General features: G+C 60.7%; 55 protein-coding genes (2 of these 55 running past the window's edge). 26 read left to right on the plus strand and 29 right to left on the minus strand.

Annotated features, from left to right (window positions below; all coding sequences use genetic code 11):
• On the plus strand, positions 1-573 hold the 3' portion of the coding sequence (locus ACJ8PE_RS15055) for a ribosomal protein uL16 3-hydroxylase (RefSeq protein WP_004941161.1). 549 nt of this gene lie to the left of the window's left edge; only the last 573 of its 1,122 coding nucleotides appear in the window; the start codon falls outside the window, past its left edge; the stop codon is at positions 571-573.
• A gap of 41 nt (positions 574-614) precedes the next feature.
• On the opposite strand, the gene ACJ8PE_RS15060 is transcribed toward ACJ8PE_RS15055, so the two are convergent.
• Both ACJ8PE_RS15060 and pepT read right to left on the minus strand, forming a co-directional pair.
• Positions 615-1,703, minus strand: coding sequence for a malate/lactate/ureidoglycolate dehydrogenase (locus tag ACJ8PE_RS15060; RefSeq protein ID WP_197760057.1), 1,089 nt, complete (start codon positions 1,701-1,703; stop codon positions 615-617).
• Between the two features lie 91 nt (positions 1,704-1,794).
• Positions 1,795-3,024 (minus strand): peptidase T, encoded by a 1,230-nt coding sequence (gene pepT, locus ACJ8PE_RS15065; RefSeq protein WP_197665008.1) that lies wholly within the window; start codon positions 3,022-3,024, stop codon positions 1,795-1,797.
• A 57-nt stretch (positions 3,025-3,081) separates the two neighbouring features.
• Between pepT and ACJ8PE_RS15070 the strand changes: the two genes are divergently transcribed.
• From ACJ8PE_RS15070 to potD, 5 genes are all read left to right on the plus strand, one after another.
• A complete protein-coding gene (locus ACJ8PE_RS15070; RefSeq protein WP_127897190.1) occupies positions 3,082-3,372 on the plus strand; it encodes a hypothetical protein in 291 nt (96 codons plus the stop codon).
• Between the two features lie 8 nt (positions 3,373-3,380).
• Complete coding sequence (gene potA, locus ACJ8PE_RS15075; protein WP_197759971.1) at positions 3,381-4,496, plus strand: spermidine/putrescine ABC transporter ATP-binding protein PotA; 1,116 nt, start codon at positions 3,381-3,383, stop codon at positions 4,494-4,496.
• Complete coding sequence (gene potB / locus ACJ8PE_RS15080; RefSeq protein WP_033642771.1) at positions 4,480-5,340, plus strand: spermidine/putrescine ABC transporter permease PotB; 861 nt, start codon at positions 4,480-4,482, stop codon at positions 5,338-5,340. The genes potA and potB overlap by 17 nt, the downstream gene beginning before the upstream one ends.
• A complete protein-coding gene (gene potC / locus ACJ8PE_RS15085) occupies positions 5,337-6,119 on the plus strand; it encodes a spermidine/putrescine ABC transporter permease PotC (RefSeq protein ID WP_197792840.1) in 783 nt (260 codons plus the stop codon). Before potB ends, potC begins: the two co-directional genes overlap by 4 nt.
• Positions 6,120-6,345: 226 nt before the next feature.
• On the plus strand, positions 6,346-7,389 hold the full coding sequence (gene potD, locus ACJ8PE_RS15090) for a spermidine/putrescine ABC transporter substrate-binding protein PotD (RefSeq protein WP_033642768.1): 1,044 nt from the start codon (positions 6,346-6,348) through the stop codon (positions 7,387-7,389).
• Between the two features lie 45 nt (positions 7,390-7,434).
• Here the strand turns inward: potD and cobB are convergent, their stop codons facing one another.
• From cobB to lolC, 5 genes are read right to left on the minus strand one after another with little or no spacing between them, the layout of a single operon-like run.
• A complete protein-coding gene (cobB, locus tag ACJ8PE_RS15095; RefSeq protein WP_033642767.1) occupies positions 7,435-8,271 on the minus strand; it encodes a Sir2 family NAD+-dependent deacetylase in 837 nt (278 codons plus the stop codon).
• Positions 8,272-8,282: 11 nt separating this feature from the next.
• Positions 8,283-9,203 carry an N-acetylglucosamine kinase gene (gene nagK, locus ACJ8PE_RS15100; protein ID WP_197759969.1) on the minus strand — a complete coding sequence of 307 codons (921 nt, stop codon included), beginning with the start codon at positions 9,201-9,203 and terminating at the stop codon, positions 8,283-8,285.
• Positions 9,204-9,257: 54 nt separating this feature from the next.
• Entirely contained in the window at positions 9,258-10,505 is a 1,248-nt protein-coding gene (gene lolE, locus ACJ8PE_RS15105) for a lipoprotein-releasing ABC transporter permease subunit LolE (RefSeq protein WP_033642765.1), read from the minus strand.
• Positions 10,505-11,209, minus strand: a complete 705-nt coding sequence (lolD, locus tag ACJ8PE_RS15110; RefSeq protein ID WP_004941120.1) for a lipoprotein-releasing ABC transporter ATP-binding protein LolD — start codon at positions 11,207-11,209, stop codon at positions 10,505-10,507. Before lolD ends, lolE begins: the two co-directional genes overlap by 1 nt.
• Positions 11,202-12,404, minus strand: coding sequence for a lipoprotein-releasing ABC transporter permease subunit LolC (gene lolC, locus ACJ8PE_RS15115; protein WP_049300656.1), 1,203 nt, complete (start codon positions 12,402-12,404; stop codon positions 11,202-11,204). Before lolC ends, lolD begins: the two co-directional genes overlap by 8 nt.
• A 38-nt stretch (positions 12,405-12,442) precedes the next feature.
• Here lolC and ACJ8PE_RS15120 point away from each other — a divergent pair, with 38 nt between their 5' ends.
• Both ACJ8PE_RS15120 and mfd read left to right on the plus strand, forming a co-directional pair.
• Positions 12,443-12,703, plus strand: coding sequence for a hypothetical protein (locus ACJ8PE_RS15120; protein ID WP_197792838.1), 261 nt, complete (start codon positions 12,443-12,445; stop codon positions 12,701-12,703).
• Between the two features lie 10 nt (positions 12,704-12,713).
• The gene (gene mfd / locus ACJ8PE_RS15125; RefSeq protein WP_094143686.1) at positions 12,714-16,187 is read left to right on the plus strand and encodes a transcription-repair coupling factor; all 3,474 of its coding nucleotides are present in this window, start codon (positions 12,714-12,716) and stop codon (positions 16,185-16,187) included.
• Positions 16,188-16,219: 32 nt separating this feature from the next.
• Here the strand turns inward: mfd and ACJ8PE_RS15130 are convergent, their stop codons facing one another.
• On the minus strand, positions 16,220-17,320 hold the full coding sequence (locus ACJ8PE_RS15130) for a GGDEF domain-containing protein (protein ID WP_197792837.1): 1,101 nt from the start codon (positions 17,318-17,320) through the stop codon (positions 16,220-16,222).
• A 199-nt stretch (positions 17,321-17,519) separates the two neighbouring features.
• Between ACJ8PE_RS15130 and ACJ8PE_RS15135 the strand changes: the two genes are divergently transcribed.
• Both ACJ8PE_RS15135 and dauA read left to right on the plus strand, forming a co-directional pair.
• Positions 17,520-18,005 (plus strand): heme-degrading domain-containing protein, encoded by a 486-nt coding sequence (locus tag ACJ8PE_RS15135; RefSeq protein ID WP_197759965.1) that lies wholly within the window; start codon positions 17,520-17,522, stop codon positions 18,003-18,005.
• Between the two features lie 232 nt (positions 18,006-18,237).
• Positions 18,238-19,926, plus strand: coding sequence for a C4-dicarboxylic acid transporter DauA (gene dauA, locus ACJ8PE_RS15140; protein ID WP_404768949.1), 1,689 nt, complete (start codon positions 18,238-18,240; stop codon positions 19,924-19,926).
• 46 nt (positions 19,927-19,972) lie between these two features.
• Here the strand turns inward: dauA and kdsA are convergent, their stop codons facing one another.
• The 6 genes from kdsA to hemA are packed head-to-tail and all read right to left on the minus strand — an operon-like array spanning position 19,973 to position 25,347.
• Complete coding sequence (gene kdsA, locus ACJ8PE_RS15145; RefSeq protein WP_004941087.1) at positions 19,973-20,827, minus strand: 3-deoxy-8-phosphooctulonate synthase; 855 nt, start codon at positions 20,825-20,827, stop codon at positions 19,973-19,975.
• 58 nt (positions 20,828-20,885) lie between these two features.
• The gene (gene sirB1, locus ACJ8PE_RS15150; protein WP_033642759.1) at positions 20,886-21,695 is read right to left on the minus strand and encodes an invasion regulator SirB1; all 810 of its coding nucleotides are present in this window, start codon (positions 21,693-21,695) and stop codon (positions 20,886-20,888) included.
• Entirely contained in the window at positions 21,692-22,090 is a 399-nt protein-coding gene (locus tag ACJ8PE_RS15155) for a SirB2 family protein (protein ID WP_033642758.1), read from the minus strand. Before ACJ8PE_RS15155 ends, sirB1 begins: the two co-directional genes overlap by 4 nt.
• 44 nt (positions 22,091-22,134) lie before the next feature.
• Entirely contained in the window at positions 22,135-22,968 is an 834-nt protein-coding gene (prmC, locus tag ACJ8PE_RS15160; RefSeq protein WP_197792834.1) for a peptide chain release factor N(5)-glutamine methyltransferase, read from the minus strand.
• Complete coding sequence (gene prfA, locus ACJ8PE_RS15165) at positions 22,968-24,053, minus strand: peptide chain release factor 1 (RefSeq protein ID WP_033652048.1); 1,086 nt, start codon at positions 24,051-24,053, stop codon at positions 22,968-22,970. Before prfA ends, prmC begins: the two co-directional genes overlap by 1 nt.
• A 31-nt stretch (positions 24,054-24,084) precedes the next feature.
• A complete protein-coding gene (gene hemA / locus ACJ8PE_RS15170) occupies positions 24,085-25,347 on the minus strand; it encodes a glutamyl-tRNA reductase (RefSeq protein WP_019454778.1) in 1,263 nt (420 codons plus the stop codon).
• A gap of 468 nt (positions 25,348-25,815) precedes the next feature.
• Between hemA and lolB the strand changes: the two genes are divergently transcribed.
• The 3 genes from lolB to prs all read left to right on the plus strand — a co-directional run bounded on the left by lolB (position 25,816) and on the right by prs (position 28,424).
• Positions 25,816-26,439 carry a lipoprotein insertase outer membrane protein LolB gene (gene lolB, locus ACJ8PE_RS15175; RefSeq protein ID WP_197759963.1) on the plus strand — a complete coding sequence of 208 codons (624 nt, stop codon included), beginning with the start codon at positions 25,816-25,818 and terminating at the stop codon, positions 26,437-26,439.
• Positions 26,436-27,302 carry a 4-(cytidine 5'-diphospho)-2-C-methyl-D-erythritol kinase gene (gene ispE / locus ACJ8PE_RS15180; protein WP_099782339.1) on the plus strand — a complete coding sequence of 289 codons (867 nt, stop codon included), beginning with the start codon at positions 26,436-26,438 and terminating at the stop codon, positions 27,300-27,302. Before lolB ends, ispE begins: the two co-directional genes overlap by 4 nt.
• Before the next feature lie 174 nt (positions 27,303-27,476).
• The gene (gene prs / locus ACJ8PE_RS15185) at positions 27,477-28,424 is read left to right on the plus strand and encodes a ribose-phosphate diphosphokinase (protein ID WP_004941061.1); all 948 of its coding nucleotides are present in this window, start codon (positions 27,477-27,479) and stop codon (positions 28,422-28,424) included.
• Between the two features lie 185 nt (positions 28,425-28,609).
• Here the strand turns inward: prs and ychH are convergent, their stop codons facing one another.
• Complete coding sequence (ychH, locus tag ACJ8PE_RS15190) at positions 28,610-28,888, minus strand: stress-induced protein YchH (protein WP_033642754.1); 279 nt, start codon at positions 28,886-28,888, stop codon at positions 28,610-28,612.
• Between the two features lie 301 nt (positions 28,889-29,189).
• Between ychH and pth the strand changes: the two genes are divergently transcribed.
• Entirely contained in the window at positions 29,190-29,780 is a 591-nt protein-coding gene (gene pth, locus ACJ8PE_RS15195; protein WP_033652046.1) for an aminoacyl-tRNA hydrolase, read from the plus strand.
• A 37-nt stretch (positions 29,781-29,817) separates the two neighbouring features.
• Here pth and ACJ8PE_RS15200 read toward each other — a convergent pair whose 3' ends face one another.
• A complete protein-coding gene (locus ACJ8PE_RS15200; protein WP_116286409.1) occupies positions 29,818-31,347 on the minus strand; it encodes a SulP family inorganic anion transporter in 1,530 nt (509 codons plus the stop codon).
• Positions 31,348-31,682: 335 nt separating this feature from the next.
• Between ACJ8PE_RS15200 and ychF the strand changes: the two genes are divergently transcribed.
• Together ychF and ACJ8PE_RS15210 are read left to right on the plus strand one after the other, a co-directional pair.
• Positions 31,683-32,774 carry a redox-regulated ATPase YchF gene (gene ychF, locus ACJ8PE_RS15205; protein ID WP_033633304.1) on the plus strand — a complete coding sequence of 364 codons (1,092 nt, stop codon included), beginning with the start codon at positions 31,683-31,685 and terminating at the stop codon, positions 32,772-32,774.
• A gap of 287 nt (positions 32,775-33,061) precedes the next feature.
• Positions 33,062-33,520 (plus strand): hypothetical protein, encoded by a 459-nt coding sequence (locus tag ACJ8PE_RS15210; RefSeq protein ID WP_197762123.1) that lies wholly within the window; start codon positions 33,062-33,064, stop codon positions 33,518-33,520.
• An 86-nt stretch (positions 33,521-33,606) separates the two neighbouring features.
• Here ACJ8PE_RS15210 and ACJ8PE_RS15215 read toward each other — a convergent pair whose 3' ends face one another.
• Positions 33,607-34,029, minus strand: a complete 423-nt coding sequence (locus tag ACJ8PE_RS15215; protein ID WP_197762124.1) for a tautomerase family protein — start codon at positions 34,027-34,029, stop codon at positions 33,607-33,609.
• A 49-nt stretch (positions 34,030-34,078) separates the two neighbouring features.
• A complete protein-coding gene (locus ACJ8PE_RS15220; RefSeq protein ID WP_197762125.1) occupies positions 34,079-34,852 on the minus strand; it encodes an SDR family NAD(P)-dependent oxidoreductase in 774 nt (257 codons plus the stop codon).
• A 149-nt stretch (positions 34,853-35,001) separates the two neighbouring features.
• On the opposite strand from ACJ8PE_RS15220, the gene ACJ8PE_RS15225 reads away from it, so the two are divergent.
• Positions 35,002-35,478 carry a winged helix-turn-helix transcriptional regulator gene (locus ACJ8PE_RS15225; protein WP_232095076.1) on the plus strand — a complete coding sequence of 159 codons (477 nt, stop codon included), beginning with the start codon at positions 35,002-35,004 and terminating at the stop codon, positions 35,476-35,478.
• A gap of 1 nt (position 35,479) precedes the next feature.
• Here ACJ8PE_RS15225 and ACJ8PE_RS15230 read toward each other — a convergent pair whose 3' ends face one another.
• Complete coding sequence (locus tag ACJ8PE_RS15230) at positions 35,480-36,163, minus strand: helix-turn-helix transcriptional regulator (protein WP_232098552.1); 684 nt, start codon at positions 36,161-36,163, stop codon at positions 35,480-35,482.
• Between the two features lie 375 nt (positions 36,164-36,538).
• Here ACJ8PE_RS15230 and ACJ8PE_RS15235 point away from each other — a divergent pair, with 375 nt between their 5' ends.
• The 6 genes from ACJ8PE_RS15235 to ACJ8PE_RS15260 all read left to right on the plus strand — a co-directional run bounded on the left by ACJ8PE_RS15235 (position 36,539) and on the right by ACJ8PE_RS15260 (position 43,464).
• Positions 36,539-37,072: a fimbrial protein gene (locus ACJ8PE_RS15235; protein WP_197762127.1), complete on the plus strand. Its 534-nt coding sequence runs from the start codon at positions 36,539-36,541 to the stop codon at positions 37,070-37,072.
• Positions 37,073-37,161: 89 nt separating this feature from the next.
• Positions 37,162-37,884, plus strand: a complete 723-nt coding sequence (locus ACJ8PE_RS15240) for a fimbrial biogenesis chaperone (RefSeq protein ID WP_197792832.1) — start codon at positions 37,162-37,164, stop codon at positions 37,882-37,884.
• A 20-nt stretch (positions 37,885-37,904) separates the two neighbouring features.
• The gene (locus tag ACJ8PE_RS15245; protein ID WP_197792831.1) at positions 37,905-40,436 is read left to right on the plus strand and encodes a fimbria/pilus outer membrane usher protein; all 2,532 of its coding nucleotides are present in this window, start codon (positions 37,905-37,907) and stop codon (positions 40,434-40,436) included.
• A 27-nt stretch (positions 40,437-40,463) separates the two neighbouring features.
• Entirely contained in the window at positions 40,464-41,804 is a 1,341-nt protein-coding gene (locus ACJ8PE_RS15250) for a fimbrial protein (protein ID WP_047026270.1), read from the plus strand.
• A complete protein-coding gene (locus ACJ8PE_RS15255; protein ID WP_232095077.1) occupies positions 41,801-42,553 on the plus strand; it encodes a fimbrial biogenesis chaperone in 753 nt (250 codons plus the stop codon). The genes ACJ8PE_RS15250 and ACJ8PE_RS15255 overlap by 4 nt, the downstream gene beginning before the upstream one ends.
• Before the next feature lie 44 nt (positions 42,554-42,597).
• A complete protein-coding gene (locus ACJ8PE_RS15260; RefSeq protein WP_089191561.1) occupies positions 42,598-43,464 on the plus strand; it encodes a hypothetical protein in 867 nt (288 codons plus the stop codon).
• Between the two features lie 5 nt (positions 43,465-43,469).
• Here ACJ8PE_RS15260 and ACJ8PE_RS15265 read toward each other — a convergent pair whose 3' ends face one another.
• From ACJ8PE_RS15265 to ACJ8PE_RS15285, 5 genes are all read right to left on the minus strand, one after another.
• Positions 43,470-44,063: an ATP-dependent Clp protease proteolytic subunit gene (locus tag ACJ8PE_RS15265; RefSeq protein ID WP_033642740.1), complete on the minus strand. Its 594-nt coding sequence runs from the start codon at positions 44,061-44,063 to the stop codon at positions 43,470-43,472.
• 45 nt (positions 44,064-44,108) lie between these two features.
• A complete protein-coding gene (locus tag ACJ8PE_RS15270) occupies positions 44,109-44,438 on the minus strand; it encodes an SRPBCC family protein (RefSeq protein ID WP_033652026.1) in 330 nt (109 codons plus the stop codon).
• On the minus strand, positions 44,435-44,749 hold the full coding sequence (locus ACJ8PE_RS15275; protein ID WP_033642736.1) for an ArsR/SmtB family transcription factor: 315 nt from the start codon (positions 44,747-44,749) through the stop codon (positions 44,435-44,437). The genes ACJ8PE_RS15270 and ACJ8PE_RS15275 overlap by 4 nt, the downstream gene beginning before the upstream one ends.
• 110 nt (positions 44,750-44,859) lie before the next feature.
• Entirely contained in the window at positions 44,860-45,285 is a 426-nt protein-coding gene (locus tag ACJ8PE_RS15280) for a universal stress protein (RefSeq protein ID WP_033642735.1), read from the minus strand.
• Positions 45,286-45,432: 147 nt separating this feature from the next.
• Positions 45,433-45,951, minus strand: coding sequence for a hypothetical protein (locus ACJ8PE_RS15285; protein ID WP_033652024.1), 519 nt, complete (start codon positions 45,949-45,951; stop codon positions 45,433-45,435).
• 236 nt (positions 45,952-46,187) lie between these two features.
• Here ACJ8PE_RS15285 and metQ point away from each other — a divergent pair, with 236 nt between their 5' ends.
• Positions 46,188-47,003: a methionine ABC transporter substrate-binding lipoprotein MetQ gene (metQ, locus tag ACJ8PE_RS15290; RefSeq protein WP_015377546.1), complete on the plus strand. Its 816-nt coding sequence runs from the start codon at positions 46,188-46,190 to the stop codon at positions 47,001-47,003.
• 46 nt (positions 47,004-47,049) lie between these two features.
• Here metQ and ACJ8PE_RS15295 read toward each other — a convergent pair whose 3' ends face one another.
• From ACJ8PE_RS15295 to ACJ8PE_RS15315, 5 genes are all read right to left on the minus strand, one after another.
• Positions 47,050-47,814, minus strand: a complete 765-nt coding sequence (locus ACJ8PE_RS15295) for an SDR family oxidoreductase (RefSeq protein WP_089196937.1) — start codon at positions 47,812-47,814, stop codon at positions 47,050-47,052.
• Positions 47,815-47,951: 137 nt separating this feature from the next.
• The gene (locus tag ACJ8PE_RS15300; RefSeq protein ID WP_033642732.1) at positions 47,952-48,872 is read right to left on the minus strand and encodes a sugar ABC transporter substrate-binding protein; all 921 of its coding nucleotides are present in this window, start codon (positions 48,870-48,872) and stop codon (positions 47,952-47,954) included.
• Positions 48,873-48,937: 65 nt separating this feature from the next.
• Positions 48,938-49,978: an ABC transporter permease gene (locus ACJ8PE_RS15305; protein ID WP_033652114.1), complete on the minus strand. Its 1,041-nt coding sequence runs from the start codon at positions 49,976-49,978 to the stop codon at positions 48,938-48,940.
• A 15-nt stretch (positions 49,979-49,993) separates the two neighbouring features.
• Positions 49,994-51,478, minus strand: coding sequence for a sugar ABC transporter ATP-binding protein (locus ACJ8PE_RS15310; RefSeq protein ID WP_033642731.1), 1,485 nt, complete (start codon positions 51,476-51,478; stop codon positions 49,994-49,996).
• Between the two features lie 75 nt (positions 51,479-51,553).
• A complete protein-coding gene (locus tag ACJ8PE_RS15315) occupies positions 51,554-52,483 on the minus strand; it encodes a sugar ABC transporter substrate-binding protein (protein WP_033652022.1) in 930 nt (309 codons plus the stop codon).
• Positions 52,484-52,979: 496 nt separating this feature from the next.
• Between ACJ8PE_RS15315 and ACJ8PE_RS15320 the strand changes: the two genes are divergently transcribed.
• Entirely contained in the window at positions 52,980-53,822 is an 843-nt protein-coding gene (locus ACJ8PE_RS15320; RefSeq protein ID WP_033642729.1) for a class I fructose-bisphosphate aldolase, read from the plus strand.
• A gap of 125 nt (positions 53,823-53,947) precedes the next feature.
• A protein-coding gene (locus ACJ8PE_RS15325; protein WP_033652021.1) for a sensor histidine kinase crosses the window boundary here: on the plus strand, positions 53,948-55,471 show its 5' portion. Its footprint extends 90 nt past the window's final position; 1,524 of the gene's 1,614 nt are visible here — the first part of the coding sequence; the start codon lies at positions 53,948-53,950; the stop codon falls past the right edge of the window.

Consider the following 55,471-nt stretch of genomic DNA (forward strand, 5'->3'; position numbering starts at 1 on the left):
GGCTTCCCGCACGAAGGCTACGCGCTGGAAAACGCGCTCAATTATTCGGTGGGCTTCCGCGCGCCGAACGGCCGCGAGCTGGTGAGCGGCTTCGCCGATTACGTGCTGGCGCGCGAGCTGGGCAGCAAACGCTACGGCGATCCGGACGTTAAACTGCGCGAACACCCGGCGGAGATCCTGCCGCAGGAAGTGGACGCCTTACGGCAGATGATGCTGGATCTGGTGCAACAGCCGGAACACTTCCAGCACTGGTTCGGCGAGTTTATCTCCCAATCGCGCCACGAGCTGGATCTGGCGCCGCCAGAGCCGCCGTATCAAGCCGGGGAAATCTACGAACTGCTGCAACAGGGTGAAGCGCTGCAGCGCCTGGGCGGGTTGCGCGTGCTGCGCGTCGGCGATCGCTGCTTCGTCAACGGCGAACTGATCGACACCGACCAGCTGCAGGCCGCAGACGCCCTGTGCCAGCACTTCAGCGTCGACGCCGCCCTGCTCGGCGACGCGGTGGACGACCCGTCATTCCTGGCGCTGCTGACCGCGCTGGTCAACAGCGGCTATTGGTACTTTAACGACTGATTGCGAGTACGCGAACAAGCCATCCTATCGGGTGGCTTTTTTTATGCCTGCCGCGCCTGCGCGCGAAAACCGGCCAGCGCTTCATTCGCCATGCCCACCTGCTCCGCCGCCGTGCAAATCTGCCGCCAGGTATTGGCGTCTATCGGTATGCCCTGCTCCAGCCGCGCCGCGCGGTTGGCCTCTTCCCATTCTCCCGGCACCGCGATCGGCTGTTCGCCGCTCGGCGGCGACGCCTTCACCCAGCCGATAAACGCTTCGGCCTCGGCCTGCATTTGCGGGGCGTCGAAGGCCTGAGGATCGAGGATCAGGGTCGTCATGCAGTTGAAGATGGCGTCGCTGTCGGCTTTCAGCGTGGCGTCGTGGGTGGTGCGGCCGCCGGAGAGCGCGCCGCCGAGGATCTCACACATCGCCGCCAGCGCATAGCCTTTGTGCAAGCCGAACGGCAGCAGCGAACCGAACGGCGCTTCGTGCATCACTTTCGGTTCGGTGGTCGGCTGCCCGTGTTCGTCGATCAGATAGCCCGGCGCCACCGACAGCCCTTTGTTATAGGCCACCCGGGTCTTGCCGAAGGCGATACCGCTGGTGGCAAAATCCAACAGCAACGGCGTGCGGCCCGGCCGCGGGAAAATGGCGCAGAACGGGTTGGTGCCGAAGCGACGATCGCTGCCGCCGAACGGCGCCACCATCGGATCGCCCACCACGTTGACGAAGTGAATCGAGATAAAACCGGCGCGGGCGCACTGCTCCGCCCAATGGCCTATGCGGCCGATATGGTGCGCGTTGTGCAGCGCCACCGCCGCCAGGCCCAGCTTGCCGGCGCGTTCAATGCCCAGCGCCATCGCTTCGCTGGCCACCACCTGACCGAAGCCGCGCGCACCGTCGAGCGTCAGCACCGCGCCGGCGTCGCGCACCACCTCGGCATGTTGATTGAGCTGCAATTGCCCCTGCGCCAACGACGCCATGTAGCTGGGGATCATGCCGACGCCGTGCGAGTCGTGCCCGGCCAGATTAGCCTGCACCAGATGATCGGCCACCAGCTCGGCTTCGCGCGCCGTGCTGCCGGCCTGGCGCCAAATCGCCTGAACGAACTGCGCCAAATGCGGGCTGGCGATACGGTATTCGGTGCTCATCATGCGGTCCTTATGCGTGGGGAATAGGCTTCCACACTATGAGCAACGCCTTGTTACGGCAAGCGATTATGATAATCGCAAGCGTCCTGTTTTACCGCGCCCGCTCGGCGGCCAGCGCCGCGATGCGCATGATCACCGCCACCGCTTGCTCCATGCCTTCCAGCGTCACGAATTCGTGCTTGCCGTGGTAGTTGTAGCCGCCGGTGAACAGGTTTGGGCACGGCAGGCCGCGGAACGACAGCTGCGCGCCGTCGGTGCCGCCGCGGATCGGTTTCATCACCGGTTCAATGTCGCAGTCGCGCATCGCCTGCTGCGCCAGCGCGATCGCGTGCGGATGCTCCGCCACCTGTTCGCGCATGTTGTAATAACTGTCTTCGATGCTGACTTCAATATAACAATCGCGCGGCAGGCCTTTGCCGACCTCGCGGGCGATGTCCACCATCTTGCGTTTGCGCGCCTCGAATCCCTCGCGCTCGAAGTCGCGCAGGATGTAGTGCATTTCGGCGCGTTCCACGCTGCCCTTGATGCTGCTGAGGTGGTAAAAGCCCTGGTAACCCTCGGTGGTCTCCGGCGTTTCGTCCGCCGGCAGCGCCTGATGAATGCGGGTAGCCAGCGACAGCGCGTTGACCATCACGCCCTTGGCGCTGCCGGGGTGCACGCTGTTGCCGAGGATTTTGATCGTCACCGAGGCGGCATTGAAGTTTTCGCACTCCAGCTCACCGACGCCGCCGCCGTCCACCGTGTAAGCCCATTCGGCATTGAAGGCCGCCACGTCGAACAGTTGCGCCCCCTTGCCCACCTCTTCATCCGGGGTGAAGGCCACGCGGATGTCGCCGTGCGGGATTTTGCGCGCGCGCAGGCGCACCATGGCGGTGAGGATCTCGGCGATGCCGGCCTTGTCGTCGGCGCCCAGCAGCGTTTTGCCGTCGGTGGTGATCAGGGTCTGCCCCAACATCTGGTGCAGGATCGGGAACATCACCGGCGACAGCACTTCATCGCCAATGCCGAGCGCAATATCGCCGCCGCGATAGTTCTCGACGATCTGCGGATTGACGTGTTTGCCGCTGAAATCCGGCGAAGTATCCAGATGGGCGATAAAACCGACCGCCGGCACCGGCCAGGCGACGTTACCCGGCCAGGTGCCCATCACGCAGCCGTGCTCACTGAGCGACACCCGCTCGAAGCCGAGCGCGATCATTTCCTGCTGCAACGCACGCGCCAGCTTCAACTGCCCGTCGGTGCTCGGCACATGCTTTACGTTCGCTTTGGACTGGGTGTCAAAAGAGACGTAGTTGAAAAAGCGGTCAAGTAATTTATCCATGCTAGCGGCCCCTCAGAATATCGCGTTTCATTATGCTGAACCGATCAGGATCAAATATTGCGTCAGGTCATTTTTAACCAGAATTCGCCAATATCATTAATCTTTGTGATGATTTCAGAGGGAAATAACGCTGTCATCACAGGGTCATTTGTCGCTATCATGATGAAAAACGCGGCATCTGGGCCGGATCGGCTTTCAATTCCGGCATTCAGCGTCTATCATGCGCGCTCGAAAAATTTCCATTGGCGCAACTGGTTTGAGCTTCTTTTGAATCGCGGGCATGCCCGCAAGCTCCGGCAGTCTTTTCCAGTTGCGGTTCTATCTGCATTAGCCCACGGGATAGAGTAAGACGATAAATGACTGAGACATCCTCTCGAGCCCCCCTTGTTGAACTGCATGCCCTGAGCAAAGCGTTCGATGGCAAAACCATCATTGCCGATCTGGATCTGACGATTAATCACGGCGAATTCCTCACCATTCTTGGCCCCTCCGGCTGTGGCAAAACCACGGTGCTGCGCCTGATCGCCGGTCTGGAAGACGCCGATCGGGGCCGCATCGCGCTCGACGGCCAGGACATCACCGCCATTGCGGCCGAGCATCGCCACGTCAACACCGTGTTTCAGAGCTATGCCCTGTTTCCGCACATGTCGGTGTTCGACAACGTCGCCTTCGGCCTGCGTATGCAAAAGGTGCCGGCGGCCGAACTGACGCCGCGCGTCGAAGAGGCGCTGCGCATGGTGCAGCTGGATGCCTTCGCCCAACGGCGGCCGGGCCAGCTCTCCGGCGGCCAACAGCAGCGCGTGGCCATCGCCCGCGCAGTGGTCAACAAGCCGAAGGTGTTGCTGCTGGACGAATCGCTGTCGGCGCTGGACTACAAGCTGCGCAAGCAGATGCAGAACGAACTGAAAGCGCTGCAGCGCAAGCTGGGCATCACCTTCGTGTTCGTCACCCACGATCAGGAAGAAGCGTTGACCATGTCGGATCGCATCGTGGTGATGCGCGAAGGCCGCATCGAACAAGACGGCACGCCGCGTGAGATCTATGAAGAGCCGAAAAACCTGTTCGTCGCCAGCTTCATCGGCGAGATCAACATTTTCGACGCGGTGGTCCTGCAACGCCTCGATCCGCAGCGGGTGCGCGCCAACGTGGAAGGCCGCGAGTGCGACATCTATGCCGATCTGCCGGTAGAACCGGGCCAAAAGCTGAAGGTGCTGCTGCGCCCGGAGGATCTGCGGGTGGAAGAAGTGAACGACAGCGCGCAGCACGACGGGCTGATCGGTTACGTGCGTGAGCGCAACTACAAAGGCATGACGCTGGAATCGGTGGTCGAGCTGGAGAACGGCAAAACGGTGATGGTCAGCGAGTTCTTCAACGAAGACGATCCGGACGTCGATCACTCGCTCAATCAGAAGATGGCGGTGACCTGGGTCGAAAGCTGGGAGGTGGTGCTGGCCGATGAAGAAATCGCGTAAAGTCTTCCAGAATGTGGTGATCGTCGGCGTCGTCGCCTGGCTGTTGCTGTTCGTGTTCATGCCGAACCTGATGATCATCGGCGCCAGCTTCCTGACCCGTGATGACGCCAACCTGGTGCAGATGGTGTTCACGCTGGATAACTACCGGCGCTTGTTCGATCCGCTGTATGCCCAGGTGCTGCTGCACTCGCTGAACATGGCGCTGATCGCCACCCTGTGCTGCCTGGTGATCGGCTATCCGTTCGCCTTTATTCTGGCGCGCTTGCCGCAGAAGGTGCGGCCGCTGCTGCTGTTTCTGCTGATCGTGCCCTTCTGGACCAACTCGCTGATCCGCATCTACGGCCTGAAGCTGTTTCTCAGCACCCGCGGCTATCTCAACGACGCGCTGCTGTGGATCGGCGTCATCGACAAGCCGCTGCGCATCATGTACACCTCGGAAGCGGTGATCCTCGGCCTGGTGTATATCCTGCTGCCGTTTATGGTGATGCCGCTCTACTCCAGCATCGAAAAGCTCGATAAATCCTGCCTGGAGGCGGCGCGCGATCTCGGCGCCAGCAAGCTCCAAACCTTTATCCGCATCATTGTGCCGCTGACCATGCCGGGCATTATCGCCGGCTGCCTGCTGGTGGTGCTGCCGGCGATGGGGCTGTTTTTCGTCGCCGATCTGATGGGCGGCGCCAAAAACCTGCTGATCGGCAACGTGATTAAAAGCCAGTTCCTCAATATCCGCGACTGGCCGTTCGGCGCGGCCACCAGCATCTGCCTGACGCTGGTGATGGGGCTGTTGCTGCTGGTCTATTACCGGGCCGCCCGCCTGCTGAACAAGAAGGAGGATCTGGCATGATCGGACGTCTGATGCGCGGCGGCTTTATGACGCTGGTATACGCCTATCTGTATATCCCGATCGTCATCCTGATCGTCAACTCCTTCAACGCCTCGCGCTTCGGCATCAACTGGCAAGGGTTCACCACCAAGTGGTACAGCACGCTGCTCAACAACGACAGCCTGTTGCAGGCGGCGGGCCACTCGCTGACCATGGCGATGCTCTCCGCCACCTTCGCCACGCTGATCGGCTCGCTGACCGCAGTGGCGCTGTACCGCTACCGCTTCCGCGGCAAACCGTTCGTCGGCGGCATGCTGTTTGTGGTGATGATGTCGCCGGACATCGTGATGGCCATCTCGCTGCTAGTGCTGTTCATGTTGCTGGGCATTTCGCTCGGCTTCTGGTCGCTGCTGTTCTCGCACATCACCTTCTGCCTGCCGTTCGTGGTCGTGACCGTCTACGCGCGCCTGAAAGGCTTCGACGTGAAGATGCTGGAAGCCGCGCGCGATCTCGGCGCAAGCGAGTTCACCATCCTGCGCAAAATCATTCTGCCGCTGGCGATGCCGGCGGTGGCGGCCGGTTGGCTGCTGAGCTTCACCCTGTCGATGGACGACGTGGTCGTCTCTTCCTTCGTCACCGGGCCGAGCTACGAGATTTTGCCGCTGAAGATCTATTCGATGGTGAAAGTCGGCGTCTCGCCGGAGGTTAACGCACTGGCCACCATTTTGCTGCTGCTGTCGCTGACGCTGGTGATCGCCAGCCAGTGGGTGATGCGCGATCGCTCGCCCAAGGCCGAGTAATCCTTCCCGCCGGGCGCTGCTGCGCCCGTCTCTTTCATTGACCACAATGATATGAAAGCGGCCTTTGGTGATTGCCGTGACTCGGTTAACCCGCTGATTTGCCGCTGGGATAACCGCCTTTACCCACCCCGCCCCGGCCCCTATAATGGCCCCTTTCTGGGGTATGGCGCGGCCGAAAACGGCGGCTCATACGGGTTCGGTTCACTACTGCTGAAGGATACGCTGCATGAAAAAGTGGTCACATCTGCTCGCAGCCGGGATGATGGCGCTGAGTTTCTGCTCTGCAAACGCCTCTGACGGCAAAACGCTGTATTTCTATAACTGGACTGAATACGTCCCGCCGGGGCTGCTGGAGCAGTTCACCAAAGAAACCGGCATCAAGGTGATTTATTCCACCTATGAATCCAACGAAAGCATGTACGCCAAGCTGAAGACCTACAAGGACGGCGCGTACGATCTGGTGGTGCCTTCCACTTACTTCATCGCCAAGATGAGCAAGGAAGGCATGCTGCAAAAAATCGACAAGAGCAAGCTCAGCCACTTCAAGGATCTCGATCCTACCCTGCTGAACAAGCCGTTCGATCCCAACAACGACTACTCCATCCCTTACATCTGGGGCGCCACCGCCATCGGCGTTAACAGCGACGCGCAGGATCCGTCCACCGTCACCTCCTGGGCCGATCTGTGGCAACCGCAGTACAAAGGCCGCCTGCTGCTGACCGACGATGCGCGCGAAGTGTTCCAGATGGCGCTGCTCAAGCTGGGCTATTCTGGCAACACCACCGATCCGAAAGAGATTGAAGCCGCGTACCGCGAACTGCAAAAATTGATGCCGAACGTGCTGGCCTTCAACTCCGACAACCCGGGCAACCCGTTTATGGAAGGGGAAGTCAACGTCGGCATGGTGTGGAACGGTTCGGCCTTCGTGGCGCGCCAGGCCGGCACGCCGCTGGAGATCGTCTGGCCGAAGGAAGGCGGGATCTTCTGGATGGACAGCCTGGCCATTCCGGCCAACGCGCGCAACGTCGAGGGGGCGCTGAAGCTGATCGACTTCCTGCTGCGGCCGGAAATCGCGGTGCAGGTGGCGGAAACCATCGGTTACCCGACGCCGAACCTGGCGGCGAAGAAGCTGCTGTCGCCGGAGATCGCCAACGATCCGTCTCTCTACCCGGATAAGACGGTGATTGAGCACGGCGAGTGGCAAAACGACGTCGGCGACGCCAGCACGCTGTACGAAAGCTACTTCCAAAAACTGAAAGCCGGGCGCTAACGCGCCCCGCCATCCCATCAGGGCGCGCATTGCGCCCTGATGTCTTTAGGGCTTATCGGCCCGCGCCACCTTGCCCACCAGGAATTTGTGCACAAAACGCGGCACCACTTCGCTGGCCAGACCGTAGTGTTTCTCGTCGAACTGGCTTTCCACCTGACTCGGCTCCAGGTTCAGCTCCATCGCGTAGGCGCCGCCCAGCCGCGCCTCATGCACGAACCCGGCCGCCGGATAGACGTGGCCGGAGGTGCCGATGGCGACGAAGAAATCGGCTTTGCTCAGCGCCTGGTAGATGTCGTCCATGCCCAGCGGCATCTCGCCGAACCATACCACATGCGGCCGCAGCGGCGCCGGGAACTGGCAGCAGTGGCAGCGCTCGTCGACGCTGAGATCGCCGGGCCACTCGAACACCTGCCCCGACTGGGTGCAGCGCACCTTCAGCAATTCGCCGTGCATGTGCAGCACCCGCTTGCTGCCGGCGCGCTCATGCAGATTATCGATGTTTTGCGTGACCAGCAGGAAGTTGTCCCCCAGCCACTCTTCCAGATCCGCCAGCGCGCGGTGCGCGGCGTTCGGGGCAATGTCCTCCGCCTGCAGCTGGCGGCGGCGTTCGTTGTAAAATGCCTGCACCAGCGCCGGATCGCGCTGAAAACCTTCCGGCGTGGCGACGTCCTCCACCCGGTGCTCTTCCCACAGCCCATCCGCGGCGCGGAAGGTGCGAATACCCGACTCGGCCGAAATGCCGGCCCCGGTCAACACCACCACAAACGGCTTTTTCAGCTCGGCCGCCGCCATGGTGTCACGGTGAAAAATGCGTGAACGAAAGCGCTGATGCAGCACATGCTTACTCTTGCGAAACTGACACAGCCGATGGCGAGTGTGCATTAACTCTCTCCTTACTTTTCCCTGTTTACCAAATTGAGGAACGCTGCGCCGCGCACGCCGCCGGCGTCGCCATAGCGCGCCTTCTCGATGCGCGGCAGCCGGGCCACCCGCAGCAGGTGCGCCGGCAGCCGCTGCGGCAACGCCTGGTAAATGGCGTCGAAGTTCGACAGCCCGCCGCCGATCACCACCAGGTGCGGATCCAGCACCGTCAGCAGATTACCCAGGCAGATCGCCAGCACGTCCATAAAGCGATCGACATGCGCCACGGCCTGCGGCTCACCCGCCTGATAATGCGCAATGATCTCGGTGGCAGGCAAGCGCCGGCCATAAAAATGGGCGTACATCCATTCGAAACCGCGGCCCGATATGTAATTTTCAATGCAACCCTGATGGCCGCACCCGCAGGCGACGCGAGGCACATCACGCCCCAGCACCTCGAGCGCGTCCACCGGCAGGCGCAAATGGCCGAACTCGCCGGCGATGTAGTTGCGCCCGGGCACCGTCTTGCCCTCGACGATCAGGCCGCCGCCTACGCCGGTGCCGAGGATGATGCCCAGCACCGTCGGGTAGCGGCGGAACTCGTCGTCCCAGGCCTCCGACAGCGCAAAGCAGTTGGCGTCGTTATCGACCCGCACCTCGCGCCCGATCAGTGCCGCCAGATCGCGCGGCAGCGGCCGCCCCATCGCCGCCGGCACATTGGCGGTAAACAGCGTGCCATCATCGTCGTTGGGCAGGCCCGGAATGCCGATACCGACGCTGCCGCGCCGGCCACAAAACGCATCCGCCTCAAGGGTCAGCTCGCACAGCGTAGCCAGCAGTTGCCGATAATCGTCGCGCGGCGTCGGCACCCGCTTTTGCCAAATGCGCTGCAGGCTGTCGTCGAACACCCCCAGCTCAATCTTGGTGCCGCCCATATCGAAACCGTAGTACATAACCCATCCCCAGGCTAAAAAAAACGGGGCGGCATCGCTGCCTCCCCGTGGGTTTTATTGTCCGCTCAGCACCCGCGCCGGATCGATGCGGCTGGCGCGCCTCGCCGGATACCAACTGGCCAACAGACTCAGCACGATAGCGGTCGCCAGCACGATCAGCACGTCCAGCCAGTGCAGCTCGGAAGGCAGGAAGTCGATGAAGTAGATATCGCCCGACAGGAAGGAGTGGCCGACCAGTTTCTCGATGCCCCGGATGATGTTGGTCAGCTGCAGCGAGGCGATCACCCCGATCACCACGCCGCTCAGGCTGCCCAGCAGCCCGGCCAGCAGCCCATACCAGATGAAAATGGCGCGGATAAAGCCGTCTTTGGCGCCCAGGGTGCGCAGCACCGCGATGTCGGCGCTTTTGTCTTTCACCGCCATCACCAGCGTGGAGACGATGTTGAAGCAGGCCACGCCGATCACCAGCACCATCGCCAGGTACATGATGGCGCGGATCATCTGGATGTCGCGGTACATGTAGCCGTACTTGCCGATCCAGCTCTTGATGTAGATGTAAGCGTTGGTCACTTCGCCGGCGTCGCGCACCAGCTTGTTGGCGGCGAACACGTCGTTCATCTTGAGAGCGATGCCCGTGACGCTGTCACCCATGTCGAGATACTGCTGCGCATCGGCCAGCGGCACCAGCGCCAGGCTGTGATCGAGCTGGCCGCTGAGCTGCAAAATGCCGGTCACGTGCAGGCGAATACGCTTCGGCTGCAGCAGCTTCATCTCAGGGTCGCTGTTGGGGATCATCACCGTGACATAGGCGCCCTGCTTGACGCCCAGCGCGTCGGCCACGCCCTTGCCGAGGATCACCTGCTGCTCGCCGGGCTTGAAGTTGGCCCAGGCGTCGCCCTGCACATACTGCGGCAACGCGCTCAGTCGGCTCTCCTGCTGCGGATCCACGCCTTTGACTTCCACCGCGCGCAGCTGCGCGCCGTTTTCCATCAGGCCGGTAAAGTTGATGTACGGCGCGGCGGCCACAATGCCCGGCACCTTTTCCACCCGCTGCAGAATCGACGGCCAGCCGCTGAACGGCTGATTGACCGGCTCGAGCTCGCCGTGCGGCACCACCGCCAGAATGCGGTTCTTCAGCTCGCGCTCAAAGCCGTTCATCGCGCTCAGACCGACGATCAGCACCGCTACCCCCAGCGCGATGCCAATGGTGGAGATGACCGAGATCAGCGACACCATGCCGCCGCGTTTACGGCCGCGGCTGAAACGCAGGGCCGTCAGGAAGGACAGTGAGGCTCCCGCCATTACTCGGCCCCCATCAGGGTCAGCTGCGCCTGCAAGTGGCCGTCGGCCATTTCCAACTGGCGGCTCAGGCGCTTGGCCAGCTGCAGATCGTGCGTTACCACCAGGAAAGCGGTGCCCTGACGCACGTTCAGCTCGCCGAGCAGATCGAAGATGCTGTCCGCTGTGCGCTTGTCGAGGTTGCCGGTCGGTTCGTCCGCCAGCACCAGCGCCGGGTTATTGACCAGCGCGCGCGCGATCGCCACGCGCTGACGCTCGCCGCCGGAAAGCTCGGACGGGCGGTGTTTGCTGCGCTTTTCCAGCCCGACCGCCGCCAGCATCTCCCGCGCTTTCTCCTGCGCCTGCGCCGGTTTGGCGCCGCCGATCAAGAGCGGCATGGCGGCGTTTTCCAGCGCGGTGAAGTCCGGCAACAGATGGTGGAACTGATAGATGAAGCCCAGCTGGCGGTTGCGCAGCTCGGCCTTGGCCGCCGAAGACATGGCGTTCAGCGATTCGCCCTTGAAGATCACTTCGCCGGAGGTCGGCGAGTCCAGCCCGCCCAGCAGGTGCAACAGGGTGCTCTTGCCGGAACCCGAGCTGCCGACGATCGCCATCATCTCGCCCTGCTGCATGGCAAAGCTGACGTTGCGCAGCACGTCGGTGTGCAGGTTGCCTTCCTGATAGGTCTTGCACAGGTTGTCACACTGCAGCAAAAGATGGTTACTCATAACGTAAAGCCTCAGCGGGTTGTACGGCGGCAGCGCGCCATGAAGGATAGAGCGTGGACAACAGGGAAACCGCCATCGCCACCACGGCGATAATCGTCACCTGTAGCGGATCGACCGCCACCGGCAGCGAAGCGCCGTCGATCAATGCGCCGAGGATCGGCATCAGGTTGTTCAGGTTGGTAGCCAGCAGCACGCCGAGCAGCGTGCCGAGCAGCGAACCGATGATGCCGGCGCTGGCGCCCTGCACCATAAATACCGACATGATCTGGCGGCGGGTCAGCCCTTGAGTCTGCAGAATGGCGACCTCGCCCTGCTTCTCCATCACCAGCAGGCCGAGCGAGGTAATGATGTTAAACGCCGCCACCGCCACGATCAGGCTGAGCAACAGCCCCATCATGTTCTTCTCCATGCGCACCGCCTGGAACAGCTCGCCCTTGCGATCGCGCCAGTCTTTCCAGACGGTGCCCGCCGGAAGCGCCTGCTGGCTGAGGGTATCGACCGTCAGCGGCTGTTGCAGGAACAGACGCCAGCCGGTGATGTTGCCGGCCGGATAGCGCATCAGGCGCGAAGCATCCTGTTGGTTGACCAGCAGCTGATAGCCGTCCACCTCGCTGTTGGCGTGGAAGGTGCCAATGAGGGTGAACAAACGTTGGCTGGGAATGCGGCCCATCGGCGTGAACTGGCTGGCGCTCGGCACCATCACGCGCAGCGAATCGCCGCGCTTGACGCCGAGTTGCCCCGCCAGCTGTTCGCCGATGATGATGTTGTATTGGCCCGGCTGCAGCTGTTGCTGCTTGACGTTGACCAGATACGGGGTCAGCGGGTCGGCCTCGTCGGGATTCACGCCGAGCATCACCCCGACCGCCACGCTGCGAGCGCTTTGCAGCACCACGTCACCGGTGGTCAGCGGCGCAACGCGCGTGACGCCCTGCAGCTTCTGCACCTCGGAGGCCGGCAGCTGCTGCGGGTTGATCGATCCTTGCGGGCTGGTGACCAACGCCTGCGGCATCAGGCCGAGAATGTTGTTCTCCAGATCCTTTTCGAATCCGTTCATCACCGACAGCACGGTGACCAACGCCATCACCCCCAGCGTAATGCCGATGGTGGAAAGCCAGGACACAAACCGCCCGAAGCGGTCTGAGGCTCGCCCGCGCATATAGCGCAGGCCAATGAATAACGCGACAGGTTGATACATGAAATCCGTTTGATAGCCGTGGCTTAAGCAAAGTGATCATGGATAATAAAGGCTCTCCCTCGTTTAGGGAACACCCGACGGCCTTTTATTGCGTGGCGGCGAAGAGGGAGACGGCGGCAGCTTCGCGCGTTATTTATCTTCAGCCGCAAAAAACAGACGGCATTAACCGGTTAAATAACCGGCAGAAAATTGATGGGCAGCGCTTTTTGCTGTGTCAGTTTGCCGGCCGCTGGGCTACTATAAACAACATAAAGGCGCTGGGTTATCCGTGCCGGGACGCCATCCAACACATTGATTAAAGATACCTGAATGAGCACTTCCGATAGCCGTAACCGTTCCTCATCCCCCCGTTATTCTCTGCCCGATCGCGCGGGCGATCTGCGCCAGCTGGGGCAACTGACCGGCGCGGCCTGCGCCGTGGAGTGCGCCGAGATCGTCGAACGTCACCCTGGCCCGGTGATGCTGATCGCGCCGGACATGCAAAACGCCCTGCGGCTGCGCGACGAGATTCAACAGTTCACCGATCAGATGGTGACCACCCTGTCCGACTGGGAAACCCTGCCGTACGACAGCTTCTCGCCGCACCAGGAAATCATCTCCGACCGTTTGTCGAGCCTGTATCACCTGCCGACCATGGCGCGCGGCGTGATCATTCTGCCGGTCAATACCCTGATGCAACGCGTCTGCCCGCACGAGTTCCTGCACGGCCATGCGCTGGTGATGAAAAAAGGCCAGCGCCTGTCGCGCGACAAGCTGCGCGCGCAGCTGGAACAGGCCGGCTACCGCAGCGTCGATCAGGTAATGGAGCACGGCGAATTCGCCACCCGCGGCGCACTGCTCGACCTGTATCCAATGGGCAGCGATGAGCCTTACCGCATCGACTTCTTCGATGACGAGATAGACAGCCTGCGCATCTTCGACGTCGACACCCAGCGCACACTGAGCGAAGTCGAGGCCATCAATCTGTTGCCGGCCCACGAGTTCCCTACCGACAAAAACGCCATCGAGCTGTTCCGCAGCCAGTGGCGCGAGCAGTTTGAGGTGCGTCGCGACGCCGAGCACATCTATCAGCAGGTCAGCAAAAGCGCATGGCCCGCCGGCATCGAATACTGGCAGCCGCTGTTCTTCAGCCAGCCGCTGCCGTCGCTGTTCAGCTACCTGCCGGCCAATACGCTGATCGTCAACACCGGCGATCTGGAGGGCGCCGCCGAGCGCTTCTGGCAGGACGTCAACCAGCGTTTCGAAAGCCGCCGCGTCGATCCGATGCGCCCGCTGTTGGCGCCGGATACGCTGTGGCTGCGCGTTGACGCGCTGTTCGGCGAGCTGAAAGCCTGGCCGCGCATCGCGCTGAAAACCGATGAGCTGCCGGCCAAAGCGGGCAATACCAATCTGGATTACCATGCCCTGCCCGATCTGGCGGTGCAGGCGCAGCATAAATCCCCGCTGGATAATCTGCGCCGCTTTATTGAAAGTTTTGACGGCAGCGTGATCTTCTCCGTCGAGAGCGAGGGGCGGCGTGAAACGCTGCAGGATCTGCTCGGCCGCATCAAGCTGGCGCCTGCCTTGATCCAACGACTCGATCAGGCGGAAACCGCGGGCCGTTACATGATGGTCGGCGCCGCCGAACACGGCTTCCTCGACGGCCTGCGCCGGCGGGCGCTGATCTGCGAAAGCGATCTGCTCGGCGAGCGCGTCAGCCGCCGCCGGCAGGATAACCGACGCACCATCAATACCGATACCCTGATCCGCAACCTGGCGGAGCTGCATCCCGGCCAGCCGGTGGTGCATCTGGAGCACGGCGTCGGCCGCTACGTCGGTCTGACCACGCTGGAAGCTGGCGGCATCAAGGCCGAATACCTGATCCTCTCCTACGCCGGTGAGGACAAGCTGTACGTGCCGGTTTCTTCGCTGCATCTGATCAGCCGTTATGCCGGCGGCGCGGACGAAAACGCACCGCTGCACAAACTGGGCGGCGACGCCTGGACCCGCGCGCGGCAGAAAGCCGCCGAGCGGGTGCGCGACGTGGCGGCCGAGCTGCTGGATATTTACGCCCAGCGCGCCGCCAAGGCCGGTTTCGCCTTCAAACACAACCGCGAGCAGTACCAGCTGTTCTGCCAGAGCTTCCCGTTCGAAACCACGCCGGATCAGGAACAGGCGATCAACGCGGTGCTGAGCGACATGTGCCAGCCGCTGGCGATGGATCGCCTGGTGTGCGGCGACGTCGGCTTCGGCAAAACCGAAGTGGCGATGCGCGCCGCCTTCCTGGCGGTGGAAAACGGCAAGCAGGTGGCGGTGCTGGTGCCAACGACGCTGCTGGCGCAGCAGCACTTCGACAACTTCCGCGATCGCTTCGCCACCTGGCCGATCCGCATCGAGATGATGTCGCGCTTCCGCAGCGCCAAAGAGCAGCAACAGGTGCTGGACGACGCGGCCGAAGGCAAAGTGGACATCATCATCGGCACCCACAAACTGCTGCAGAGCGATCTGCGCTGGAAGGATTTGGGGCTGCTGATCGTCGATGAAGAGCACCGCTTTGGCGTGCGCCACAAGGAGCGCATCAAGGCGATGCGCGCCGACGTCGATATCCTGACGCTGACCGCCACGCCGATCCCGCGGACGCTGAACATGGCGATGAGCGGCATGCGCGATCTGTCGATCATTGCCACCCCACCGGCGCGCCGCTTGGCGGTGAAGACCTTCGTGCGCGAATACGACAGCCTGGTGGTGCGCGAGGCGATCCTGCGCGAAGTGCTGCGCGGCGGACAGGTTTACTACCTTTACAACGACGTGGAAAACATTGAGAAAGCGGCGCAGCGTCTGGCAGAGCTGGTGCCGGAAGCGCGCATCGCCATCGGCCACGGCCAGATGCGCGAACGCGATCTGGAACGGGTGATGAACGATTTCCACCACCAGCGCTTCAACGTACTGGTGTGCACCACCATCATTGAAACCGGCATCGATATTCCCAGCGCCAACACCATCATCATCGAGCGGGCCGATCGCTTCGGCCTGGCGCAGCTGCATCAATTGCGCGGCCGCGTCGGACGTTCGCACCACCAGGCTTACGCCTATCTGCTGACGCCAAACCCGAAAGCCATGGGCACCGACGCCCATAAACGGCTCGAGGCCATCGCCTCGCTGGAAGACCTCGGCGCCGGTTTTGCGCTGGCGACCCACGATCTGGAGATCCGCGGCGCCGGTGAGCTGCTGGGCGAAGACCAGAGCGGCCAGATGACCACCGTCGGCTTCTCGCTCTACATGGAGCTGCTGGAAAGCGCCGTCGACGCGTTGAAAAACGGCCGCGAACCGTCGCTGGAAGATCTTACCAACAGCCAGACCGAGGTGGAGCTGCGCATGCCGGCGCTGCTGCCGGAAGATTTCATTCCCGACGTCAATACCCGCCTGTCGCTGTATAAGCGCATCGCCAGCGCGAAGAACGACGGTGAGTTGGATGAGCTGAAGGTCGAGCTGATCGACCGCTTCGGTCAACTGCCGGACGCGGCGCGTAACCTGTTGCAGTGCGCAGCGCTGCGGCTTCATGCGCAGAAGCTGGGGATCAAACGCATCGAGAGCAACGAGCGCGGCGGCTTTATCGAGTTCGGCGACAATAACCGCGTCGACCCGGGTTATCTGATCGGCCTGTTGCAGGGCAATCCGCAGGTTTACCGCCTGGATGGCCCGAGCAAGCTGAAGTTCACGCTCGATCTGGCCGATCGCCAGAAACGCCTGACGTTCACCGAAGAGCTGCTGAACGCCTTCCGCGAACACACGCTGGCGGCCTGAGCCAACGCCCCCGCCGTGGCGGCGGGGGCGGCTTACTCGCGCGGGAATCCGGCGCCGAGCGGCGCCAGCTGCATCACGCGGCTGGTCACCACCCGGTTTTTGCCGCTGCGCTTCGCCTCATACAAGGCCTCGTCGGTCATGGCGATCGCCTTGTCCAGCATCATGCCAGGCAGATACAGCGACACGCCGATGGACATTGTGATGTGCGCTTCGTCGTGCGCATTCAGCAAGAACGTCGAGCTTTCCACCGCGCTGCGAATGCGCTCGGCCACCCCGCCGATCACCTGCGGATCGTAGCTGGCGGTGATCACCATAAACTCTTCGCCGCCGTAGCGCCCGACGAAGTCCTCATTGCGCACGCTGTTTTGCAACAGCCGCCCCACGCTCGCCAGCAGCACGTCGCCGGCCGGGTGACCGTAAGTGTCGTTGATGTTTTTGAAGTTATCCAAATCGAGGATCATCAGCCCGCACGGGCGACGTTCGGCGCGCTGCAGCATCAGGTGATAATCGACGCTGGCGCGGTTGTTGATGTGGGTCACGCTGTCGGTCGTGGCGCGCGCGCGCATCGCGAAATAGGCGTAGATGTGGCGCTCTTTGAAATTCAGCGCATGATAGCAAATCGCCAGACAGAGCGCCGAAGCCGCCTGGTACAGCAACACATCCGGCCACAGCCCCCTTAGGTCCACCAACAGCCACACCACAACGATGCGATACAGCGCGATGACGCCGATCGTCAGGTAAAACACCCGATGGGATTTCTTCAGCCACACGCGCGACAGCAGCAACGGCACCAGGATTGAGGCGATAAACAGGTTATCGACGGTGAAGCCGCCGGTCAGCGCCATGGCGAACAGAAAGCTTACCAGCCCGCTGACGCCGCCGCCGAAGAACGTCACCAAAATCATCGGGATCATCGCAAAGCTGTAGTGAACCTTATCGGTCAACTCCAGCCGGTCCTGGCTTAAATACAGTACCGCTACCCCGGCCAGCAGGCCGAATACAACGCGCTTCCACCGTGCGGACTGGTAAGAAAAAGGGGCATTCTTGCTGAGCAGGAAATAGCTTATCGACAGCGTCGCGTAGGTGATGCAGGCGTCGCTGTAAAGGGTGGAAATGGACGCAATGTAAGTCATAAATAGTCAGCGCGCTCCTCGGGGTCGCCAGGGGGTAATATGCAGACGTTGAATAACGCATCCCTGTCGTCTCCGCTCGGCGGCGGCTATTTTACACGGTCTATTAATAGAGTAGCAGTTCTATCTTATCGCCAAGCCGTCTATCTCACGATGCACGCTTCAGGCTACTCTGTGCCCTGTGCTATCGGGGGAGAACCGCATGAATATCGACGATGAACTGCAGGCGCTCAGCGAACAGGAAGCGACGCTGGCCTTTACCCATTTTGACGCCGCCACCGCCTGGGAGCTGGGCGCGGCGCTGAAAACCGCCGCCGAACGGCGCGGCCTGAGCATCGCCATCGAGATCCAACTGGCCGGGCAAACGCTGTTTTATTACGCCATGCCGGGCGCCACGCCGGATATCGCTGACTGGGTGCGGCGCAAGCGCAATCTGGTGAACCATTTTCACAAAAGTTCTTACGCCATCGGCCTGCGCCTGCAGCAGCGGCAAACGTCGCTGGAGGAGCGTTACGGGCTGAGCGTGCGCGACTATTCGGTGCACGGCGGCGCCTTCCCGCTCACCCTGACCGGCCTCGGCTGCGTCGGCAGCATCAGCATTTCCGGCGCGCCGCAGAAAGAAGATCATCAGCTGCTGGTGAGCACTTTAGCCCACTTTCTCGGCTTATCCTTGCCCGAACTCCACTAGCTATTAAAACTTTGATTATTCCTTTCCTTTTCAGCCGCAGAATCTGCGGCTGACTTACTCATCAGCGGCATTTAGCGCCGGATAAAACGGCGACTCTCTGATTTCCTGCGCCAAATTGATACAGGTCTGGTAATCCGCTGAGCAAAAGGCGTATGGTATCTGTCACGTGACAAGACGGACCTCATCGGGCCCGCCATTCCTTTCACTTTTGAAGATTTGGTACGCACCGTAGATGAAAACCCATGAAATAAACAAAATCCGCCCCTTCAGCGCGCTGATAGACGCCTGCTGGCGGGAACCTTATAGCCTGGCGCGGTTGCTGAAAGACGCCATCGCCGGGGTGACGGTCGGCATTATCGCCATTCCGCTGGCGATGGCGCTGGCGATCGCTAGCGGCGTGCCGCCGCAGTATGGCCTGTATACCGCCGCCATCGCCGGCATCGTCATCGCCGTCAGCGGCGGTTCGCGCTACAGCGTCTCCGGCCCCACCGCCGCCTTCGTGGTGATCCTCTATCCGGTCTCGCAGCAGTTCGGCCTGGCCGGCCTGCTGGTCGCCACGCTGATCTCTGGGGTATTTCTGCTGCTGATGGGGCTGGCGCGCTTTGGCCGGCTGATCGAGTACATTCCGCTGCCGGTGACGCTCGGCTTTACCTCCGGTATCGCCATCACCATCGCCACCATGCAGATTAAGGACTTTTTCGGTCTGCAGCTGGCGCACACGCCGGAAAATTACGTCGGCAAACTGTACGCCCTGCTGCAGGCGCTGCCAACGCTGGATTTCGGCGATACCCTGATCGGCGTGGTGACGCTCTTGATCCTGATCTTCTGGCCCAAGCTCGGCCTGCGCGTGCCCGGCCACCTGCCGGCGCTGCTGGCGGGCACCGCGCTGATGGGGCTGCTGACGCTGTTTGACCACCCGGTGGCGACCATCGGCTCCCGTTTCAGCTACCTGCTGGCCGACGGCAGCAGCGGCCAGGGCATCCCGCCTATCTTGCCGCAGCTGCTGCTGCCCTGGGATCTGCCGGGCGGCGGCGGGCAACCGTTCAGCCTCAGCTGGCAAACCGTCTCCGCCCTGCTGCCGGCGGCGTTTTCGATGGCGATGCTCGGGGCGATTGAATCGCTTCTGTGCGCGGTGGTGCTCGACGGCATGACCGGCAAGAAGCATAACTCGAACAGCGAACTGATCGGCCAGGGCGCGGGCAACATCATCGCGCCGTTCTTCGGCGGCATCACCGCGACCGCCGCGATTGCCCGTTCGGCCGCCAACGTGCGCGCCGGCGCCACCTCGCCGGTATCCGCCATCATCCACGCGCTGCTGGTGCTGCTGGCGCTGCTGGTCCTGGCGCCGTGGCTCTCTTATCTGCCGCTGGCGGCGATGGCGGCGCTGCTGTTGATGGTCGCCTGGAACATGAGTGAGGCCCACAAGGTGGTTTACCTGCTGCGCCGGGCGCCGAAGGACGATATTTTGGTGCTGCTGCTGTGCATGTCGCTGACGGTGCTGTTCGACATGGTGATCGCCATTACCGTAGGCATCGTGCTGGCGTCGCTGCTGTTTATGCGCCGTATCGCCCGCATGACGCGGCTGAGCGAACTGAGCGCCGACAATGACCGCCTGGTGCTGCGAGTGAACGGCCCGCTGTTCTTCGCCGCCGCCGAGCGCATCTTTACCGAACTGCTGGCGCGCAGCGAGGGCTATCGGACGATCGTGCTACAATGGGATGCGGTGCCGGTGCTAGACGCCGGCGGCCTGAGCGCCCTGCGTCGCTTTATCGACGCGCTGCCGGCGGATAAAAAGCTGGTGATCACCGACGTGCCGTTCCAGCCGCTGAAAACCCTGGCGCGCGCGCGGGTGCAGCCGATCGAGGGCCGGCTGCAGTTCTACCCGACGCTGCCGGAAGCGCTGGCAGACACCGGCGCCTAAACGTAAAAAAGCCCGACGAGTCGGGCTTTTTTTTGGCGATGAACGCTTAGTTGCTGGTATCCAGCTCCGGGAAGCTCTTCACCAGGTCGTCGATAGCTTTCATCTGCGCCAGGAACGGCTCCAGCTTGTCCAACGGCAGCGCGGACGGGCCGTCGCACTTGGCGTTGTTCGGATCCGGGTGCGCTTCGAGGAACAGCCCTGCCAGGCCAACCGCCATGCCGGCGCGCGCCAGCTCGGCCACCTGAGCGCGACGGCCGCCGGACGCGGCGCCGAACGGATCGCGGGTCTGCAGCGCGTGGGTCACGTCGAAGATCACCGGATGGCCGCCGGTCACGTTCTTCATCACGTTGATGCCCAGCATGTCGACCACCAGGTTGTCATAACCAAAGTTGCTGCCGCGATCGCACAGGATCACCTGGTCGTTGCCGCCTTCTTTGAATTTGTCGACGATGTTGCCCATCTGCCCCGGGCTGACGAACTGTGGCTTCTTGACGTTGATTACCGCGCCGGTTTTCGCCATCGCTTCCACCAGATCGGTCTGACGCGCCAGGAAGGCCGGCAGTTGGATCACGTCAACCACTTCGGAAACCGGCTGCGCCTGCGCCGCTTCGTGAACGTCGGTGATGATTTTCACGCCGAAGGTTTTCTTCAACTCTTCGAAGATCTTCATCCCTTCTTCCAGGCCCGGACCGCGGTACGAGTGGATGGAAGAACGGTTGGCTTTGTCGAAAGAAGCTTTGAAAACGTAAGGAATGCCCAGTTTTTGCGTCACGGTGACGTAGTGCTCGCAGATGCTCATCGCCAGATCGCGCGATTCCAGCACGTTCATACCGCCAAACAGCACAAACGGCAGGTCGTTTGCTACGTCGATGTCGCCAATGCTAACCACTTTCTGTTTCATGCTTTCGCCTTTGTTAAGGTTGTAACCGTCGCCTTGCAAACTGCACGGAGTCATTGAATTAATGCAGCGTCACCTGTTTCGGCTCAATCGAATGGATCTGCACTTTGATCACTTCGCTGACCGGGTCTTCAGGACACTGCTCGACAAAATAGTTGAGATCGGAAATCGCGATATGGTTGCACTCCAACTGGGCGTAAATCAGCCCGCGATCGCGGATCTCGTACGGATCTTCCGGATCGAAGCACAGCACCGTTTCGCTGGTGCGCAGCGCCATTTCCAGCTGCTTTTCTTCCATCAGGGCGGCCTTCAGCGTATCCAGCATCTTGCGCACCACCATGATGTTCTCGGATTCGTCGAGATCGTCGTCTTCCAGCTCGGCACCCAGCCCCAGGTTGCCCTTGATCCACACTTCCAGCTGGTGCTCGCTCAGGGTTTCGCCGTTCAGCGGGTTGATCAGCCACAGCTCTTCATCCAGCCAATCGGCGCGCAGGATCAGCTGAGTGGGGAAAATCACCGGCAACAGCGGCAAATCCAACGCGTTGGCGATATGCAGGAAGATGGTGCCGAGCGAAACCGGCGTGCCCTGCCGCCCCTCCAGCACCTTATCCAGCCAGATGGCGTCCGACAGGCGATAGACGCCGCTGGCGCCGCCGAATCCCCAGGTTTTGTAGAACAGTTCGATGAGCGCATCCAGTTGCTGCTCCTGTGTGATGTCGGCCGGCACCGCCGCGCGCGCTTCGTCCACCAGCTGTTGCAGCTTGCGCTCCACGTCGGCGGCGGGGAAATCACGCCTTACCGACTGCGACACCAGGATCACCCCTTCGCTCAGCGGCGAGGTGTTAAATTCAAAATCAGCAATGCTACTCATAGGTATCCCATCAGAAACGGTATTTTCGTCGTGGCAAGTTTAATTATCAGATACAGACAGCCCAACGCCAGCACGAACGCCACGGTTCGCAGCCGCTGACTTTTGGTCTTCTTGCCCAATGCGACGTAGCCAAGCAGGATATAGATAATAACGCCAAACAGCTTCTCGGTCAGCCATGAGTCCATACCCAGCAGCGGATAAAACCCGAACGTCACCACCAGCGCAATGCCGCTGACGAACAGCAGCGTGTCGTTCAGGTGCGGCGCTATCTTGACCCAGCGGCGCCCCACGATCGGCGAGCGGCGCCACTGCCAGTAAAAACGCAGCACAAACAAGGTAATACTGATGGCGACCGTCAGCAAATGGAAATGTTTCAACGCGGTGTATGCAGTCATGATGCTCCCTTAGATGGCCCGGACGTCGTTATTATGAGGGGCGCTTATCCCGGCCATTGGCCGAGCGTCACACGATCGTTGTCGCCGTAATCACGGTGGGTGGCGACAGCGGAAAATCCGGCGGCCTGCAGCAGCGCGCGCACGCTCTCACCCTGCTGCCAGCCATGTTCCAACAGCAGCCAGCCCTGTGGCTGCAGATAGTGCGGCGCCTGGCGCACGATGGCGGCCAGATCGGCCAGCCCGTGCTCGGCGGCCACCAGCGCGCTGCCCGGCTCGAAGCGCACGTCGCCCTGCGACAAATGCGGATCGGCGGCGTCGATATAGGGCGGATTGCTGGCGATCAGCGCAAAGCGTTGCCCGGCCACGGGCGCAAACCAGCTGCCCTGTAAAAATCGAACGTTGTCGATCTTCAGCTTGCTCGCATTGTGCTGCGCCAGCGCGACCGCGTCCGGCTGCACATCGACGCCGATTGCCGAACAATCCGGGCGCTCGCTGGCCAGCGCCAGCGCGATGGCGCCGGTGCCGGTGCCGAGATCGAGGAAGTGGCAGGGTTGCGGCGGCAGGCGCGCCAGCGCCAGTTCCACCAGGCATTCGGTATCCGGGCGTGGGATCAGCGTCGCGGGCGAGACCGACAGCGGCAGCGACCAAAACTCGCGCTCGCCCACCAGATAGGCCACCGGCTCACCGCGTTCGCGGCGCGCCAGCAGCGTCTCCAGCTGCTGTTGCTGCGGCGGCGTCAGCAGGGTTTCCCCGAACGCCATCAGGAAGGTTCTGGCCTTGCCGGTCACGAAACCCAACAGGATTTCCGCGTCGCGCCGGGCGCTGTCGCTGTGGGTCAAACGCGCGGCGGCGGCTTTCAGCCAGTGTTGATAATCCATCACTCTTGCTCGGCGGACAGCGCAGCCAGCTGATCGGCCTGATACTCCTGCACGATCGGCTGGATCAGCATGTCCAGTTTGCCTTCCATCACTTCATCCAGGCGGTAAAGCGTCAGGTTGATGCGGTGGTCGGTCACCCGCCCCTGCGGGAAGTTGTAGGTGCGGTTGCGATCGGAACGATCGCCGCTGCCCAGCAGGTTGCGGCGAGTGGACGCCTCGGCCTGCTGGCGCTTGGCCATCTCGGCGGCGCGAATGCGCGCGCCCAGCACCGACATCGCCTTGGCTTTGTTTTTGTGCTGTGAACGTTCGTCTTGGCACTCCACCACGATGCCGGTCGGCAGGTGGGTAATGCGGATCGCCGAGTCGGTGGTGTTAACGTGCTGGCCGCCGGCGCCGGAGGAGCGGAAGGTGTCGATTTTCAGATCGCCCGGGTTGATGTCCGGCAACTCGGCTTCCGGCACTTCCGGCATCACCGCCACGGTGCAGGCGGAGGTGTGGATTCGCCCCTGGGATTCGGTTTCCGGCACGCGCTGCACGCGGTGGCCGCCGGATTCAAACTTCAGCTGGCCGTACACGCCGTCGCCGGAAACTTTAGCGATCACTTCTTTGAAGCCGCCGTGCTCGCCTTCGTTGGCGCTCATCACCTCGACGCGCCAGCGGCGGCCTTCGGCGTAACGGCTGTACATGCGGAACAGATCGCCGGCGAAGATCGCCGCCTCATCGCCGCCGGTGCCGGCGCGCACTTCGAGGAAGCAGCTGCGCTCATCATCCGGATCTTTCGGCAGCAGCAAGACCTGCAGCTGCTGTTCCAGCTCTTCGCTGCTCGCCCGCGCCTGTTTCAGCTCTTCCTGCGCCATCTCGCGCATCTCCGGATCGTCCAGCATCATTTCCGCCGTCTCCAGATCCTCCTGCACCTGACGCCATTCCAGGAAGCAGCGGCTGACGTCGGTCAGCTGCGCGTATTCTCGCGACAGCGCGCGGAACCGGTCTTGGTCGGCGATGACGCCGGCATCGCCGAGCAGCGCCTGCACTTCTTCATGGCGCTCTTGTAACGCTTCCAGTTTGGCAACAATAGAAGGCTTCATGCGTGGTAATAAACCCTGTTAATAGAGAAAACTAATGCTGATCCAGCCCGAGGCTGTCGCGTAATAACTGCAACCGCTCCACGTCGCCGTCGCCGGCGGCCTGCTGGAGGGATTTGGTGGGGGCATGAATAAGACGGTTGGTCAGTTTATGGGCCAGCTCGTGAATAACCTGCTCCACGTTGGCGCCCTGCGCGATGGCGGCCAGCGCTTTGGCCTCCATTTCTGCGCGGATCTGGTCGGCCTGCGAACGGTAGTCGCGGATGGTTTCCACCGCGCCCTGCGAGCGCAGCCAGGCCATGAAGTTGGTGCTTTCCTGCTGCACGATCGACTCCGCCTGCACCGCCGCCGCTTTGCGCTGCGCCAGGTTGCTTTGAATGATGGCGTGCAGATCGTCCACGCTGTACAGATAGGCGTTGGCCAGTTTGCCGACCTCCGGCTCGATATCGCGCGGTACGGCGATATCCACCAGCAGCATCGGCTGGTTGCGGCGCGCCTTCAGCGCGCGCTCCACCATCCCCTTGCCGATGATCGGCAGCGGGCTGGCGGTGGAACTGATGATGATGTCGGCGTCCGCCAGGCGTTCGTCGATCTCCGGCAGGGTGATCACCTCAGCGCCGACCTCGTCCGCCAGCAGCTGCGCGCGCTCGCGGGTGCGGTTGGCGATGATCATGTGCCGCACTTTGTGTTCGCGCAGGTGGCGCGCCACCAGCTCGATGGTTTCACCGGCGCCCACCAGCAATACGTTGAGATCGGCCAGCGATTCGAAGATCTGCCGCGCCAGCGTACAGGCGGCGAAAGCCACGGAGACCGCGCTGGCGCCGATTTCGGTTTCGGTGCGCACGCGCTTGGCGACGGAGAAGGATTTCTGGAACAGCCGCTCCAGCTCGCCGGACAGCGACTGGCCGCGTTGCGACTCGGCGAAGGCCTTTTTCACCTGGCCGAGGATCTGCGGTTCGCCCAGCACCAGAGAGTCCAACCCGCTGGCCACCCGCATCAGATGGCTGACCGCGTCGTTGCCCTGATGCCAGTACAGGCTTTTCTTCACCTCTTCCGGGCGCAGGTTGTGGTACGCGCACAGCCAGGCGACCAGCTGCTCGTGCATGTGTTCCTGCTGCTCTACGCTGAGGTACAGCTCGGTGCGGTTGCAGGTGGACAACACGACGCCGCCCTGCACCAACGGTTGTTGGAGCAAGCTGGTTAGCGCCTCATCGATGGACTCTGGCGAGAAGGTCACCCTTTCACGCAGAGAAACCGGAGCGGTTTTGTGATTTATACCTAACGCCAGCAGGGTCATTGCTTCGAGTAATACTTATCTTGGTACGGGTTCTCGTTGAACGGCATTCTACTTGATGCGCGGGATCAATAAAAGTAACAACCGCATCTTCCGTTCAATCGCTGTCATAGATGACATCAATTAATGAATAAGCAATAAATACAGCAGGATAAATAGTCATAGGGTAGGTTGATTGCTTAAATTTTAGCGCAGTTTGCGATAACGCGCACGCTATTCGGCGTACGCAGCGGCGGCGTTTGCGCAACTCCGGCACCCCTTATCGGGCGCGCCTCCCCCGCCTTCAGCCGATTGTGTTAATCTTAATGGCGACCCCGACGCGCGCGCCGGGTTGGCATTGCGCCGGTAAAAGCGGCAAGATTCAACGCGATGCAGCAAAAAATTGACGCGTCGCCGCCGCCCCGTTAGCGTGAGCGCTGAATCCGGGTTTCGTCGCGCATGCCCGCAAGGACAAAAGGACAAGAGAAAGTTATGCCAATACGCAAAGTTAGTTTGCTCCGTCTGATCCCGCTGGCCAGCCTGGTGCTGGCCGCCTGTACCACCACCAAGCCGACCGGCCCGGCCACCAGCCCAACCTCACCGCAGTGGCGCGCCCATGAGCAGGCGGTGCAACAGCTCAGCACCTATCAGACCCGCGGCTCCTTCGCCTACTTGTCTGATCAGAAAAAAGTCTACGCCCGCTTCTTCTGGCAGCAGTTCTCGCCGGAGCGCTACCGCCTGCTGCTGACCAACCCGCTGGGCAGCACGGAAATGGATCTCAACGTGCAGAAAAACGTGGTGCAGCTGACCGACAACCAGGGCAAACGCTATGTCAGCGACAACCCGGAAGAGATGATCCGCAAGCTGACCGGCATGGCGATCCCGCTGAACAACCTGCGCCAGTGGATGCTCGGCCTGCCGGGCGAAGCCAGCGATTTTGCGCTGGATGACCAATATCGTCTGAGCAAACTGACCTACCAGCAAGGCGGCCAGACCTGGAAAGTGGATTACCAGGGCTACAGCAACGAGGTGCAGCCGACGCTGCCGAACCGCCTGGAGCTGCTGCAGGGCGACCAGCGCATCAAGCTGAAGATGGATAACTGGACGCTCAAATGATCCGCCAGTGGCCCTCCCCCGCGAAACTCAACCTGTTTCTGTACATCACCGGCCGTCGTGAAGACGGCTATCACCTGCTGCAGACGCTGTTCCAGTTTTTGGACTACGGCGACACCCTGACCATCGACCCACGCCAGGACGACCGCATTCACCTGCTGACGCCGGTTGAGGGCGTGCCGGACGAGCAGAACCTGATCGTGCGCGCCGCCCGCCTGCTGCAACGCTATTGCGATGAACGCAGCCTGCAAACCGCGCCGCGCGGCGCCGATATCAGCATCGACAAACGCCTGCCGATGGGCGGCGGTTTGGGCGGCGGCTCCTCCAACGCCGCCACCGTGCTGGTGGCGCTGAACGAATTGTGGCGCTGCGGTCTTGGCGACGACCAACTGGCAGAGCTGGGGCTCAGCCTCGGCGCCGACGTGCCGGTGTTCGTGCGCGGCCACGCCGCCTTCGCCGAAGGCATCGGCGAGCGCCTGCAGCCGGCCGAGCCGCAGGAAAAATGGTATCTGGTGGCGCATCCCGGCGTCGGCATCCCGACGCCGGTTATCTTCGGCGACGCCGAATTGAAAAGAGATACCCCGGTTCGCTCCTTAAGTGAGCTGTTGCAGGCGCCGTACGCAAATGATTGCGAACCGATCGCAAGAAAACGTTTTCGCGAGGTTGAACAGCTTCTTTCATGGCTGTTAGAATACGCCCCGTCACGCCTGACTGGCACAGGTGCTTGTGTGTTTGCTGAATTCGACACAGAAATCGCCGCCCGTCAGGTGTTAAATCAAGCCCCGGAGTGGTTGTGTGGTTTTGTAGCGCGCGGCGTTAACGTCTCCCCACTACATCGCATCCGTTCCGGGCGGTTTGAGTCGTAGCTCAACGTTTCGCTGCGCAGGGTCATGCACACCTGGCCCTGTTATCCCTGCGCTGCCTGCGGTCTCAATTTTAGTTTTACATACCCGTATGTATATTGCGCCGGCGTCGCCGACTGCCCCTTGGCGATGTCGCATGACAATATCTTCTCTGGACGCAAGCCTGAGGTTCTTCTCGTGCCTGATATGAAGCTTTTTGCTGGTAACGCCACCCCGGAACTAGCACAACGTATTGCCAACCGTTTGTACACCAGCCTTGGTGACGCCGCTGTAGGTCGTTTTAGCGACGGCGAAGTGAGCGTGCAAATCAACGAAAATGTACGCGGCGGTGATATTTTCATCATCCAGTCCACCTGTGCTCCGACCAACGACAACCTGATGGAACTGGTTGTGATGGTCGACGCCCTGCGTCGCGCCTCCGCAGGTCGTATTACCGCCGTTATCCCTTACTTCGGCTATGCCCGCCAGGATCGCCGCGTGCGTTCCGCGCGTGTGCCAATCACCGCCAAGGTTGTCGCCGATTTCCTCTCCAGCGTAGGGGTTGACCGCGTTCTGACGGTGGATCTGCATGCTGAGCAGATTCAAGGCTTCTTCGACGTACCGGTAGACAACGTGTTCGGCAGCCCGATCCTGCTGGAAGACATGCTGCAGCAAAATCTGGAAAACCCGATCGTGGTTTCTCCGGATATCGGCGGCGTGGTGCGTGCCCGCGCTATCGCCAAACTGCTGAACGACACCGATATGGCCATCATCGACAAACGTCGCCCGCGCGCGAACGTTTCTCAGGTGATGCACATCATCGGTGACGTGGCAGGCCGCGATTGCGTGCTGGTCGACGACATGATCGACACCGGCGGCACCTTGTGTAAAGCGGCTGAAGCGTTGAAAGAACGCGGTGCCAAGCGCGTATTCGCTTACGCGACGCACCCGATCTTCTCCGGCAACGCCGTGGACAACATCAAGAACTCGGTGATTGATGAAGTGATCGTCTGCGACACCATTCCGCTGTCGCCGGAAATCAAGGCACTGAAAAACGTTCGCACTCTGACCCTGTCCGGCATGCTGGCTGAAGCCATCCGCCGCATCAGCAACGAAGAGTCGATCTCTGCGATGTTCGAGCATTGATTCGTCGTCTTTCCGGTGCGGCGCCCACTGCGCCGGAAAGATAGCGAGCCCGACAGCAGAAAAAGAAAAACCCGTTGGTGCGCAAGCAACAACGGGTTTTCTACTTGTAGTCCGACATGACCTCAAACCTTAATGCACGGCAGATATTCCCTTGCCCTGCTCTTGCTTCCCTTCTGCTTTTTTAATCAATGCGACGAACGATGTTGATCGTTGCGGCACCGTTTATCAAAGTGTTTTACCCACCAATAGCGATCCGCTACCTGCTCGCGGCCGCCGATACGCGCGCCCACCAGCCACAACAGCGCGCCGACGAAGATGCTCATGATGGCGCCGTGGGCGAAAAATTGCGGTAAATTGAACTGTGATACTTCAGCAAGAATGGAGTATCCGACGCCGCCGATCATCACGACCAGGCCCAGTCCCATAAAAAAGTTGCCCATTCTGTCCGCGTTTCTACGTTTCATATGCCACCTCCATGATTGCCATGTGCCAACCGGGATAACGCTGCAACTTGTTAACCCACTTTGATAAGTTAAGTATAGCCCTTGCTGCGGCAAGGGGATTGCGGAGGCGATCACAAATGGTAAAGAATTATTGACACTTCTTAACACACGGCTGAAAATTAGCGGACAAATTGAATTATTCAGCTAATGAATAATTCGTCTTTGTTACCTGCGACGACGGCGGAGATCGGATTTTGTCATTCGCCGCCCCGACAGGTAGACTAACTCCCTTTCCATTACCCTGATCATAGCGAATCACTCAGTGAGCAGTATTAAATTGATAGTCGGCCTGGCTAACCCGGGCGCGGAATACGCCCAGACGCGCCACAACGCCGGTGCCTGGTACGTCGATCTGCTGGCCCAGCGCCACAATCAGCAGCTGAAAGAAGAGAGCAAGTTCTTCGGTTATACCGCCCGTTTGAACCTGGCGGGCAACGACGTGCGCCTGCTGGTGCCGACCACCTTCATGAACCTGAGCGGCAAAGCGGTGCTGGCGATGGCCAACTTCTACCGCATCGAACCAAGCGAGATCCTGGTGGCGCACGACGAGCTGGATCTGCCGCCCGGCGTAGCCAAAATCAAGCTCGGCGGTGGCAACGGCGGCCACAACGGCCTGAAAGACATCCAAAACAAGTTCGGCAACAACCCGAACTTCTATCGCCTGCGCATCGGCATCGGCCATCCGGGCGACAAGAACAAGGTGGTAGGCTTCGTGCTCGGCAAGCCGCCGGCCGGCGAGCAGAAGATGATCGACGAAGCGATCGACGAATCGCTGCGCTGCACCGAGATGCTGATGAAGGACGGGCTGGAAAAAACCGTTCAGCGCCTGCACAGCTTCAAGGCGCAAGCCTGAACCTTGCCGCAGCGGGCGCCCTGCCCGCTGCCGGCTTTTAGCCACGCGGGTGGAAGGTCTCCTCGCCCACGCGGCGGTCATCGGCGGCGAATCCCTCTTCCGCCACGTAATACTGCGGATCGTCCAGCTCATGGCTGCAAAACGGCCCGGCGCGCTTGAGCAGGCGCACGCAGTCACCGCTCAGGTGGCGCAGCCGAATGCTTTTTCCCGCCGCCAGGTAACGCGCCGTCAGCTTATCGATAGCCTCTACGCCGCTGGAATCCATCACTCGCGTGCCGGCAAAATCCAGCACCACGTTCTGCGGATCGCTTTGCGGCTCGAACAGCTCGGCGAAAGCCGCGGCAGAGCCGAAGAACAGCGGGCCATCGAGCCGATACACCGCCACGTCGCCCGTCACCTGCCGCTGGCGCACGCGGATGCGCGCCTGCTGCCAGGCGAACACCAGCGCCGAGATAATCACCCCGCTGATTACCGCCACCGCCAGATCGGTAAAGATGGTGATCAACGTGACGGCGACCATCACCAGCGCGTCTGCCTTCGGCATACGGCGCAAACGGCGCAGCGAGCTCCATTCGAAGGTGTTGTAACACACCACCAGCATCACCCCGGCCAACGCCGCCACTGGTAGCAGGCCGATATAGCGCGACAGGCTGACCACGAACAAAATCAGCAGGATGGCACCCACTGTGCCGGAGAGGCGCCCGCGCCCGCCCGAGGTGAAGTTGATGATCGACTGGCCGATCATCGCGCAGCCGGCGAAGCAGCCGAACAGGCCGCATACCGCGTTACCGGTGCCCTGCGCGATGCTTTCACGGTTACCGTTCCCCTTCTTGCCGCCCATTTCATCCAGCACCGTCATGGTCAGCAGCGATTCGATCAAACCGACCAAGGCAATCACCACCGCATAGGGCAGCACCACCCGCACCATCTCCAGGGTAAACGGCGCCGTCGGCAGGCTGAAGTGCGGCAGCGCGCCGGAAATGTCCGCCAGATCGCCCACCCGCAGCGTATGCAGATTGAGGCCGATCGCCAACGCCGAAACCACCAGCAGCGCCGCCAGCGAAGACGGAATGGCTTTGGTCAGGCGCGGGAACAGCACCACCACCGCAATCGCCAGCGCCACCAGGCCGTACATCAGCGGGCCCTGCCCGGCGATCATCTTCAACTGCGCCAGCATGATGACGATCGCCAGGCCGTTGACGAAGCCGTGGATCGCCGGCAGCGGCACCAGACGAATGAACTTGCCCAGCCGGAAGGCGCCGATCAGGATTTGGATCCCCCCGGCAAACAGCGTGGCCCACAGCACGTAACCCATACCGTACTGCGCCGCCAGGCTCATCAGCACCACCACAATGGAGCCGGCGGCGCCGGAAACCATGCCCGGCTTGCCGCCGAACAGCGCCGTGACCAGGCCGATAATAAACGCGGTATGCAAACCGACGATCGGCGAAAGACCGGCGACCAGCGAAAAGCCGACCGCCTCGGGGATCATCGAAACCGCTACCACAAAGCCCGCCAGGACTTCATTTTTAACGTCCGCGATCCTGACGTTACTCAGGTTAAACATGCATTATTCACTTATGACAGATGACATCATCTTCCCCGCGTAGCGGGTATGGGGTACCGCAAGGCGCGGCAGACTGCAGGCGGGCACAGCTCAGGGTGGCGTAGGCAAGAAATACATCCGGCGCGTTTCCTGTCGGTTAATCGGAATGGCCAGTATGGGTAAATGTGATCCAAATCTCAATCAAAAACCGGCCGCGGGCGCTGGGATCGCCCCGGCCAATCAAGTCTGATCGAGATAAACGCCCATTACGTGTATAATGGCGGCATTATTTTGCCCTTTATGCAGTCGATTAAATCTAACCGGCTGATAGTTAAGATATTTAAGGTGATTACAACATGGGATTCAAATGCGGTATCGTCGGCCTGCCTAACGTAGGCAAATCCACCCTGTTCAACGCGTTGACCAAAGCGGGCATTGAAGCAGCCAACTTCCCGTTCTGCACCATTGAACCGAACACCGGTGTGGTGCCGATGCCCGATCCGCGTCTGGATAAGCTGGCCGAGATCGTCAAGCCGCAGCGCATTCTGCCGACCACCATGGAATTCGTCGACATCGCCGGCCTGGTGAAAGGCGCGTCCAAAGGTGAAGGCCTGGGCAACCAGTTCCTGACCAACATTCGCGAAACCGAAGCCATCGGCCACGTAGTGCGCTGCTTCGAAAACGACAACATCATCCACGTCAACAACAAGGTCGATCCGGCCGAAGACATCGACGTGATCAACACCGAGCTGGCGCTGTCCGACCTGGACACCTGCGAGCGCGCCATCCACCGCGTGCAGAAGAAAGCCAAAGGCGGCGACAAAGACGCCAAGGCCGAGCTGGCGGCGCTGGAGAAATGCCTGCCGCACCTGGAAAACGCCGGCATGCTGCGCGCGCTGGATCTGACCGCGGAAGACAAGGCGGCGATCAAATACCTGAGCTTCCTGACGCTGAAGCCGACCATGTACATCGCCAACGTCAACGAAGACGGCTTCGAGAACAACCCGTACCTGGACACCGTGCGTAAAATCGCCGACGCCGAAGGCTCCGTGGTGGTTGCCGTGTGCGCCGCCGTGGAATCCGACATCGCCGAGCTGGAAGACGAAGAGCGCGACGAGTTCATGGCCGAACTGGGCCTGGAAGAGCCGGGCCTGAACCGCGTGATCCGCGCCGGTTATGAACTGCTGAACCTGCAAACCTACTTCACCGCCGGCGTGAAAGAAGTGCGCGCCTGGACCATCCCGGTGGGCGCCACTGCCCCGCAGGCGGCCGGCAAGATCCACACCGACTTCGAGAAAGGCTTTATCCGCGCCCAAACCATCTCCTATGACGACTTCATCACCTACAAGGGTGAGCAAGGCGCCAAAGAAGCCGGCAAAATGCGCTCCGAAGGTAAAGACTACATCGTCAAAGACGGCGACGTGATGAACTTCTTGTTCAACGTCTAAGCCTCTTTCCGCAGCGCTTTTCTCCGCTGCCGGAAACGGAAAAATCCACGCTTCGGCGTGGATTTTTTTGCTGGCACAAAAAGAAAATCATGTGAAAAATAAAATGATTACAACAAACCTCTCTCCCAATAAAATCCTATAAAACCCTTGCCACTCTATAGCACCACCACCACCACCACCACCACCACCAGGTTAACGAGAAAATCATAGGTGCATGGGCTTTTGTCGTTCTGATTTTTAAAGAAAATCTAGAAACTGCCGTTATCGCTTTAAGCCTAAGGAGAGTTATGAACGATAAATTTGATTTGCCCATTATTGCCTTAACTACCACTCTGCTGATAACAGCAACTTGCCTCATCTGGGTTAGATTTCGCACCAAACGCTATGGTTATTTTGTTGTAAAGAGGCAAAAGTCCAAGAGATGTACTATCCACATAAGACCAACAAAATGTCCAACAGGTGACATGGCTGCCGCGAGCATCTTCTTAGGATTGCGTTCGTTGCTAAGGCAACTTAAGAAAGAAGGCTATCAATATGTTAGCTTTGAAACTCATATGGTTCGGAAGAGCAATGTAGAAAAATTACGGTTATTCTTACAATCAGAACAATTTACATGTGAACAAATGACTTACAGGCCAACTTTGTTCATGCATTCATTTAGCCTTAAAGTAGCACTTCGTCTTTTCCATCATAAAAGGGTAAATGTATATCGTGAATCGGCAAGAATACTCATACGATTACAATGAAACCCTCGTAAAGATTCATAAATCCGAACCCTGACTCGATCCCTTCACAGAAATCCACATACTGCGTGGATTTCTGTTACTCCCCTCTACTCCCACGCCGAAGGCCGGTTCTCGCTGCGCCATTTCTCCCCCGCCGCCGTTCCCGGCAAAGGTGGCTTCAACCCTTCGATAGTCCACAGCGAGAACGGCGTTTCGTCCACGTGCAGTTCCCAACGCAGCCCGTGCGCCGCAATATAGGGTTGCAGCACGCGGGTACAACCCACCAGAAACTGTTGCTGCACTGCGTCGTCTTTCATGGCGCGCGCGATATGGTCGATGGTCACCCGCACAAAATCTTCTGTCGGTTCGCCGCCAAGGTAAACCGAGCCTGGCGGCATACTGTGAAAAAATACGTTGACGTAAAAACGTGGTAAGAAGCTTTCGTACATCGTCGTGATCTTTCTCGCGATCGCCTGTTTCTCTTCGGCGCTAAGAGCGTGTGCCGGATGATAAATTTGCCACATTGGCATAGCGTTTTCCTCGGTTTGTGTGTCAGAAGCGGTGAACGCCGCCGTGATATCAGGCGTAACGATCGGCAGGCCGCCCGGTTTGTATCAGCGCCTGCGCCAACTCGCCGCGTGCGGCATCAAAACGTTGCCATACCTCGTTATCCTGCAGCGTCGGGTAGCAAATCCACTCCTCCTGTTCCAACGCCTTAAGCGCGCTGTCCACCAGCGTCTCCGGCGTCATAAACAGGTTTTCAGGGAACGGTGCCGGCTTTTCGCCAAAGAATTCCGATCGCACCGGCCCCGGCATCACCACCTGAACGCTCACGCCAAAGGCGGCCAGTTCGTTCCTCAGCGCCCGACTGAAATTAAGCACGTAGGCTTTTGACCCGCTGTACGCCCCTGCGCCATTCACCGGCATCATCGCCATCACCGAGCCGATGTTGACAATCGTTCCCTGCCGTTCCTGCGCAAATCGCTGCGCCGCTGCTCGGGAAAGTTGGGTCAGCGCCAACACATTGACCCGTAACATACGGTCCATCTCTTGCGCACCCACCGCCGTTATCGGACCCAATGCGCCGCTTCCGGCGCAGTTGACCAGAAAACGGATCGCTTTTTGCTCGCTGAACAACGCCGCCACAGCGGCGAGATCCCGCTCATCCGCCAGGTCGGCGGGAAAAACCTCAACCCCGCGTGAATGCTGTCTGGTGATGCGCTCCGCCAGCGCTTGCAGCCGGTCCCGACGGCGGGCCACCAAAATCAGGTCATACCCCATGTTCGCCAGCCGGTCGGCATAAACGGCGCCGATCCCAGATGAAGCGCCGGTGATCACTGCTATTTTTTGCATACTTTCCTCTCTTTCATCGTGCCATATAAACTCCAATAATAAGAGTAATAACTCCAATCATTGAAGTGATCAAGCCGAGGCGATAAAATTATCCGCATTGGGTCGGCAAACGGAGGCAAGGCAAAGTGAAAGCAAAAGGGTTTGAGGGCATGACGTGTTCGGTGGCCCACGTGCTGTCGGCATTGGGCGATCGCTGGGGCGCGATTCTCATGCGCGATCTGTTGCTGGGGCTCTCGCGCTATGACGATCTGCGCCAATCGACCGGCATCACCAACAACACGTTGGCCGATCGGCTCAAGGCGCTGGAAGGCAGCGGCCTTATCGAAAAGCGGCAATACCAGACGCGCCCCGATCGCTACGAGTATCTTCCGACGGAGAAGGGAAAAGATCTCGGGCTGCTGGTGATGGCGATGATCCAGATTGGCGACAAGTGGAACCTGTCCGAGCTGGCCGGGCCGCCGCTGCGCGTGGTCGACCGTGCGACTGGCCACCCCGCCACCCTGCGCGTGGTCGATGCCGTGACCGGCGAATCGCTGCCGGCGCAAAACCTGGCGCTGGCGGCCGGGCCGGGCGCCGACGAAATGACGCAATGGCGGCTGGCCGTCGGCCAAGCCCGTTCGTTGTGATCTACAGCAGCGCAATCATCTTCAGCAATTCCACCCGATTGCGGATGCCGAACTTCTTGCCGGCATTGTTGAGGTGCGAATAAACGGTTTTCGGGTGCAAATTCAGCCGCCGCGCGGTCAGGCGGATATCTTCCGTACGGGCCGTTTCACACAGCACCGCCGCCTCACCGGGCGTGATCGCCGCCGCCCGATGCCTGTTCAGCGCGCGCCGTTCGCCCGCCTTTTCCCGGCGGCTCAGCGCCGCGCAGGTCTCCCGCACCACCTGCAGCGCTTCCCGTTTGTGCAAAATCGCATCCGGCTGCGCCGCCGCGATAAACGCCAGGATCAGCGGCGAAGTCTTATCGACGAAGAACAGTATCCGGACGCCTTCATATTCAGCACGTGAGGCGTGAATAAATCGCAAATACGCTTCGAACCGATAAATTTCATGGGGGAAATCCATGATAATTAAATCAGGCGCGGGGCTTATATTTTTAATAATATTAATATTGGGCAAGGATAAGGTTATCACTCCTTCTCCCAATAATGTTTTCATCCCCAAACGGCACAGCGGTGAACCGTCGATATAAATCACTCTCACTTTAATTCTCCTTATCAGCGTAAAAGTATGCTTCCACACCTCAGGCGGCTTGTCGCTGCTCTTTTTTGGGGTAATTCGCCTGCAAAGCACACCGATATAAAACATCTTGATAACATGTTTTTCAAATAATCACGTAACAGCCAGCGCTTTGATTAATACGCAAAAAAGGCATGAATGTTTCAAATTATTTCATTCGCAAAAACTGACAATTCAATAAAAACGCAACGCAATGATATAGATCTATTTTCTATTTTGTATGATATAAGCGAAAATGAAAGTAAATGTAACAACAGGAGCCATCGCCTTATTGCCTTATTCAAAATATCTATAGGGAAAATTCTTAGTTTGTTAGGATGAAAATCCATGTTTGCCGACGCGTTTAAAAAACAATTGCGCAACATGATTAATCAACAACCGCACGTCAGTAAATTATTACTGTCAGGAAAGCTTTTCTCTAAAGTAAATTAAAGGGCATTTCACATGAATGTTAAATTAGTCGCATTATCCATGCTGGCTCTCTCCGGCGCCTGTGTGGCCGCCTCGTCCAATACGGTGCAATTTAAAGGCGAAGTCAGCACGCAAACCTGTTCGGTGAATATTAACGGCAACCAATCCAACCCGGTTGTTCTGCTGCCGACCGTCGCCGCCAGCCAGCTCGCCACCAAAGGCGCCACCGCCGGCGACACCACCTTTACCGTTAACGTCACGGGCTGTGCGGCGGCAACCAGCGATACGGCGATCAAAACCGTGCTGGCGGGCAACAACCCGACAGTTAACGGCAACCTGGGCAACGCGGGCGATGCGGCCAAGGTTTCCATTCAACTGCTGGACAGCGACGCCACTACGCCGTTGTCATTCGCCAGCGGCTCTACCGTCACCACGTCGGCGATGACGCTGGCGAAAGACGCCACCTCCACCTCGCAGAACCTGGTGGCCCGCTACTACGCGGAAGATACCGGCGTGGCGGCCGGTTCGGTGATCGCCACCGCACAGTTCGCCATTACCTACAGATAAGCCGGCGTCAGGCGCCATACCTGTTGATGACAGCGCCGTTCCTTAGCGGACGGTGCTGAATGACTCGCTCCCTTTATCGGTTCACGTTTATGCAGCAGATAACCCGTTACGCCCGCCGTTGGGCCGCCCTATCGTTTTGCCTGATGAGTTTTGCCGCCAGCTACGCGTCGGCCAGCGTCACGTTGCTCGGCAATCGCGTGATCTACCCCGCCGAGGCGCGGGAAAAAACGCTGCAATTCACCAATGACGACGGCGCCCCGGCGCTGATGCAGATCTGGCTCGATATCAATAACCCCAAGTCCACGCCGGAAAACGCCGACGCGCCTTTTGTCGCCTCGCCGCAAATCTTCCGCATGAATCCGCACAGCGGGCAGATGGTGCGGCTGTCGTTCGTCGGCCAGCCGCTGCCACGCGATCGCGAATCGCTGTTCTACCTCAACTTCCTGCAGGTGCCCGCCGTGCGTCAGACGGACAGCGACAAGAACAAACTGCTGCTGGTGGTCACCAATCGCCTGAAAGTGTTCTATCGCCCGGTCGGGCTGGCCGGCGACGCCAACCACGTCATCGATAAGCTCAGCCTGCGCCAGGTCGGCAACGCGCTGCGCGTCGATAACCCGACCGGCTACTACGCCAACGTCAGCCAGGCCGCGATACTCAGCGGCGCAAAACGCACCGCGATCCCGCAGGCGGACCTGATCCCGCCGTTTTCGCAGGCCAGCTGGCCGGTGAACGGTGAGGTGCGGCAGATCGCGCTGCGCGTCATCAATGACTATGGGGTGGAAATCACACGCACCCTGAACGTCGCGCGCTGAAACCAGACAGGGAGGTTTTCATGTTCGATGCTCGCAAGGCGACGCCGCTTCCCACACGCTGGTGTTGCGCGCTGCTGGCGCTGCCGCTGGGCTGCGCCGCCGCCGATGGCTACACCTTCGATCCCGCGCTGCTGCGCGGCAGCGTGCTGAGCAACAGCGCCCTGAGTCAATTCAACCAACAGGACGCCGTCGCCCCCGGCAGCTATCAGATCGATCTGTACCTCAACGGCCAGTTTCTCGAGCGCGATCAAATTCGTTTCGTGCGTGATGGCAAGCAGGTGCTGCCCTGTTTCGATCGCGCGCAGCTGACGCGCTTCGGGCTGAAAAATCCGCCGACGGCCGAAACGGCATGCCTGCTGCCCGGCCGGGATCTGAAGGACATCACGGTGAACGCCGATATCTCGCGGCTGCGCCTGGACCTGAGCATTCCGCAGGCGCTGTTGAACGGCCAGCCGCGCGGCAGCGTCAATCCCGCCAGCCTGGACGGCGGCGAATCGATGGTCTTCGTCAATTACAACCTCAACCAGTACCACGTCAGCTACCGACAGGGGCAAACCCGCGACCTCGACTCGACCTACGCCAACCTGAACGGCGGGTTCAACCTCGGGCTCTGGCGCTACCGCCAGCAATCCAGCTACCGCTACGATCGGGAGTTCGGCGGCCACCTGGACACCAGCCGCCGCTACGTGCAGCGCGCGATCTTGCCCTGGCGCAGCGAAATGCTGCTGGGCGAAGGCTTTACCGACGGGCACTTCTTTTCCGGCCTGGGCTTTCGCGGCATTCAGCTCAGCTCGGACGATCGCATGCTGCCGGATTCACAGCGCGGCTATGCGCCGGTGGTGCGCGGCGTGGCGAAAAGCAACGCGCGCGTGACGGTGCTGCAGGGTAAAAGCACGCTGTACGAAACCACCGTGGCGCCGGGGCCGTTCGCCATCAACGATCTGTACGCCACCAACTACGCCGGCGATCTGACCGTGGTGGTGACCGAGGCCGACGGCAGCGTCAGCACCTTCACCGTGCCGTTCGCCGCGGTGCCGGAATCCATCCGCCCCGGCCAGTCGCGCTACTCCGCCATCGTCGGCCGTTCCCGCTACGTCGGCGATAACGATCTGTTCAGCGAACTGACCTGGCAACACGGCCTGACCAACGCCCTGACCTTCAACGTCGGCAACCAGCTGGCGGACGGCTATCAGGCGATGATGCTGGGCGGCGTGTACAGCAGCGAACTGGGCGCCTTCGGCATGGACACCACCTATTCCCACGCCAGCCTGCCGGACGGCGGCGCCTCAGGCTGGATGCTGCATCTCTCTTACAGCCGAACCTTCAGCCCGACGGACACCACCTTATCCATCGCCGGCTACCGTTACTCCACCGAAGGCTTCCGCGATCTCAGCGACGTGCTCGGCGTGCGGCGCGCCGCCGTCACCGGCCAACGCTGGCAGTCCGATTCCTACCGCCAGCGTTCGCGTTTCGAGGTGGCCGTCAATCAGGGCATGGGCGCGTTCGGCAGCCTGACGATGTCCGGCTCGACCCAGGACTACCGCGATCAGCGCGGCCGCGACAATCAGCTCCAGCTGGGCTGGGGGAAAACCTTCGGCAACGGCGTGGCGCTTAACCTCTCCGTCACCCGCACCCGCAGCCTGGGCTACAGCAACGGCGACTATCGCGGCTACGGGCCGTTGGATAACGTCTACAGCGCGCCGCTGGCGCAGAACACGCAAACCGTCACCGCCCTGTCGCTCAGCTTCCCGCTCGGGCGTTCGTCATCCGCCCCCAGCGTCTCGCTGCTGGCCAACCACAGCCAGGGTCAGGGCGGCAACTATCAGGCTGCGCTGTCGGGCAGCGTCGGCGACGAACAGCCGGTCAGCTACGGCCTGAACTTCACCACCGACGACGATCGCCAACAAAGCATCTGGGGCGGCAACCTGCAAACCCGCCTGCCTTACGCCAACGTCACCGGCTCGTTCTCCACCGCGCGCCAGTATCGACAAGGCTCACTGTCGCTGCAGGGCGCGGTGGTGGCGCACCGCGGCGGCGTGACATTAGGGCCGTATGTCGGTGATACCTTCGCCCTGATAGAGGCGCCCGGCGCCAACGGCGCGCAGGTGATGGGCGGCCAAGGCGCGCGCGTCGATCGCTTCGGCTATGCGCTGGCGCCGGCGCTGGTGCCCTATCACTACAACACCGTCGCGCTGAACCCCGAGGGCATGAATGATAAAGCGGAACTGGAGGACGGCCAGCAACGCGTCGCCCCGTACGCCGGCGCCACGGTGCGCCTGCGCTTCAACACCGTGCGCGGCCAGGCGCTGCTGATTACCGCACAGCGTCCCGACAACGCGCCGATCCCGATGGGCGCCAACGTGTTGGACAACGCGGGCAACAGCGTAGGCATGGTTGGCCAGGCCAATCAGGTGTATCTGCGCAGCGACCGGAATGCCGGCACGCTGACGCTGAACTGGGGCGATGCGCCCGGCCAGCAGTGCACGCTGCACTATCGCCTGCCCGCCGCGGAAGACAGCCCGATTCAGCGGCTCAGCGCTCCGTGCCGCTAACCCGTTTAACTTATCTCAGGAGAGACGATGAAACGCATTTCTTATCTGGTCGCCGCCCCGGCGCTGTTCGCCCTGTCGCTGTTCGGCGCGCCCGCGGCGCTGGCGCAATGCACGCGCGTCGCCCCCTGGATCGACTCCGGCTGCGATCCTTGCGGGGTGGGCACGGCGCTGGGTCGGGTCAACCTGACCAGCACCTATCTGCAGCCCGTCGGCACGCCGCTGGGCACCAGCGTGTTCGATCTGACCTCCGGCACCCGCTATCCCGACCCAAACAAGGTGCTGTATGAATGCGATGCCGGCGATGTTGGGCAAATTTATGAAGTCTTCGCCACCAACGGCGACGATCGCGTCGGCGGCTATTACGATCTGGGCGCCAGGGACGGCAACCCCAACTATTACGCCACCTACTTCCCTTACGTCGGCATTCGTTTGACCCATCTGGATTCCGGCAAGGTTTTTACCCGTTACTGGCAGTCGGCGCCGATTACCCGCTACGCCACCGTCGGCAACAAAATCCAGATCCGGGTGAAAGACTTCAGCGCCATCCGCGCCGATCTGATCCGCATCAGCTCGCTGCCGGGCGCGGGCGCCAGCAACTACTGCGGCTACAGCGCCGGCAACCCGCTGGTGGGCATGGCGTCGACCACCGGCAATTCGAACTATACCTGCACGCAGCCGAACGGCTATGTCACCTTTCAGGGGCCCGGCATCGCCTCGGATCCTATCGGCAGCGACTCCGCCACCAACTACGCCACCTGGGGCACCGGGCGCTGGAACGCGATGGGCATGGGCACCGCACCGATCTCTTCGCTGACCTATACCGCCACCTGCGTGGCGCGCAACGTCACGCCGCTGGTGATCCTGCCGACCCTCTCCGTCAGCCAACTGACCGCCGGGCAAACCTCGCAGGCGCAGTTCACCCTCAATATCGAATGCGACAACGCCGCCGTGTCCGGCGTCAGCAGCAACAATACCGCCCTCGGCCTGCAGGTGCCGTATGAAAGCTATGTCGCGGCGCAGCGGCTCGGGTTGGTCAGCGCCAACGGCGGCGTGAGCTACCTGCTCTCCAGCGGCTACGGCACCGACAGCAGCGTCGCCACCGGCGTGGGCATCGCACTCGCCAACGCCGGCAACGGGGCACCGATGAACTTCGTCGGCTGGGCGCGCTGCAGCGCCGGGCAATGCCCGCAGGGCAGCGACGCCGGCTGGTACCCAGTGCTCAACGGCGCCAGCGGCGGCGGCAGCACCGCGGCGGGGTTTACCCACTACACCACCCAACTCACCGCCACGCTCGCCCGGCTGCCCGGGCAGACCGTCACCGCCGGCAAGGTGGATGCCAGGGCCTACGTCTGGGTTAAGGTGCAATGATGAGAAAGAAATACCTGATTATGGGATGCGCCCTGCTGCTGGCGCTGGCCTCCATCGGCGCGCAGGCGGGCATCATCGCCTCCGCCACGCGGGTGATCTTTCACGAGGGCGAGACGGAAAAAACCCTGATGCTGCTCAACACCAACGGCTACCCGATCGTGGCGCAAACCTGGGTCGATAACGGTGACGTCAACGCCGCCCCCGAACTGTCTCGCGCGCCGTTTGTCGCCCTGCCCAGCGTATTCGCCCTGCAGCCTTCGGCGCTGAAAGGGCTGCGGATCCTGTTTGCCGGCGCGGACCTGCCCGCCGACAGAGAGTCGGTGTTCTGGCTCAACCTGTATGAGATCCCGCCCACCCGGCCGGCCACGCCGCCGCTGGCGTCGCGCGTGACGCTGGCGATGAACACCCAGATGAAAATCTTCTACCGGCCCAGGGCGCTGAAGGGAAAAGCCGAAAACGCGGCCGAGGCCGTCTCATTCACGCTGCAAAAATCGCCGGACGGTTATCTGCTGCGCTGTCAAAACCGATCGGCGTTTTATCTCTCGTTCGCGCGTATCGCCGTGCACGCCGACAGGCGCGATTACCCGGTGCGGCAAGAAAGCGACATGATGACCGCGCCATTCAGCTCGCGGGATTATCACCTCGACGGCGTTTCGGCATCCGCGCTCCCCTCTCGGGCCACCGTTCAGGCCACCCTCATCAACGACCAGGGCCAGCAGATCGTCAAGCCATACACAGCAAACCCATAACGATAAAAAGCAGCGCATTTTTTTAAGTACAGGAAATAGGGAAAATGAGTCTAAGCAGATTCCAGCTACAGTTTCATCTGGAGAAACAGGCCAACAACATCAGGCAGTCAGCGGCGTTTCACACCGCTATCGTCAAACACGGGGAATTATTGAGGGAGACCTACAAGAAGCATCCGCTGTTTTACAAAATCATTTTCAGGAACAGCCGGTTCATCATCTGCTCCACCATCCTGTCCATTTATTACCACCAGCCCGCCGCCGCGCTGAAAGACATCAAAGCCTTTTTCAAAGGGAAGAATATGATCAGCGAGAACTCCCTGGATTCCTTTCTGTTCTTTTTACGGGTCGGGCGCCGGCTGGAGGTCAAACCCTGCGAGCATGACAAACGCCAGTTGCGCTATAAGCCTACGCCGCACGCGCTGGCGGAAACCCAGGCGCTGATCGCCTCAATGGCACGGCCTTATCAGGCGCTGGCGCCACAGATGCCCATCGCGGCGCTGCTGGCGGCGCCCGACTTTCTGCCCACCTTTTTCGCCGCCTACGGGCAACTGATGCTCAAGGAGATCTACCTGATCGACCTGGTGCAACAGTCCGGGCTGTTTATCAGCAAAGACGCCGGCCACATGGTGTTGTTGATGCTGTTTATCGAAAGCATCCGACAGGACTCCCCCTTTCTGCTGCTCTCCTCGGCGAAAATCGCCAAGTCGTGTTCCGTCTCTCGCGCTCACGTGAACCGCATTCTGCAGGCGGCGGAAAAATCCGGCCTGCTGACCACCACCAATAATGTGGTGATCGAACTCAACAGTTCGTTTTTCATCATGGCGGAGCGTTATTTCAGTCTCTATTTCGCGATGGTCGAATTCGGGCTTGAACACGTTTGGCAAACGCAACAATCCGCCACGCACTCCTGAGGCCTTTACCGGGCCCGCAATACCCGATCGATCAATCCCCAGGCCGCCGCTTCGTCGGCGGTCATAAAGCGATCGCGATCCAACACCCGCTCCACTTCCTCTTCGTTCAGGCCGCAATGTTGGGCATACAGCCGGATCACCCGGTCTTTGGTGCGTTTCATTTCCTCTGCCTGGATCAGAATGTCGGACGCCTGCCCCTGAAAGCCGCCCAGCGGTTGGTGCACATGCAGGCTGGCGTTGGGCAGCGCCATGCGGTGCCCCGGCTCACCGGCCATCAGCAGGAACGACCCCATCGAGCGCGCGGTGCCCATGCACAGCGTATGCACCGGGGCGCGGATATACTGCATGGTGTCGTAAATCGCCAGCCCGCTGGTGATCGCTCCGCCCGGCGAGTTGATGTACAGGTGGACCGGTTTTTCCGGGTTTTCCGCTTCCAGAAACAGCAGTTGGGCGCACAGCATTTCGGCCACGTCGTCGTTGACTTCGCCGTTGAGGAACACGATCCGATCGCGCAGCAGGCGCGAGTAAATGTCAAAGGAACGTTCTCCCCGGCTGGTCTGCTCCACCACCATCGGGACGAGCATCATCTTCTCACGCATCGGTGAACTCCCGGGTTGGCAACAAAGAGAAAGGTGTTTAACGCGTCAGGCGGCGCGCATCACCGTCGTCGGGCCATCGTTGGCGGCGTCGAGCTGGTGGATAATCCGCAGCAGGCTGCCGCCGCCGGCGTCCGGCACTATCTGCAGGGTGACGACGCTTTCGAGAAACGGCGGTTGGTCGTCGCGCAGGCGATAGCTCACCGCTTCGCCCGGCGTGGCGGCCAACGGTTCAGCCTGCGCCAGATCTCCCGTCGGCAGCCACTGCTCGCGCAATTCGGGCACGCTGAGCGCTCGCCACACTTTTTCCGGCGGCGCATCAAGCGAATATTCCAACACCAACCGTTCATGCGGCGGCGGTTCGGCCTGTTTGTTCATTGATCCATGTCCTTCAGCAAGGTTTGCAGCGCGTCGATGCGCGCCGGCCAGTAAGCACGGTACTTCGCCAGCCACTGCGCGATCTGCGCCAGCCCCTCCGGGTCGACCTGGTAATTGACGAAGCGCCCTTGTTTCGCCTCGCGCACCAGTCCGGCATTGCGCAGCACTGCCAGGTGTTGCGACATCGCCGACTGGCTGATGGTCAGCCCTTCGCGCAGCGCGCTGGCGTTCATGCTGCCGGCGGCGAGTTTGTCGAAGATGCAGCGGCGGGTCGGATCGGCCAACGCCTTGAAGATGTCATTTTCGTTCATACAAACACATTAGTATTCACTTATGTGTTATGCAACCGAGCAAGGCATTTTTTGCTGCAAAAGAAACTCCGCGCCGCAGCGCGGAGTGAATGGACGAGGCATGATCGCGCTTATGAACGGATCGGGATCACCAGCACGTCGATATTCAACTGGTTGATGGCGTTGCGGGTGGAAGAAAACAGATTGCTCCACAGATCGTGGTGATGGCCGAACACCAGCAGATCGATGTCTTTATCCACGATCGCCGTGCGCAGTTCGTCAACGAAGCCGCCGCGCCCGATAATCACTTCCGCGATCGGGTAATTGACGTTTTGCGTGGTGGGTTCCAGCTCTTTGCGGATCTTCTCTTCGAACGGCACGCCGTCGTCGCTGCGCTCCGAAAAGCCGATCGCCGCGTGGTAGGTGTCGTAGTGAACGTCCACATAGATCAGCGAGAGTTTGGCCTTCAGCGCTTCCGCCAGCAGCGCCCCCTTTTCGACCAGCCGTTTGCCGTCATCGCTCAGATCGGTAGCGATGACAATATGGTGGTAACACATAGCGCCTCCTGTCATGGACTCGGTAGAGCCGAGGCTCCGATATCACGCCGGGGTCATATCGTTATGGTTAATTTTAGTTCAGAAATGGCACTCGTGGCGGGAGGTGATGCGGTGGGAAAGCCCCGTTGCCGGGGCTGAAGGCAGAAATTACTTCTCGCGCTGCGCCTCAAACCAGACGTTGCACAACGACAGGATCAGCGTGTTGGCGTCTTTCACCAGCACGTTGTCGCCGGGCACCCCTTCGGTGCCCTGATCGGTAATGCCTTTGATGGCGGTATCGGCATGCTGAATGGCCACGCGCTCGACCGACGGCGTGCTGATGCCCAGCATCGGGAAATCGATGTAGGAACTGCTGCCGGCGTTGTCCTCGACAAACTCCTGCGCCTCTACGGTGCTGACGGTAGCCCCCTCGCTTTTCAGCGCCGTGCCGTTCCAGCTGAACGCATCCGCTTTATAGCTGATCTTACCGCCGATCAGGCTCTGCGCCTGCTGCTGATCCCAGCAACCGGTGGTTTGGGTCGGCACGATTTTGCTGACGCGCCAGTTGCCCAGCAGCTGTTTAGGGATCGGCCCGGTATCGCTCTCCGCCGCCCGAACCTGAGTCGCCGAGACGCAGGCCAACACCACCAGCGGCAGCAGCGCCTTGCTCCAAGTGTTCAATCGCATTGTCTTTTCCTTCGTTTCAGTACCCAGTCTGCCCTCGCGGGCCAGCGGCTATCATAATAAGCCCGCCGATTCGCCGTCAAAGCAATCCGCATCGCGCCGGGCGGCGGCTACTCATAGCCAATCGCTATTAGTCATAGTGAATCAGTATTTTGTTTTAGCTCAGCGATTACCTACAGTCACTGCCACTATTCTGCCCGCCTAAATTAGCAGGCAATGTTAACAAGGACCCTGGGAAAATGACATTTACGCTGAAAAACCTCACGCTGGCGCTGGCCGCCGCCGGCACGCTGTTGCTGACCGCCTGCGGCCCGACCGCACAGGACGATCACCACATCAAGGTCGGCATCAGCGCCGGCATCGATCAGTCGCTGTGGGCGGTGGTGCAGAAAGTGGCCAAGCAGAAATACGATCTGGACGTGGAGGTGGTGACCTTCAACGATTACGTGCTGCCGAACGAAGCGCTGAACAACGGCGATCTGGACGTCAACGCCTTCCAGCACAAGCCGTATCTGGACAAACAGATGCAGGAGCGCGGCTACAAACTGGCGGCGGTAGGCAACACCTTCGTCTACCCGATCGCCGGCTATTCGAAGAAAATCACCGCGCTCAGCCAACTGCCGGACGGCGCGCAGGTGGCAGTGCCGAACGATCCGACCAACCTGGGCCGCTCGCTGCTGCTGTTGCAAAAACAGGGGCTGATTACGCTGAAAGACGGCGTCGGCCTGCTGCCGACCGCGCTGGACATCGTCAGCAACCCGAAAAAGCTGAAAATCGTCGAGATTGAAGCGCCGCAGCTGCCGCGCGCGCTGGACGACCAGCAGGTGACGCTGGCGATCATCAACACCAACTATTCCAGCCAGATCGGTCTGTCGCCGGCGAAGGACGGGCTGTTTGTCGAGGACAAAAACTCGCCTTACGTCAACATCTTCGCCAGCCGCATCGACAACAAAGACAGCGAGAAAGTGAAGGATCTGGTCAAGGCCTATCAGACCGATGAAGTGGCGGCCAGCGCCGCCGAAATCTACAAGGGCGACGCCGTCAAAGGCTGGTAACGCCGCGCGTAGGGCCCGTGGCGCCTGGCCACGGGCGATGACAGCCTCAGCCGCGCTGGATGGAAACGCCGCCGTCCACCAGCATTGCGGTGCCGGTGACGAACGAGGAAGCGTCAGACGCCAAATACAGCGCCGCCTGCGCGATCTCCTCCGGCATCGCCAACCGCTTCAGCGCGTGCAGCTGGGCCACCTGCGCCAATGCTTCCGGGGTATTGCTCATCTGCCGCCCCATCGCCGTGTCGGTGCCCCCCGGCAGCAGCGCGTTCACCCGAATGCCGTGTCCGCCAAATTCCACCGCCAGCGCCTGCGTCAGGCCGATCAGCCCCGATTTGCTGGCCGCATAGGCCGCCGTACCGGGAAACGCCGCGGTGTGGCCGACGAACGTAGAGGTGAAGATCACCGAGCCCGCGCCGCGCGCCTGCATGGCGGGGATTTGATATTTGGCGCTGTAGTAAGCGCTGGACAGGTTGGTTTCCAGCACGTCGCGCCATTCTGACGCGCTGAGCGCCAGCGACGGCCCCAGCGGCCCCAACGTGCCGGCGTTGTTGAAGGCGATATCCAGCCCGCCGAATTCATCGACGGCCGTCGCCGTCAACCGTTCGGCGAAGGCTTCGTCGCGCACGTCACCGGCTACCGCCAACGCCCGGCCGCCCTCGCGCCGAATGTCCTCCACCAGTTCAGCCAGCAGCCGCTCGCGCCGGGCGCCCAGCACCAGCGTCGCCCCCTGCCGGGCGAACAACAGCGCCGCCGCCCGCCCGATCCCCGAACTGGCGCCGCCAATCACCGCCACCTTACCGTTCAATGCGTTCATCTCTTATCCTCACACCGTAAAAGAGCCTCAGTGTGACGCAACATCCGGCGCAGCGCTGGCCGCAAGCGGACATGCAATTGGCGCCATGAAAAAGGCGCTGCAAGCGGCGCCCCGGCAACGCGGATCCGACGGCGAACTCACGGTTTGGCCGCGTATTTCTCCTGATTGGCCGGCGTCACCAACTCGAACGGGATCCAGTAATACGGCTCAAGCTTTTCGCCGTTGATCATGCGCTGCGCCACATCGACCGACGCCTTGCCCTGGCCGACCGCATCCTGGAACACCGTGACCTGCATCTTGCCGGAGGCCAGCGCCTTGAGGCCGTCGGGCGTGGCGTCGATGCCGCCGATCAGCACGTTCTTGTCCGCTTTGCCGGCCTGCTGCAGCGCCATGATCGCGCCGATCGCCATCTCGTCATTGTTGGCGGCGACGATGTCGATCGTTTCGCCGTTGGTCAGCCAGTTCATCATCAGGTCCATACCTTCACTGCGTGAATAGTTGGCGCTCTGTTTCTGCACCACCTTCATCTTCGGGTATTTGGCCACCACCTGCTCCACGTCTTTGGTGCGCTGCAGCGCGCCGGCGTCGGTCAGGTTGCCGATCATCACCGCCACATTGCCCTGATAGTTAGCCAGCCGCGCCAGTTCTTCCATCTGCAACGTGCCGGACTCCCGCTCGTCGGAACCGACGAACACCACTCCCTGCGGCAGCCTGGCGTCGCCCGGCGTGCGGTTCACGTACACCAGCGGCACGCCGGCGGCCTGCACCATTTTGGTCATCACCGGCGTGCTGGCCGAGTTGACCGGATCGACGATAATCGCGTCCACCCCGGCGCTGATAAAGCTCTGCACCTGATCGGTCTGGCGGCCGACGTCGCCGCGCGCGTCCTCAAACTGCACGGTAATGCCGCGCGCCTTGGCCTCCTTGTCGATCGCCTGGCGGATAATGGTGAGGAAGTTCTGGTCGAAATAGGCCATCGATACGCCGATGGTTTGCGCCCATGCCGGCGCGGAAGCGCACAGCGCCGCCGCCAGCCACAGCCCTTTCAGAAAGTTCATGATGAGTCCCCCCGGGTAAAAAAACGCCGCCGGCCAACCTTGGCGCCGGCGGCAATTCACGGCAATCAGTGTTTTTTGCGGTTGCGACGCATGTCGATCGACACGGCGGCGACGATAATCACGCCTTTGATGATGTCCTGAATGTAAGAATCGACGCCGATAAAGGTGAAGCCACTTTTGATAAGGCCGAGGATCACCGCGCCTATCAGCGTGCCGGTAATGCGCCCGACGCCGCCCATCAGGCTACTGCCGCCGATCACCGCCGCGGCGATGGCGTCCAGCTCATAGGACATGCCCATGCTCGACTGGCCGCTGCTGACGCGCGCCGCCAGCACCACGCCCGCCAGTCCCGCCAACCCGCCGGCGATGGTATAAACCGTCACCAGGTACTTATTGACGTTGATGCCGGAAACCCGCGCCGAGGTCATGTTGCCGCCGATGGCGTAGATGTATTTGCCATAACGGGTGTGCTTCAGCGCGATGTGGAAGATCACCGCGATCACCAGGAAGATGATCACCGGCATTGCGCCCTGGCCGATCGCCGTGAAGCCATCCGACAGGAAGCTGACCGGGTTGCCCTTGGTGTAGTACTGCGCCAGACCGCGCGCCGATACCATCATCCCCAGCGTGGCGATGAACGGCGGAATGCCGGTGCGGGTGATCAGGAAGCCGTTGATAAAGCCGCAGACGATGCCCACCCCGATCCCCGCGCCGATCGGGATCGCCGCCGGCAGATCGAGCAGCCCCGGATACATCGGCGAAATGCTGTCCGAGGTCTGCGCCAGGCTGGCCGCCACCACCGCGGTCAGCGCAATCAGCGAACCGGATGAGAGATCGATGCCGGTGGTGATGATGACCTGGGTGACGCCCACCGCGATGATGCCGATGATCGCCACCTGCAGCACGATCAGCAGCAGGCGGTTCGGGTTAAGCAGGAACGACTGATCGCGCATGTACCAGCCGAGGATTTCGAAGATCAGCGCAATGCCGAGCATCACGATGAAAATACCGGTGTCTTTCGGCATTTTGCCGCTCAGCCCGGAGAACAGCGATCCCTTGCCCGTTGAATCTGCGGAGAGCGGCTTCTCAATCTTTACGTTACTCATGATGTTCACCCTTCGTTATTCTGAGGCCAGCGCCAGGATCTTTTCCTGGTCCGCGTCGTCTTTGTCCAAAATGCCGGTGATGCGGCCGCCGTGCATCACCATCACCCGATCGCTCATGCCGAGGATCTCCGGCAGCTCGGAAGACACCAGAATGATGGCGACGCCGCGGTTGGCCAGCTCGCTGATCAGGCGGTAGATTTCCGCTTTGGCTCCCACGTCGATGCCGCGCGTCGGTTCGTCAAGTATCAGGATTTTCGGCTGCGCCAGCAGCCAACGCGCGATCAGCACCTTCTGCTGGTTGCCGCCGCTGAGGTTATTGATGATCTGATCCATGGTCGGCGTTTTGATGTTGAGCTTCTTGATCTGCGCCATGCAGTCTTTGGCCATCTGCACATGGCTGACGAAGCCGTTCTTGCCGATGTATTCCGACAGGTTGACGATGCTCATGTTTTCGACCACCGACAGCACCAGAAACAGGCCGGACTTCTTGCGATCTTCGGTGAGAAACGCCAGCCCGCTCTCGATCGCCTTCGCCGGGGAATCCACCTTCACCGCCTGGCCTTCGATAAAGATCTCACCGCCGTCCGCCGGGTGCATGCCGAACAGGCTTTCCATCACTTCGCTGCGTCCGGCGCCCACCAGCCCGGCGACGCCGAGGATCTCGCCGCGTTTGACGCTGAACGAGACGTCGTGGAACCAGCCGCTGCGGCGCAACCCGGCCACCCGCAGCACTTCCTCGCCGATGTTGTTGTTGAATTTGGGGAACATCTGCGTCAGCTCGCGCCCCACCATCATGGTGATCAGCGACTGTTTGGTCAGATTTTCGGTTTTGTCGCAGGCGATGAAGGTGCCGTCGCGGAAAATGCTCACTTCGTCGGTGATGGCGAAGATTTCGTCCATCTTGTGGCTGATGTAAATGATGCCCTTGCCCTGCTCGCGCAGCTCGCGAATGATGGCGAACAGGTGCACCACTTCACCTTCGGTCAGCGCCGAGGTCGGCTCATCCATGATCAGCACGTCGGCGTTGTAGGATACGGCCTTGGCGATCTCCACCATCTGCTGGCTGGCGATGCTCAGTTCGCCCACCAGCGTTTCCGGCCGCAGTTTGATGTTCAGCCGCGCCAGCAGCTCGCGGGTTTGTTCATTCAGCTGTTCGTGGTTGACGAACCCCAGCCGCGCCGGCTCACGCCCCAGCCAGATGTTTTCCGCCACCGTCATGTAGGGCACCAGGTTCAGCTCCTGGTGGATCATGGAAATGCCCGAATGCAGCGCCTGCAGCGTGTCGCTGAAGGTCACCGGTCGGCCTTTGATTTTGATCGAGCCCTCATCCGGGTGATAGATGCCGATAAGGCATTTCATCAGCGTCGACTTGCCCGCGCCGTTTTCGCCCATCAGCGCATGCACGCTGCCGGGTTTGATTTTAATCGAGACCTTATCCAGCGCTTTGACGCCGGGGAACTGCTTGCTGATGCCTTCGGCCTCAAGAACATAAGGGTACATACCGCTTACCTCCGCACTGACCCACGTTTTCTGCCGCGGGCGCTCAGGTGGAGCGCCTGCGGCAGGCTTCAAGGCTTATTTTTTGTTTTTATCGGCGAATTGCTGGTAATTGGCCTGGGTGATCAACTGATAAGGGATCAGCACGTTGCTCTCCACCTTCTCGCCTTTCACCAACTGAACGGCGGTTTGCACCGCGCCTTCGCCCTGGCCTTTGGCGTCCTGGAACACGCTCAGCGCCAGATCGCCTTTTCTGATGAATTCCAGCGCATCGGGCGTGCCATCCACGCCGGCCACCCGCACGCCGGACTTTTTAGCCTGCTTGAGCGCCAGGATGGCGCCGATGGCCATTTCATCGTTGTTGGAGGCGATGGCGTCGATCTGCTGGCCGGTCAGCACCCAGTCAGTGGTGATATCCACCGCATCTTTACGCGTCCACTTGGCGGTTTGCTTATCGACAATCTTGATGCCGGGATAGTTGGCCGCCACCTCTTCCACGCCGCGGGTGCGGTCGCGGGTCGATTCATTCGACAGTTCCCCCATCAGGATCATCACGTTGCCCTTGCCGTTCATCAGCTTGGCCAACGCTTCCATCTGCAGTTTGCCGGCCAGCTTGGAATCGGAGCCGACATAGGCCATGCCGGCCGGGAGCGTCACTTCCGGCTTGCGGTTGACGAACACCAGCGGGATCTTGGCGTTCTCGGCCAATTTGATCATCGGCTTGACGCCCTGGGTATCCACCGGGTTGAGGATGATGGCGTCGACGCCCTGGCTGACGAAGTTTTCGATTTGTTGAATTTGCTGCGCGATGTCGCCCTTGGCGTCTTCGAACTGGCCGCTGACGTTGCCGTCGGCTTTCATTTTGTTTTGCATCGACTGGCGCAGAATGGTGAGGAAGTTGTCATCGAAGTAAGCCATGGAAACGCCGATCTTGATGTCTTTCGCCAACACGCTGGCCGGCAGCATGCACATCAGTACGGAGGCGGCGATCAGTTTCTTCAGCTTCATGTTCGTTACCCTTTAATCGTTAGAATGAAGTGGTCTGTTGATTGACAGCTAATGAAAGATATTTTTTACATTCAAACAACATTACGGTCGGTGTTATCCCTTTGATACGGCGAAATTACCGCGTTACCCTCGTATTAAGGCCGTGAACAAAATGGTGATCGATATCTCAAAACAGATTAAAAACAATCAATTGAAATAAACCCCTGGCAGAGCAAGCCGCGTCTTCGCCGCTTTTTTAAATGTTTATTTCATAATTGAGATTATTGAAACTTTTTAACCCAAACAAGCGAAACATGCGTTTTGGAATGGCTTATTAACAAAAACATGACACGGATCTAACAAATGCAGTGAAAGCCATCGGGTAACGCGCCCCGCGCGTGCGCCACGCCGGGCGTCGGCAAAAACTGCGAGCGGGCGCGCAGTTTGCGGTTTCCGCGTTTCCCGACCATCCTTACTCGGCAATAATGGACATATCCCTATCTCAGGAGGACCTGACATGCAGCTCAGCAGTAAGGTGCGGATGAACCGCCTGTTCAATAACGGCAAGTGCCTGGATGTGGCGATCGATCACGGCATCGCCAACGAACCGGATTTCTTAATCGGTCTGGAAGATATCGAACGGGTGATGGGCAACCTGATCGCCGCGCGCCCCGACGCCATTCAGGTCAACTACGGCCAGGCGGAGCTGCTGCAGCGCGCGCCGCAGCGCGAAAAGCCGGCGCTGGTGATGCGCACCGACGTCGGCAACGCCTATAACGCCGCACGCCACCGTGAGATGTGGGCGGTGTTGCACAACCCGGAAGCGCCGATCCTCGCGGCACTGCAAATGGACGCCGCCGCGGTGGTGGTCAATCTGTATATGATCCCGGATGAACCCGGCATTTTCCGCCAGTGCGTAGAGAACATCGGCCGCCTGCGCCACGCCTGCGATCGCTACGCCATGCCGCTGATGATCGAACCGCTGGTGATGGCCCCGGCCGGCCAGGGCGCCGCCTACGGGTCGCTCGGCGACGTGGAAAAGATCGTGCCGCTGGTGCGGCTGGCGCGCGAACTGGGCGCCGACATCATCAAGGCCGACCCGACCGAACGGGTGGAAGATTTCCACCGCGTGGTGGAAGCGGCGCGCTGCCCGACGCTGGTGCGCGGCGGCGGCAAGGGGGAGCTGGGCCCGGTGCTGGAGAAATCCGCGGCGCTGATGGCCCAGGGCGCGTCCGGCATGGTCTATGGCCGCAACGTGTATCAACACAGCAATCCGTCGCAGGTGGTGCGCGCCCTGATGGCGATCATCCATCAAGGCGCCAGCGGCCAACAGGCGCTGGAGATCTACCACCAGCAGTGACCCGCTTTTGTAACTAAAATAACCCCTTCGCGACCCGGCAGCATGCTATAACCTGCTGCCGGTAACTGCAGCTTGCCTCATTCCTCGCTAGAATACGCCGTGATATCGCCATTCGGAGAACCGCCATGCCAAAACAACGGGTGCCGCTCAAGCTGAGCACCTCCATCACGCTGATGGTGTCCGCCATCATCGCTTCGGTGCTGCTGGTGGTGTTCGCGCTGTTTTTCGTGCAGATGAGCCGCGAAGGGCAAGATCAGCTGCAGCAAAAAGCCATCGCTATCGCCAACACGCTGGCGCTCTCGAGCACCGTGATAGACGGCCTGCAGCGACGCGATCAAAGCGGCGCCGTGCAGCGCTTCGCCGAGCAGGTGCGCCATCAAAACGAGCTGCTGTTCGTGGTGGTGGTGGATATGCAGGGCATCCGCTATTCGCATCCCAAACCCTGGCTGATCGGCAAACATTTCATCGGCGAAGATCTGGCGCCGGCGCTGCAGGGCAACGTCAACAGCGCCATCAACCGCGGCACGCTGGCCCCGGCGCTGCGGGTGTTCGTGCCGGTGTATGACGAGCAGCGGCGGCAAATCGGCGTGGTGGCGCTCGGCATCGCACTGGACACCGTGCAGCGGGTGGTGGCGGAAAGCCGCTGGATCATCTATTGGACCATCGCCTTCGCCGCGCTGGTCGGCAGCCTGGGCACTTTTTTCCTGGTCTCCGCGCTCAAACGCATCATGCTGGGTTTCGAGCCTTACGAAATCTCCAACCTGTTCGAGCAGCGCAACGCCATGCTGCAGTCGATTAAAGAAGGCGTGATCGCGGTCGATAATGATTCCCGCATCACCATCGTCAACGACGAGGCCAAGCGCCTGCTGCGCCAGAGCGGCCCGGTGGAAAACCTGCTGCTGGACGCCGCCAGCAAGCATTGGCCGGCGCAGCTGCATCTGGCGGAAGTGCTGGCCAGCGGCAAGCCGCTGCGCGATCGACAGATCAGCTTCAACGGCAGCGAACTGCTGACCAATACCGTGCCGGTGATCGTCAACGGCCAGGTGACCGGCGCCATCGCCACCTTCCGCGACAAGACCGAGGTCAGCCGGCTGCTGCAGCGCCTGAGCGGCATGGCGCACTACGCCGATGCCCTGCGGGTGCAGTCGCACGAATTTATGAACAAGCTGCACGTGATACTCGGCATGCTGCACATGAAGGCTTATCAGCAGTTGGAAAACTACATCATCAATACCGCCAGCAACTACCAGGAAGAGATCGGCGCGCTGCTGCGCAAGATCCACTCGCCGGAAGTGGCGGGCTTCTTCATCGGCAAGATCAGCCGCGCTCACGAAGCCGGCATCGAACTGACCATCGAGGAAACCAGCCTGCTGCCGGAAACCGACGACGCGGAAACCACGCACGTGCTGATCAGCGTGCTCGGTAACCTGATCGAAAACGCCATCGACGCCATCGACGGCGTTGAAGGCCACGAGATCGGCCTGAGCTTCCATCACCACGACGATCAATTACACTGTATCGTCAGCGACGACGGCCCCGGCATCGATCCGGCGATCGCCGCGCACATCTTTGAACACGGATTTTCCACCAAGGGAACGGGACGCGGCATCGGCCTGGCGCTGATCCGCAGCCATCTGGAGAAACTGGGC

The organism is Serratia sp. CY74737 (assembly GCF_052166775.1).
Lineage (GTDB): Bacteria > Pseudomonadota > Gammaproteobacteria > Enterobacterales > Enterobacteriaceae > Serratia > Serratia ureilytica.

Bases quoted from the DNA above. Each gene is read 5' to 3' on its own strand.
- ychF (WP_033633304.1), top strand. From the start codon at position 31,683: ATGGGATTCAAATGCGGTATCGTCGGCCTGCCTAACGTAGGCAAATCC.
- lolB (WP_197759963.1), top strand. From the start codon at position 25,816: ATGCCAATACGCAAAGTTAGTTTGCTCCGTCTGATCCCGCTGGCCAGC.
- potD (WP_033642768.1), top strand. From the start codon at position 6,346: ATGAAAAAGTGGTCACATCTGCTCGCAGCCGGGATGATGGCGCTGAGT.
- ACJ8PE_RS15225 (WP_232095076.1), top strand. From the start codon at position 35,002: ATGACGTGTTCGGTGGCCCACGTGCTGTCGGCATTGGGCGATCGCTGG.
- dauA (WP_404768949.1), top strand. From the start codon at position 18,238: ATGAAAACCCATGAAATAAACAAAATCCGCCCCTTCAGCGCGCTGATA.
- ACJ8PE_RS15130 (WP_197792837.1), bottom strand. From the start codon at position 17,320: ATGACTTACATTGCGTCCATTTCCACCCTTTACAGCGACGCCTGCATC.
- ACJ8PE_RS15315 (WP_033652022.1), bottom strand. From the start codon at position 52,483: ATGAAGCTGAAGAAACTGATCGCCGCCTCCGTACTGATGTGCATGCTG.
- ACJ8PE_RS15280 (WP_033642735.1), bottom strand. From the start codon at position 45,285: ATGTGTTACCACCATATTGTCATCGCTACCGATCTGAGCGATGACGGC.
- kdsA (WP_004941087.1), bottom strand. From the start codon at position 20,827: ATGAAACAGAAAGTGGTTAGCATTGGCGACATCGACGTAGCAAACGAC.
- sirB1 (WP_033642759.1), bottom strand. From the start codon at position 21,695: ATGAGTAGCATTGCTGATTTTGAATTTAACACCTCGCCGCTGAGCGAA.
- pepT (WP_197665008.1), bottom strand. From the start codon at position 3,024: ATGGATAAATTACTTGACCGCTTTTTCAACTACGTCTCTTTTGACACC.
- lolE (WP_033642765.1), bottom strand. From the start codon at position 10,505: ATGGCGGGAGCCTCACTGTCCTTCCTGACGGCCCTGCGTTTCAGCCGC.
- ACJ8PE_RS15295 (WP_089196937.1), bottom strand. From the start codon at position 47,814: ATGAACGCATTGAACGGTAAGGTGGCGGTGATTGGCGGCGCCAGTTCG.
- ACJ8PE_RS15250 (WP_047026270.1), top strand. From the start codon at position 40,464: ATGAAACGCATTTCTTATCTGGTCGCCGCCCCGGCGCTGTTCGCCCTG.
- ACJ8PE_RS15310 (WP_033642731.1), bottom strand. From the start codon at position 51,478: ATGTACCCTTATGTTCTTGAGGCCGAAGGCATCAGCAAGCAGTTCCCC.
- hemA (WP_019454778.1), bottom strand. From the start codon at position 25,347: ATGACCCTGCTGGCGTTAGGTATAAATCACAAAACCGCTCCGGTTTCT.
- potA (WP_197759971.1), top strand. From the start codon at position 3,381: ATGACTGAGACATCCTCTCGAGCCCCCCTTGTTGAACTGCATGCCCTG.
- cobB (WP_033642767.1), bottom strand. From the start codon at position 8,271: ATGCACACTCGCCATCGGCTGTGTCAGTTTCGCAAGAGTAAGCATGTG.
- ACJ8PE_RS15135 (WP_197759965.1), top strand. From the start codon at position 17,520: ATGAATATCGACGATGAACTGCAGGCGCTCAGCGAACAGGAAGCGACG.
- ACJ8PE_RS15200 (WP_116286409.1), bottom strand. From the start codon at position 31,347: ATGTTTAACCTGAGTAACGTCAGGATCGCGGACGTTAAAAATGAAGTC.
- ACJ8PE_RS15305 (WP_033652114.1), bottom strand. From the start codon at position 49,978: ATGAGTAACGTAAAGATTGAGAAGCCGCTCTCCGCAGATTCAACGGGC.
- lolD (WP_004941120.1), bottom strand. From the start codon at position 11,209: ATGAGTAACCATCTTTTGCTGCAGTGTGACAACCTGTGCAAGACCTAT.
- prfA (WP_033652048.1), bottom strand. From the start codon at position 24,053: ATGAAGCCTTCTATTGTTGCCAAACTGGAAGCGTTACAAGAGCGCCAT.
- metQ (WP_015377546.1), top strand. From the start codon at position 46,188: ATGACATTTACGCTGAAAAACCTCACGCTGGCGCTGGCCGCCGCCGGC.
- ACJ8PE_RS15255 (WP_232095077.1), top strand. From the start codon at position 41,801: ATGATGAGAAAGAAATACCTGATTATGGGATGCGCCCTGCTGCTGGCG.
- ACJ8PE_RS15240 (WP_197792832.1), top strand. From the start codon at position 37,162: ATGCAGCAGATAACCCGTTACGCCCGCCGTTGGGCCGCCCTATCGTTT.
- potB (WP_033642771.1), top strand. From the start codon at position 4,480: ATGAAGAAATCGCGTAAAGTCTTCCAGAATGTGGTGATCGTCGGCGTC.
- ACJ8PE_RS15060 (WP_197760057.1), bottom strand. From the start codon at position 1,703: ATGAGCACCGAATACCGTATCGCCAGCCCGCATTTGGCGCAGTTCGTT.
- mfd (WP_094143686.1), top strand. From the start codon at position 12,714: ATGAGCACTTCCGATAGCCGTAACCGTTCCTCATCCCCCCGTTATTCT.
- ACJ8PE_RS15300 (WP_033642732.1), bottom strand. From the start codon at position 48,872: ATGAACTTTCTGAAAGGGCTGTGGCTGGCGGCGGCGCTGTGCGCTTCC.
- ACJ8PE_RS15275 (WP_033642736.1), bottom strand. From the start codon at position 44,749: ATGAACGAAAATGACATCTTCAAGGCGTTGGCCGATCCGACCCGCCGC.
- ACJ8PE_RS15260 (WP_089191561.1), top strand. From the start codon at position 42,598: ATGAGTCTAAGCAGATTCCAGCTACAGTTTCATCTGGAGAAACAGGCC.
- ACJ8PE_RS15270 (WP_033652026.1), bottom strand. From the start codon at position 44,438: ATGAACAAACAGGCCGAACCGCCGCCGCATGAACGGTTGGTGTTGGAA.
- ACJ8PE_RS15265 (WP_033642740.1), bottom strand. From the start codon at position 44,063: ATGCGTGAGAAGATGATGCTCGTCCCGATGGTGGTGGAGCAGACCAGC.
- ACJ8PE_RS15155 (WP_033642758.1), bottom strand. From the start codon at position 22,090: ATGACTGCATACACCGCGTTGAAACATTTCCATTTGCTGACGGTCGCC.
- prmC (WP_197792834.1), bottom strand. From the start codon at position 22,968: ATGGATTATCAACACTGGCTGAAAGCCGCCGCCGCGCGTTTGACCCAC.
- potC (WP_197792840.1), top strand. From the start codon at position 5,337: ATGATCGGACGTCTGATGCGCGGCGGCTTTATGACGCTGGTATACGCC.
- ychH (WP_033642754.1), bottom strand. From the start codon at position 28,888: ATGAAACGTAGAAACGCGGACAGAATGGGCAACTTTTTTATGGGACTG.
- ispE (WP_099782339.1), top strand. From the start codon at position 26,436: ATGATCCGCCAGTGGCCCTCCCCCGCGAAACTCAACCTGTTTCTGTAC.
- ACJ8PE_RS15120 (WP_197792838.1), top strand. From the start codon at position 12,443: ATGGATAATAAAGGCTCTCCCTCGTTTAGGGAACACCCGACGGCCTTT.
- ACJ8PE_RS15215 (WP_197762124.1), bottom strand. From the start codon at position 34,029: ATGCCAATGTGGCAAATTTATCATCCGGCACACGCTCTTAGCGCCGAA.
- ACJ8PE_RS15230 (WP_232098552.1), bottom strand. From the start codon at position 36,163: ATGTTTTATATCGGTGTGCTTTGCAGGCGAATTACCCCAAAAAAGAGC.
- ACJ8PE_RS15235 (WP_197762127.1), top strand. From the start codon at position 36,539: ATGAATGTTAAATTAGTCGCATTATCCATGCTGGCTCTCTCCGGCGCC.
- ACJ8PE_RS15285 (WP_033652024.1), bottom strand. From the start codon at position 45,951: ATGCGATTGAACACTTGGAGCAAGGCGCTGCTGCCGCTGGTGGTGTTG.
- ACJ8PE_RS15220 (WP_197762125.1), bottom strand. From the start codon at position 34,852: ATGCAAAAAATAGCAGTGATCACCGGCGCTTCATCTGGGATCGGCGCC.
- lolC (WP_049300656.1), bottom strand. From the start codon at position 12,404: ATGTATCAACCTGTCGCGTTATTCATTGGCCTGCGCTATATGCGCGGG.
- ACJ8PE_RS15320 (WP_033642729.1), top strand. From the start codon at position 52,980: ATGCAGCTCAGCAGTAAGGTGCGGATGAACCGCCTGTTCAATAACGGC.
- ACJ8PE_RS15245 (WP_197792831.1), top strand. From the start codon at position 37,905: ATGTTCGATGCTCGCAAGGCGACGCCGCTTCCCACACGCTGGTGTTGC.
- nagK (WP_197759969.1), bottom strand. From the start codon at position 9,203: ATGTACTACGGTTTCGATATGGGCGGCACCAAGATTGAGCTGGGGGTG.
- ACJ8PE_RS15210 (WP_197762123.1), top strand. From the start codon at position 33,062: ATGAACGATAAATTTGATTTGCCCATTATTGCCTTAACTACCACTCTG.